The organism is Rufibacter sp. LB8 (assembly GCF_014876185.1).
Classification (GTDB): Bacteria; Bacteroidota; Bacteroidia; order Cytophagales; family Hymenobacteraceae; genus Nibribacter.
In genome coordinates this window covers 691,850-748,149 of sequence record NZ_JADALJ010000001.1, presented here as the reverse complement: position 1 = coordinate 748,149, position 56,300 = coordinate 691,850, and the positions used below count along the sequence as shown (strand labels likewise).

At 50.0% G+C, this 56,300-nt stretch carries 55 protein-coding genes (2 of these 55 running past the window's edge); 33 read left to right on the top strand and 22 right to left on the bottom strand.

The window, feature by feature from the left end:
• Positions 1 to 1,065 carry the 5' end (the start) of a dipeptidyl peptidase 3 gene (locus IMY23_RS03175; protein ID WP_225986398.1) on the bottom strand. 1,092 nt of this gene lie to the left of the window's left edge, so the window shows 1,065 of its 2,157 coding nt (coding positions 1-1,065); its start codon is at positions 1,063 to 1,065; its stop codon lies beyond the left edge, outside the window.
• 266 nt (positions 1,066 to 1,331) lie between these two features.
• Here IMY23_RS03175 and IMY23_RS03170 point away from each other — a divergent pair, with 266 nt between their 5' ends.
• A complete protein-coding gene (locus IMY23_RS03170) occupies positions 1,332 to 2,837 on the top strand; it encodes a glycosyltransferase family 39 protein (protein WP_192820701.1) in 1,506 nt (501 codons plus the stop codon).
• 234 nt (positions 2,838 to 3,071) lie between these two features.
• Positions 3,072 to 3,248 carry a hypothetical protein gene (locus IMY23_RS03165; protein ID WP_192820700.1) on the top strand — a complete coding sequence of 59 codons (177 nt, stop codon included), beginning with the start codon at positions 3,072 to 3,074 and terminating at the stop codon, positions 3,246 to 3,248.
• Between the two features lie 57 nt (positions 3,249 to 3,305).
• Here the strand turns inward: IMY23_RS03165 and IMY23_RS03160 are convergent, their stop codons facing one another.
• Both IMY23_RS03160 and IMY23_RS03155 read right to left on the bottom strand, forming a co-directional pair.
• Entirely contained in the window at positions 3,306 to 5,843 is a 2,538-nt protein-coding gene (locus IMY23_RS03160; RefSeq protein WP_225986397.1) for an ABC transporter permease, read from the bottom strand.
• 114 nt (positions 5,844 to 5,957) lie between these two features.
• The gene (locus tag IMY23_RS03155; protein ID WP_192820699.1) at positions 5,958 to 6,656 is read right to left on the bottom strand and encodes an ABC transporter ATP-binding protein; all 699 of its coding nucleotides are present in this window, start codon (positions 6,654 to 6,656) and stop codon (positions 5,958 to 5,960) included.
• A gap of 187 nt (positions 6,657 to 6,843) precedes the next feature.
• Here IMY23_RS03155 and IMY23_RS03150 point away from each other — a divergent pair, with 187 nt between their 5' ends.
• The 5 genes from IMY23_RS03150 (at position 6,844) to IMY23_RS03130 (ending at position 10,406) form a co-directional block, all read left to right on the top strand.
• Positions 6,844 to 7,524, top strand: a complete 681-nt coding sequence (locus IMY23_RS03150) for an arylesterase (protein WP_192820698.1) — start codon at positions 6,844 to 6,846, stop codon at positions 7,522 to 7,524.
• 220 nt (positions 7,525 to 7,744) lie between these two features.
• Positions 7,745 to 8,332: an SUKH-4 family immunity protein gene (locus tag IMY23_RS03145; RefSeq protein ID WP_192820697.1), complete on the top strand. Its 588-nt coding sequence runs from the start codon at positions 7,745 to 7,747 to the stop codon at positions 8,330 to 8,332.
• Positions 8,333 to 8,407: 75 nt separating this feature from the next.
• On the top strand, positions 8,408 to 9,121 hold the full coding sequence (locus IMY23_RS03140; RefSeq protein WP_192820696.1) for a hypothetical protein: 714 nt from the start codon (positions 8,408 to 8,410) through the stop codon (positions 9,119 to 9,121).
• A 96-nt stretch (positions 9,122 to 9,217) separates the two neighbouring features.
• On the top strand, positions 9,218 to 9,595 hold the full coding sequence (locus IMY23_RS03135; protein WP_192820695.1) for a VOC family protein: 378 nt from the start codon (positions 9,218 to 9,220) through the stop codon (positions 9,593 to 9,595).
• A gap of 103 nt (positions 9,596 to 9,698) precedes the next feature.
• Complete coding sequence (locus IMY23_RS03130; protein ID WP_192820694.1) at positions 9,699 to 10,406, top strand: T9SS type A sorting domain-containing protein; 708 nt, start codon at positions 9,699 to 9,701, stop codon at positions 10,404 to 10,406.
• Positions 10,407 to 10,516: 110 nt separating this feature from the next.
• Here IMY23_RS03130 and IMY23_RS03125 read toward each other — a convergent pair whose 3' ends face one another.
• The 9 genes from IMY23_RS03125 to IMY23_RS03085 all read right to left on the bottom strand — a co-directional run bounded on the left by IMY23_RS03125 (position 10,517) and on the right by IMY23_RS03085 (position 20,192).
• On the bottom strand, positions 10,517 to 11,275 hold the full coding sequence (locus IMY23_RS03125) for a hypothetical protein (protein WP_192820693.1): 759 nt from the start codon (positions 11,273 to 11,275) through the stop codon (positions 10,517 to 10,519).
• Between the two features lie 757 nt (positions 11,276 to 12,032).
• Positions 12,033 to 13,046, bottom strand: a complete 1,014-nt coding sequence (gene aroF / locus IMY23_RS03120) for a 3-deoxy-7-phosphoheptulonate synthase (RefSeq protein WP_192820692.1) — start codon at positions 13,044 to 13,046, stop codon at positions 12,033 to 12,035.
• Positions 13,047 to 13,490: 444 nt separating this feature from the next.
• Complete coding sequence (trpA, locus tag IMY23_RS03115) at positions 13,491 to 14,270, bottom strand: tryptophan synthase subunit alpha (RefSeq protein WP_192820691.1); 780 nt, start codon at positions 14,268 to 14,270, stop codon at positions 13,491 to 13,493.
• Positions 14,260 to 15,459, bottom strand: a complete 1,200-nt coding sequence (trpB, locus tag IMY23_RS03110) for a tryptophan synthase subunit beta (RefSeq protein WP_192820690.1) — start codon at positions 15,457 to 15,459, stop codon at positions 14,260 to 14,262. Before trpB ends, trpA begins: the two co-directional genes overlap by 11 nt.
• Before the next feature lie 141 nt (positions 15,460 to 15,600).
• Positions 15,601 to 16,236: a phosphoribosylanthranilate isomerase gene (locus IMY23_RS03105; protein WP_192820689.1), complete on the bottom strand. Its 636-nt coding sequence runs from the start codon at positions 16,234 to 16,236 to the stop codon at positions 15,601 to 15,603.
• Between the two features lie 21 nt (positions 16,237 to 16,257).
• Positions 16,258 to 17,082, bottom strand: a complete 825-nt coding sequence (gene trpC, locus IMY23_RS03100; RefSeq protein ID WP_192820688.1) for an indole-3-glycerol phosphate synthase TrpC — start codon at positions 17,080 to 17,082, stop codon at positions 16,258 to 16,260.
• A gap of 3 nt (positions 17,083 to 17,085) precedes the next feature.
• Positions 17,086 to 18,078, bottom strand: coding sequence for an anthranilate phosphoribosyltransferase (gene trpD / locus IMY23_RS03095; protein WP_192820687.1), 993 nt, complete (start codon positions 18,076 to 18,078; stop codon positions 17,086 to 17,088).
• Positions 18,075 to 18,698, bottom strand: a complete 624-nt coding sequence (locus tag IMY23_RS03090) for an aminodeoxychorismate/anthranilate synthase component II (protein WP_192823667.1) — start codon at positions 18,696 to 18,698, stop codon at positions 18,075 to 18,077. The genes trpD and IMY23_RS03090 overlap by 4 nt, the downstream gene beginning before the upstream one ends.
• Positions 18,699 to 18,776: 78 nt before the next feature.
• Positions 18,777 to 20,192 (bottom strand): anthranilate synthase component I family protein, encoded by a 1,416-nt coding sequence (locus IMY23_RS03085; protein ID WP_192820686.1) that lies wholly within the window; start codon positions 20,190 to 20,192, stop codon positions 18,777 to 18,779.
• Between the two features lie 469 nt (positions 20,193 to 20,661).
• On the opposite strand from IMY23_RS03085, the gene IMY23_RS03080 reads away from it, so the two are divergent.
• Positions 20,662 to 21,534 (top strand): DUF2279 domain-containing protein, encoded by an 873-nt coding sequence (locus IMY23_RS03080; RefSeq protein WP_192823666.1) that lies wholly within the window; start codon positions 20,662 to 20,664, stop codon positions 21,532 to 21,534.
• 311 nt (positions 21,535 to 21,845) lie between these two features.
• Positions 21,846 to 22,337, top strand: a complete 492-nt coding sequence (gene coaD / locus IMY23_RS03075; protein ID WP_192820685.1) for a pantetheine-phosphate adenylyltransferase — start codon at positions 21,846 to 21,848, stop codon at positions 22,335 to 22,337.
• Here coaD and IMY23_RS03070 read toward each other — a convergent pair.
• Complete coding sequence (locus IMY23_RS03070; RefSeq protein WP_192820684.1) at positions 22,279 to 22,962, bottom strand: NUDIX hydrolase; 684 nt, start codon at positions 22,960 to 22,962, stop codon at positions 22,279 to 22,281. The two genes, coaD and IMY23_RS03070, sit on opposite strands and share 59 nt — an antisense overlap.
• A gap of 113 nt (positions 22,963 to 23,075) precedes the next feature.
• On the opposite strand from IMY23_RS03070, the gene pyrE reads away from it, so the two are divergent.
• Entirely contained in the window at positions 23,076 to 23,714 is a 639-nt protein-coding gene (gene pyrE, locus IMY23_RS03065) for an orotate phosphoribosyltransferase (RefSeq protein ID WP_192820683.1), read from the top strand.
• A 427-nt stretch (positions 23,715 to 24,141) separates the two neighbouring features.
• A complete protein-coding gene (locus IMY23_RS03060; protein ID WP_192820682.1) occupies positions 24,142 to 24,639 on the top strand; it encodes a metallophosphoesterase in 498 nt (165 codons plus the stop codon).
• A gap of 105 nt (positions 24,640 to 24,744) precedes the next feature.
• Here IMY23_RS03060 and IMY23_RS03055 read toward each other — a convergent pair whose 3' ends face one another.
• Positions 24,745 to 24,921, bottom strand: coding sequence for a hypothetical protein (locus tag IMY23_RS03055; RefSeq protein ID WP_192820681.1), 177 nt, complete (start codon positions 24,919 to 24,921; stop codon positions 24,745 to 24,747).
• An 81-nt stretch (positions 24,922 to 25,002) separates the two neighbouring features.
• On the opposite strand from IMY23_RS03055, the gene IMY23_RS03050 reads away from it, so the two are divergent.
• On the top strand, positions 25,003 to 26,025 hold the full coding sequence (locus IMY23_RS03050; RefSeq protein WP_192820680.1) for a low specificity L-threonine aldolase: 1,023 nt from the start codon (positions 25,003 to 25,005) through the stop codon (positions 26,023 to 26,025).
• 111 nt (positions 26,026 to 26,136) lie between these two features.
• Here the strand turns inward: IMY23_RS03050 and IMY23_RS03045 are convergent, their stop codons facing one another.
• Positions 26,137 to 28,200: a family 10 glycosylhydrolase gene (locus tag IMY23_RS03045; protein WP_192820679.1), complete on the bottom strand. Its 2,064-nt coding sequence runs from the start codon at positions 28,198 to 28,200 to the stop codon at positions 26,137 to 26,139.
• A 253-nt stretch (positions 28,201 to 28,453) separates the two neighbouring features.
• Between IMY23_RS03045 and IMY23_RS03040 the strand changes: the two genes are divergently transcribed.
• The 4 genes from IMY23_RS03040 (at position 28,454) to IMY23_RS03025 (ending at position 32,579) form a co-directional block, all read left to right on the top strand.
• Positions 28,454 to 29,275, top strand: a complete 822-nt coding sequence (locus IMY23_RS03040) for an ion transporter (RefSeq protein ID WP_225986396.1) — start codon at positions 28,454 to 28,456, stop codon at positions 29,273 to 29,275.
• A gap of 80 nt (positions 29,276 to 29,355) precedes the next feature.
• Complete coding sequence (locus IMY23_RS03035; protein ID WP_192820677.1) at positions 29,356 to 29,703, top strand: MmcQ/YjbR family DNA-binding protein; 348 nt, start codon at positions 29,356 to 29,358, stop codon at positions 29,701 to 29,703.
• 616 nt (positions 29,704 to 30,319) lie between these two features.
• The gene (locus IMY23_RS03030; RefSeq protein ID WP_192820676.1) at positions 30,320 to 31,405 is read left to right on the top strand and encodes a 3-oxoacyl-ACP synthase III family protein; all 1,086 of its coding nucleotides are present in this window, start codon (positions 30,320 to 30,322) and stop codon (positions 31,403 to 31,405) included.
• 37 nt (positions 31,406 to 31,442) lie between these two features.
• On the top strand, positions 31,443 to 32,579 hold the full coding sequence (locus IMY23_RS03025; protein ID WP_192820675.1) for an FAD-dependent monooxygenase: 1,137 nt from the start codon (positions 31,443 to 31,445) through the stop codon (positions 32,577 to 32,579).
• 99 nt (positions 32,580 to 32,678) lie between these two features.
• On the opposite strand, the gene IMY23_RS03020 is transcribed toward IMY23_RS03025, so the two are convergent.
• A complete protein-coding gene (locus IMY23_RS03020; protein WP_192820674.1) occupies positions 32,679 to 33,635 on the bottom strand; it encodes an aldo/keto reductase in 957 nt (318 codons plus the stop codon).
• Positions 33,636 to 33,758: 123 nt separating this feature from the next.
• Between IMY23_RS03020 and IMY23_RS03015 the strand changes: the two genes are divergently transcribed.
• Positions 33,759 to 34,409, top strand: coding sequence for a trans-aconitate 2-methyltransferase (locus tag IMY23_RS03015; protein WP_192820673.1), 651 nt, complete (start codon positions 33,759 to 33,761; stop codon positions 34,407 to 34,409).
• Positions 34,410 to 34,445: 36 nt separating this feature from the next.
• On the opposite strand, the gene IMY23_RS03010 is transcribed toward IMY23_RS03015, so the two are convergent.
• Positions 34,446 to 35,084, bottom strand: a complete 639-nt coding sequence (locus tag IMY23_RS03010) for an NAD(P)H-dependent oxidoreductase (protein WP_192820672.1) — start codon at positions 35,082 to 35,084, stop codon at positions 34,446 to 34,448.
• Positions 35,085 to 35,201: 117 nt separating this feature from the next.
• Between IMY23_RS03010 and IMY23_RS03005 the strand changes: the two genes are divergently transcribed.
• Positions 35,202 to 35,567, top strand: coding sequence for a helix-turn-helix domain-containing protein (locus IMY23_RS03005; RefSeq protein WP_192820671.1), 366 nt, complete (start codon positions 35,202 to 35,204; stop codon positions 35,565 to 35,567).
• Between the two features lie 96 nt (positions 35,568 to 35,663).
• Here the strand turns inward: IMY23_RS03005 and IMY23_RS03000 are convergent, their stop codons facing one another.
• Entirely contained in the window at positions 35,664 to 36,920 is a 1,257-nt protein-coding gene (locus tag IMY23_RS03000; RefSeq protein ID WP_192820670.1) for a dicarboxylate/amino acid:cation symporter, read from the bottom strand.
• 257 nt (positions 36,921 to 37,177) lie between these two features.
• Between IMY23_RS03000 and IMY23_RS02995 the strand changes: the two genes are divergently transcribed.
• The 6 genes from IMY23_RS02995 to IMY23_RS02970 all read left to right on the top strand — a co-directional run bounded on the left by IMY23_RS02995 (position 37,178) and on the right by IMY23_RS02970 (position 41,170).
• A complete protein-coding gene (locus tag IMY23_RS02995) occupies positions 37,178 to 37,606 on the top strand; it encodes an antitoxin Xre/MbcA/ParS toxin-binding domain-containing protein (RefSeq protein WP_192820669.1) in 429 nt (142 codons plus the stop codon).
• Positions 37,603 to 38,064 (top strand): RES family NAD+ phosphorylase, encoded by a 462-nt coding sequence (locus IMY23_RS02990; protein ID WP_192820668.1) that lies wholly within the window; start codon positions 37,603 to 37,605, stop codon positions 38,062 to 38,064. Before IMY23_RS02995 ends, IMY23_RS02990 begins: the two co-directional genes overlap by 4 nt.
• Before the next feature lie 140 nt (positions 38,065 to 38,204).
• Positions 38,205 to 38,699: a lipopolysaccharide assembly protein LapB gene (locus IMY23_RS02985; RefSeq protein ID WP_192820667.1), complete on the top strand. Its 495-nt coding sequence runs from the start codon at positions 38,205 to 38,207 to the stop codon at positions 38,697 to 38,699.
• A 61-nt stretch (positions 38,700 to 38,760) separates the two neighbouring features.
• Positions 38,761 to 39,117: a hypothetical protein gene (locus IMY23_RS02980; RefSeq protein WP_192820666.1), complete on the top strand. Its 357-nt coding sequence runs from the start codon at positions 38,761 to 38,763 to the stop codon at positions 39,115 to 39,117.
• Between the two features lie 303 nt (positions 39,118 to 39,420).
• Positions 39,421 to 39,879, top strand: coding sequence for a YciI family protein (locus IMY23_RS02975; protein WP_192820665.1), 459 nt, complete (start codon positions 39,421 to 39,423; stop codon positions 39,877 to 39,879).
• Positions 39,880 to 40,015: 136 nt separating this feature from the next.
• Complete coding sequence (locus tag IMY23_RS02970; protein ID WP_192820664.1) at positions 40,016 to 41,170, top strand: sigma-54 dependent transcriptional regulator; 1,155 nt, start codon at positions 40,016 to 40,018, stop codon at positions 41,168 to 41,170.
• Between the two features lie 92 nt (positions 41,171 to 41,262).
• Here the strand turns inward: IMY23_RS02970 and IMY23_RS02965 are convergent, their stop codons facing one another.
• Entirely contained in the window at positions 41,263 to 42,258 is a 996-nt protein-coding gene (locus IMY23_RS02965; RefSeq protein ID WP_192820663.1) for an acyl transferase, read from the bottom strand.
• A gap of 45 nt (positions 42,259 to 42,303) precedes the next feature.
• On the opposite strand from IMY23_RS02965, the gene IMY23_RS02960 reads away from it, so the two are divergent.
• Positions 42,304 to 42,894, top strand: a complete 591-nt coding sequence (locus tag IMY23_RS02960; protein WP_192820662.1) for a hypothetical protein — start codon at positions 42,304 to 42,306, stop codon at positions 42,892 to 42,894.
• Between the two features lie 84 nt (positions 42,895 to 42,978).
• Here IMY23_RS02960 and IMY23_RS02955 read toward each other — a convergent pair whose 3' ends face one another.
• A complete protein-coding gene (locus tag IMY23_RS02955) occupies positions 42,979 to 45,390 on the bottom strand; it encodes a thiamine pyrophosphate-dependent enzyme (RefSeq protein ID WP_192820661.1) in 2,412 nt (803 codons plus the stop codon).
• Between the two features lie 187 nt (positions 45,391 to 45,577).
• Here IMY23_RS02955 and IMY23_RS02950 point away from each other — a divergent pair, with 187 nt between their 5' ends.
• The 3 genes from IMY23_RS02950 to IMY23_RS02940 all read left to right on the top strand — a co-directional run bounded on the left by IMY23_RS02950 (position 45,578) and on the right by IMY23_RS02940 (position 49,850).
• A complete protein-coding gene (locus IMY23_RS02950) occupies positions 45,578 to 46,363 on the top strand; it encodes a DUF1573 domain-containing protein (protein ID WP_192820660.1) in 786 nt (261 codons plus the stop codon).
• Between the two features lie 216 nt (positions 46,364 to 46,579).
• Positions 46,580 to 47,695, top strand: coding sequence for an alanine dehydrogenase (ald, locus tag IMY23_RS02945; RefSeq protein ID WP_192820659.1), 1,116 nt, complete (start codon positions 46,580 to 46,582; stop codon positions 47,693 to 47,695).
• Positions 47,696 to 47,954: 259 nt separating this feature from the next.
• Positions 47,955 to 49,850, top strand: coding sequence for an LTA synthase family protein (locus tag IMY23_RS02940; protein ID WP_192820658.1), 1,896 nt, complete (start codon positions 47,955 to 47,957; stop codon positions 49,848 to 49,850).
• A 10-nt stretch (positions 49,851 to 49,860) separates the two neighbouring features.
• On the opposite strand, the gene IMY23_RS02935 is transcribed toward IMY23_RS02940, so the two are convergent.
• Positions 49,861 to 50,307: a type I restriction enzyme HsdR N-terminal domain-containing protein gene (locus IMY23_RS02935; RefSeq protein ID WP_192820657.1), complete on the bottom strand. Its 447-nt coding sequence runs from the start codon at positions 50,305 to 50,307 to the stop codon at positions 49,861 to 49,863.
• Positions 50,308 to 50,381: 74 nt separating this feature from the next.
• On the opposite strand from IMY23_RS02935, the gene IMY23_RS02930 reads away from it, so the two are divergent.
• Positions 50,382 to 51,152, top strand: a complete 771-nt coding sequence (locus tag IMY23_RS02930; RefSeq protein WP_192820656.1) for an AMP nucleosidase — start codon at positions 50,382 to 50,384, stop codon at positions 51,150 to 51,152.
• On the top strand, positions 51,145 to 52,800 hold the full coding sequence (locus IMY23_RS02925; protein ID WP_192820655.1) for an amidohydrolase: 1,656 nt from the start codon (positions 51,145 to 51,147) through the stop codon (positions 52,798 to 52,800). The genes IMY23_RS02930 and IMY23_RS02925 overlap by 8 nt, the downstream gene beginning before the upstream one ends.
• A gap of 272 nt (positions 52,801 to 53,072) precedes the next feature.
• Here the strand turns inward: IMY23_RS02925 and IMY23_RS02920 are convergent, their stop codons facing one another.
• A complete protein-coding gene (locus tag IMY23_RS02920; protein ID WP_192820654.1) occupies positions 53,073 to 54,386 on the bottom strand; it encodes an MFS transporter in 1,314 nt (437 codons plus the stop codon).
• Between the two features lie 149 nt (positions 54,387 to 54,535).
• On the opposite strand from IMY23_RS02920, the gene IMY23_RS02915 reads away from it, so the two are divergent.
• The 3 genes in view from IMY23_RS02915 to IMY23_RS02905 are tightly spaced (at most 56 nt apart) and all read left to right on the top strand, a layout consistent with a single transcriptional unit that may run on beyond the window.
• Positions 54,536 to 55,147 carry an RNA polymerase sigma-70 factor gene (locus tag IMY23_RS02915; protein WP_192820653.1) on the top strand — a complete coding sequence of 204 codons (612 nt, stop codon included), beginning with the start codon at positions 54,536 to 54,538 and terminating at the stop codon, positions 55,145 to 55,147.
• A 56-nt stretch (positions 55,148 to 55,203) separates the two neighbouring features.
• The gene (locus tag IMY23_RS02910; RefSeq protein WP_192820652.1) at positions 55,204 to 56,256 is read left to right on the top strand and encodes a FecR family protein; all 1,053 of its coding nucleotides are present in this window, start codon (positions 55,204 to 55,206) and stop codon (positions 56,254 to 56,256) included.
• A 25-nt stretch (positions 56,257 to 56,281) separates the two neighbouring features.
• Positions 56,282 to 56,300 carry the 5' portion of a head GIN domain-containing protein gene (locus IMY23_RS02905; RefSeq protein WP_192820651.1) on the top strand. It continues 716 nt past the right edge of the window, so 19 of the gene's 735 nt are visible here — the first part of the coding sequence; its start codon is at positions 56,282 to 56,284; the stop codon falls past the right edge of the window.

The window sequence follows — 56,300 nt, the reverse complement described above, 5'->3', positions numbered from 1 at the left end:
CAACGGGTCACCGTACACCTCAATAAAACCGTTCACCACATCGGTGCGCGAGTCCACGTCATTGACCCAGGCGATGTTGTAGTCGTCAAACACTTTCAGGTCGCCGGTGCGATAGTATTGGGCCAGTTTCTGCAGGGCCATGCGTTGTTGGTCGTTTTCGGCTACCGGAATGGCTTTTTCCAGCCAGAAGACAATGCGCTTGATGGCAGCGCCGTACATGCCGTCCATTTTATAGACCTTTTCCACCAACTGGCCGTTTTCCTTCATCAGTTTGGAGTTGAGGCCATGCGACACCGGGCGCTGGTCTTTCTTGTCTGCTTTCTTAGCGTAAAAGGCTTCCACTTCTTTCTGGGTCACGCCTTCATAATAATTGTTAGCCGAGGTGCTGACCAAATCAGCGCCTTCGGTTTGGTTGACACGTTTGGCGGCTACGGCGGGGTCAAACAACAGAGGCGTGAGCCATTGGGTAAAGGCTTCCAGGGTTTCACCGGGCTGCAGCGGCAACTGGTTGGCCGATAGCTTGCGGATGCTCTGCGCCAGGAATTCCTTGCTGAACTCAGGCAAAATCTTGTTGGTGGAATAATGGTGATGGATGCCGTTGGAGAACCACACGCGCTTGGTGTAGACCATAAAATTCTCCCAGTCAGGTGACGTGGAGCGGTCGCGCTTGTTCTGCACAATGGCGTCTAGCGTGCGTCTGATGCGCAGGTTGTGCTTGAAATTCTGGTCATAGATGATGTCACGGCCACTGAGCGCGGCTTCATAGAGGTAATACAACAGTTCTTTCTGCTGCAGGCTCAAGGTCTCAAATCCCGGCACGCGGTAGCGCAGAATGCGCAAATCAGCGAACTGCTCCATCACGTACTTAAAATCCTGATTATCTGTGATTACCTGCGGCGAAGATGTATTGGTGGCCCTAAGCGGATCTGTCTCCTGCACCGCATTAATGCCATACGCCGGCGAAGTTGCGGTGGCCGAAGCGGAAGGAGTTGTATTTTTAGCGCAGCCAGCGGCCATAAAGGCGGCAAAGGCCAGGGCGGCGGCTGAAGTGAGTTTGTGGTTCATGCGGGTACGTTTGGTGATATGCTAAATTAGTGAATTCTAACCGGGCGCAAAAACCAAGCCCTTATTAACCAAATCATCAAACGTCTTTTAAATGGATTTCCGTTTTCGGGCTCGTTTTCAGAAATGAGCCCGAAAACGGAAAAATTCCCTCTCTCCCATCCGCTGCAAGTTTTGGTTTTTCTAGAGTTATTGCCTTGAAAACAGGGAGAATCCAATACCTTTAGGTTCCTGTTTTTCGGTTTGGCAGCCAGCTGCCGTCTTGTGACATGCAATCAACCCAGAGCAATTTATTTCCTTGGCCGAAGCTTCTCCCCTTTGTGGTGATGGCAGGTTTTCTGATGCTGTACACGACTTTGCCCAACCAAAACCCCACGGCAGATGCCTACGCCTACGCCGCCAGTGTGCGCTGGGAAACCGACCTCTGGAAGCCCCATCATTTGCTCTACAACGCCACCGGCTGGGCTTTCACGAAGTTGCTTTCTACGATTGGCTTCCATACTTCGGCGTTGCCCTCCATGCAGCTTTTGAACAGCATTTTTGCAGTGGCAAGCCTGTGGGTTTTGTTCCGGATTTTAAAAAGGATTCAATCAAACCCTTGGGTCATTACAGGATTTTTGCTGGTGGCAGGCGCCAGCTTTGGGCCTATGCGGTATGCTACGGAGAACGAGACGTACCTGATTCCTATTTTCTTTTCGTTGCTGGGCAGTTTGTTTTGGGTGAAATACAGCCAACACCAAAGCACCTCTCACCTACTACTTAGCGGCTTTTGGGCGGCGTTTGCGTGCCTTTTTCACCAGATACATTTTTTCTGGTGGCTGGGCTTGGGGCTGTCGTTGGTTTGGGTTCCGAGGGCAAAACCGTGGACCTGGTTTTGGTATTTTGTTCCGGCGTTAGTGGTGCCGCTGGGCTATGGCTTGGTGATGGGGCACCTGGGAATTCCTTTTGGTCAAACACTCCAATTCGTCTTTCAGGATTTTTATAAGGCCAGTGTACAAACTACCATCTCCGGCCAAAATTTTCTGATGACCGGCATTAGTCTGGTCCGTACGTTTATGGAGGTCCATGGCCGACTCTATTTCCTTTTCCTGCAGCATTGGTTGTGGTTGGTTCCGGGTTTGATGGCCTTTGCGCTTATAGTTTGGGGAGTTTTAACCATGGTTGCAAGAATCAGAAAAAGCATAGTAGTTCAGCCCCTGGTTCTCAAAAGCCATGTGTTGGTGCTGTTGCTCCAGTTGTTGTTTGCCTGGTACGCCGTGGGGAATGCTGAGTTTATGGTCATGTTTCCGTTTCTGGTGGTGCTGGTTTTGGCTTCATTTCAGGAATGGAGGCCGAAAACGGGAATTGCCCTGGGCTTGGGTCTGCTGCTCTGGAATACAACTTATGGCCTGGTGCCCAATCATTTCCACAGATACACCAACCACGCTTGCCTGTACCAAACAATGCAGAAAAAACCGGCTCAGGTGCTATTGCTGCAAGACAAAACGCACTTCAACGCCTATTACCATTATAAAACCGGGCAACCCTTCCCGATGGCTTATGAAACCTGGGACCGGCCCGCCAGGTTAGATTCCGTGATCAGCCAGGCAATTGCTCAAAACCAAATTATTTACACAGATTACTCCACCGATGCACCTGTCTTTTCGCGCGCGCGGCTGTTACTGAATTCTCCGTCAGATGCGCTTTTTAAGAAATATATGTTACTTGAAGTAGCCTCCTGCCCCACGCTTTTTGGTGATAAAAAACTTTTCCGGGTAACCGTCACCTCCAGATAAAGGCAATTCCACCAAAGCCAGACATTGAGAAAAGGAAATTTGAGCATTTAACCTCCCGCAAATTCAGGCGTTACCTTCGCTGCGCGGAAATGCGTCATTGGCGAATTTGGAGGTGCTTCTCCTGATGTTTCCAGGCATAAGCTTCATTCTTTTCTTTCCAAATTTGGGCGGCAAAGTGCTCACTTTTTAGGCGATATTTTTTATTCGTTGTACCTCACCCACTTCTTCACGGCCATGGCGTTCCATAACTTTTTCATGCCGCAGGTATCAGGCCCGTTACTGAAGACGCTGGTATTTTTCGGCGGCATAGTGCTGGGATTTGGGTTTGCCTATGTCTTTTATCTCTTGGTGGAGAAACCCGCCAAGCAAAAAACCGCCGCTTTCCGTTTTCGGGCTCCATTCTGGAAATGAACCCGAAAACGAAATTCGCATAAAAACCTTTTCTGGTTTAGAAAGTGCTAGTTTTAACTAAACATCTGACCGCAAAATTTCCAACGGCGATTTATTGACCACGCCCCGGCTGTTGAACAAGCCAATGGCCACGGTTAAAAACGAAATCAGCGCAAACAAGCCCAGAACTGGCAACAGTTCCGGGGAGAACGATGTCTCGAAACTGTACTTCGCCAGGGCCCAACTACCGGCCAGGGACAACAAGATGCCCGTGCCCGAAGCCAGCGCCCCCAAAAAGAAATATTCCAGCGAGGTGATGGCATAAATCTGGTTTTTGTTCGCGCCCAGCGTGCGCAGCAAGACGCTTTCCTGCATTCGTTGGTACTTACTGATCAGCACCGACGAAATCAAAACCACCAACCCTGTAATAATGCTGAACGCGGCCATAAACTTGATCACAAACCCAATCTTGTCCAGTAGTTCATCTATCACGCTCAAGATCAATTCCAGGTCCACAATGGAGATGTTCGGGAAATTCTGCACCACCGCCTGCTGGAACTTAGCCGAGGCCTCAGGCGTGGCCACCCGCGTGATCAGGACGTGGAACTGCGGCGCTTCCTCCAATACACCCACTGGGAAAACAACCCTGAAATTGGTTTGAATGCGGTTCCAGTCTACTTTTCTGATAGAGCCCACCACGGTTGGCACCAAGGCGCCCTGCACGTTGAACACAATGCGGTCGCCTACTTCCACTTTAATGCGTTCGGCGTAATCATCGGCCACGGACACATACACCGTGTCTGCCGCGCTGGCCACGTTGCCTTGCCAGGTGCCTTTCACAATCTTCTCAGAGGCGGTGAGCGTATCTCTGAACGTGGTCCTGATCTCGCGCTGGAAGGCCCGCTGAGTTACGCCAGAGGAGCTGTCTTTGCGGGCCTGCTCTTCGGTGAGGCCGTTGATTTCCTCAATGCGCATGGTTACAATGGGCACTTGCTGAATAACGGGCAAGCCCTGGGTTTTGGTCAACTGCGCTACGGCCTCGCGCTGGGCGGGCTGAATGTCAAACAAAACCATGTTGGGTTGGTTTTCACTGGCCGCCAGCGTGACGCGGTTCAACAGAATGCCCTGCACAAAATACAGTGTACAAATAAAGGCCGTGCCCAGGCCAATGGAGACAATCAAAATCAACGTCTGGTTGTTAGGCCGAAACAGATTAGCCAAGCCTTGGCGCCAGAGGTAACTCCAGCTAGCCGGGAAGAATTTTCTAACAGTCCACATCAAACCCCACGCCGCGCCCATCAAGACCAGAAAGCCCACCAGCACGCCTAGCGTGAAATAGAAAGACTCCTTGGCCTCCTGCGTCTGCAGATACGTGAACCCGAAGATGAACAGCAACACCAGCGCGTACAGCAACCATTTCACGGGGTCTCTGAACAAGCTGGTTTCCTCAAAAGACAAACGCAAGGTGTTCAACGGCGAAATCTTCCTGATGCTCACCAAGGGCAACAACGCGAATAACAGGGAAATCATCACGCCCAGCCCAACGCCCTGCAATATGGCCAGCCAGGAAATACCCACCGTTAACTCAATAGGTAGTAAATCCTGTAAGACCTGCGGCAGCACCTGCTGCACCACCGTGCCCAAGGCCGCGCCCAGCACCGAGCCTAAAAACCCGATGCCCAGAATCTGCAGCACATAAATCATGAAGGCCTGGTTCGCGCTCACGCCCAGACAACGCAGAATGGCAATGGAATTTAGCTTTTCTTTGATGTACACATGTATGGCACTGGCCACGCCAATACAGCCCAAAAGCAAGGCAATAAAGGCTACCAAGGAAAGGAAACCGGTCAGATCTTCAAACGACTGGCCCATTTCGCGGCGCTGGGAAGCCAGGGTCTCCGCGTTCAGGTTTTCTTTCTCCAGCCGGGGCTCTAAGCTTTTGGCCAGTTTCTCCACGTCAGTGCCGCGGTTGTATTGGTAGTAAAACAGGTAATTAATGCGGCTGCCTTTCTGCTCCAACCCGGTTTGGGCCAAATAGCGCAAGGGAATATACACTGCCGGCGCCACCGTAGCGGAGATACCCGACTGCCCCGGTGCCTTGTTCAAAATACCCGCAATCTGGAACGTGACCTCCCCTACTTTAATGGAATCACCCACCTGAGCATTGAACTGCAGCATCAGAGTCTTGTCCACCAAAGCTTGCTGGCCCTGCTTAAAACTTTGGCCCGCTTCTGGCGGGGTGGTTTCCAAGGCACCGTAATACGGGTAGGCCCCTTCCAAGGCGCGCACCTGTACCAACCGCGTGCCCTGGTTCTTGGGGAACAGAATCATAGACGCGAAGCTGCGCTCCTGCGAACGTTCATCGCCTAAAGAATCGAGCAGTGGTTTTACCGAAGGTTCTACGGGACGGTTGCTGCTCAGCACCAGATCGGCGCCAATCATGCCCAGGGCCTGCTTGTCAATGTCTTCGCGGAGGTTATGGCCGAAGGAGAAGATGGCCACCAGCGCCGCTATGCCCAGAATAATGGAAGAGATGAACAGAAACAGGCGCGAGCGGTTGCGGCGGCTGTCGCGCCAGGCCATTTTCACCAGCCACGGGAAATTCAGATTCGTCATTAGGGTATGGTATGTAGAAGAGAAGCCGGTGAGGCGTTCCCTTTTCTTAGATCATTTTCCGCTCCGTTTTCGGCTCCGTTTCCAGAATAGAGCCCGAAAACGGGAATTTTAAAGTTAGCCTTGCAGCCCCTGATTGGTCCATTCATCAGAAACCAGTTTTCCGCCTTTCACGCGCAAGATGCGTTGGGTTTTGGCGGCCAGTTCGCTGTCATGGGTTACCAACACCAGGGTTGTGCCCATGTCATGGTTCAGGTCGAAGAGGAGTTTCACCACTTTCTCGCTGGTTTCGGCGTCCAGATTGCCGGTGGGTTCATCGGCGAAGAGAATTTTAGGCTTGTTGGAGAATGCCCGCGCCAAGGAAACCCGCTGTTGCTCACCCCCCGAAAGTTGCGTGGGGTAATGGTGTGCGCGGTCTTGCAGGCCTACTTTCTCCAGCAGTTCCAGGGCCTGGGGTTTAATGTTTTTTTCGCCCCGCAATTCCAGCGGCACCATTACGTTCTCCAGGGCGGTGAGCGTGGGCAGCAACTGAAAATTCTGGAAGATGAAACCCACGTGCTGGTTCCTGACTTTGGCGCGCTCGTCTTCAGAAAGGTTATCTAGTTGAATGCCGTTCAAGGCCACTGAGCCCGCGCTGGAGCGGTCCAGGCCGGCGCACAAGCCCAACAAGGTAGTTTTGCCGCTACCCGAAGGCCCGACAATGGCGGCGGTGGAGCCTGCGTTGATGGAGAAGTTGATAGAATCCAGTACGGTGAGCGTGTTGGCGCCGCTTTGGTAGGTTTTGCTTAAATCTGTAATCTGTAAAATAGTTTCCACGCGTAGGGTATATGGGTGAACACCAAGGCTGCAGGGGCAGCGACTTACATTGGCGTTTTGATGGTTGCAAGATGATTTGGTGGGCAATACTCTGATGCCCGCAATAAAATCACAATCTAATCTTTAACCAAGAACGCCACAAACTAGTTATAAGTACTTTCTTTGTGTTGAATCTAGTAAGACCGCTATGAACACCAAACTGAACATGGGCTGGGCCCTGCTGCTGGCCCTCTGCTTATGGGGCTGCGCCGAACAAAACGCCGGCAACGGCCAGAATACCGCCGCCGTAGAGAACCAGAAAGCGAAAGAACCACAGGTCATGAAAAATATCCTCTTCTTCGGGAACAGCCTCACGCACGGGTACGGCCTCTCGCCTTCTGAGGCGTTCCCGGCCCTGATCCAGAAAAAAATAGATTCCCTGGGCCTGCCCTACAAAGCCATTAACGCGGGCCTGAGCGGCGAGACCTCGGCGGGCGGCAAGAACCGCATTGACTGGCTGCTCAAGCAGAAAGTGGACGTATTTGTGCTGGAACTGGGCGCCAACGACGGCCTGCGCGGCATACCGCCCGCAGAGACCAAGAAAAACCTGCAGGCCATTATTGACAAGGTACGCGCGAAATACCCAGAGGCAAGACAGGTCATGCTGGGCATGGAAGTGCCTCCCAGCATGGGCGGGGCCTACGCCGGGCAGTTCCGGGTGATCTTCAGGGAACTGGCCACTGAAAACAACATGGCGCTGGTTCCCTTTCTGCTAGACAAAGTGGGCGGCGTTCGCTCCCTCAACCTCCCCGACGGCGTACACCCCAACGCCGCCGGCCACAAAATCTTGACTGAGAATGTGTGGACCGTGCTGAAAGGCGTGCTGTAGGTTCTATGGGCAATGTGTTAGAATTCCCGTTTTCGGGCTTGTTTCTTGAAACGAGCCCGAAAACGGGAATTTTTGTTTACCTCATTCTATTTTCAGTGTTTTCTACCACAGGTATTCTTTTTAGCTGAATAACTAAAATAAACAGTATGTTTAGGTATGCCTATAGTGCTGATAAGTATACCTGGTGTGTTTATACTGTAGTTAGCTGTTATATTAAAATATGAAATCAAAATCAGAAGAATTCTTAATGAAATGGAAGTCTCTTGGGAGGGAACACTTGGTTGCAAAACAAAACACCCACACAACTTTCGACTTAGGTTCCCCAGCTTTTGATTTTTTGTACATTACAGGAATGCCATCAGAGTTTCACGAGCTGAACTTCGACTACCTAAAAGAAAAACAGTTAGTCACGGTTAATCAAATGTGGGAACTTGAAGATTCTAGTTTCGACAAGTATTTAGCTATTGGTTTTAACGGAGCAGGTGACCCAATAGCAGTAAATCAAGAAACTCAAGAATTAGTGTATTTAAACCCCGATAATTTTTTTGAAGAGGTTTTTATTAACACCGACTTAAAGAAGTTTTCATTTAGTGCGCTACGATTCGACAGATTTTTTAAAAGCTTTACAAAACTACAACCCGACTCATTCTTTGATACTGAATTTTCAGATGAAGATTTTGACAAAGTTATTCAAGATTTGAAAGTAATAGATTCAAAAGTTTTTGATACTCCAGAAAGCCATTGGCTATCCACCTTGGATTCCTATAAGTTGGAAAGAGATGAAGAAAGAAAAAAATACAACAGCTAACATTGTGTAAACATCATGCCACGGCCGACGGCCTAGCACGTTGTTTACACGAGACCGTTAGGCTTAATTTATAAAATGGCAAATACAATTTTTCACTTATTATATATCCTAGTTTATGCCTTAATGGCTGGGTTTGCATCAATTGTAGTATCCTTAGTTCCTACCTTGATTGGCTATGGAACAGCAATATATTTTAAAAAGAAACTTAACCTGAAAATTTACTCCCAGAAGAATATGAACTTCTCATTTCTATTTGGGTTTGTTCTAGTTTTCTTAATGTTCATATTGAATATAGAATCTTTATTTTCAAATTATTTTTATATCATCTTGTTTGCCGGGCCAATTCTCATTGCTTTCTTGGCTTATTACACCTCGGGTAGCGAGGAAGAAAAAGTTAGAAGTGTTGAACATGAAAATTTAATTAATAGCAACCTATCCGTTGAAGAAGTAAAGCAACTAATCTTAGGTAAATGGTCTTTTCTTTCAAAAACAAAAGTTATTTTCAATAAGGGTGACAAGGTTCTTGTTGATACAAAAAGAGAACTGGATAATATTTTAAAAATTGAATTTACTGATACTGATTATGTAGTTTATACAAAATTAGGTTCTACTTTAAATTCCCCCTACACCTTTATTTCTAATGACACGCTAATTTTGCATAATCCAGAAGAAAAGGAGGTTCTACATAAAATTATGATATTGACGACAATTAAACTTGTCACACAAATAAGTGAAGAAATGTACAATGATACTAGAACCTTAGAAACTAATATCTTTTATAAAATTTAAAAAACATCTACGGCTAACATTGTGTAAACATCATGCTTCGGCCGACGGCCTTGTACGTTGTTTACACGAGACCGTTAAAAAATCCCACCTATTCCTATGAAAACTTCATCTATTCTCGGCTTGAGAACCACCATTTACAAAGTAGCAGACATTGACAAAGCGAAAGCGTGGTACTCTAATGTCTTCCAGACACAGCCATATTTTGACGAACCATTTTACGTGGGCTTTAACATTGGCGGCTATGAATTAGGGCTGCAGCCAGAAGAAGCGCCTACCCCAGAAAAACCCGAAAGCGTGGTTTCTTATTGGGGCGTGGAAGACATAGAAAACGTGTACCAGCACTTTCTGAAACTTGGTGCCACTACCCATGAAAAGCCCTACAACGTGGGCGGCGACATCATTACGGCCACCGTGAAAGATCCCTGGAACAATATCATTGGCTTGATCTACAATCCTGAGTTTAAGGCAGATTAATATATTATAAATTAAACTTAATACAAACTCAGAATTTACCTTTATTTTTTAATAGAAAATCGATTACATTAACCAGTTTTATAAATTTCAACTACTAACTGCTATGAAACATAAAAAGTTAAGTATACTATTGGTAGGTATACTATCAATTTGTTTAATCCAAAATACATTTGCATGTTCTTGTAGTGGTGCACCTATGTTTTTTTGGGATATAGTATCAAAAACCTCCAGGAACGCGATGGTAAAATTTGAAAACTTAGAGCCATCCTCAAATAGCAGTGTTTATGTGGGCAAGTTTACTATTTTAGAAAATTACAACATTCCAGCTAAAGCAGTTAACGATACGATCATATTAAAAAACTATAATATCGGTATGTGCAATGTTAGTATTGAAGAATTTCAGAAAAACGATTCCTTCTTAATTGCCTTAGAATACAATAACCAACTAACATCTTTCTGTCATAGGAATTTTACAAAAATTGGAAATGGAACAGCTGGGGGATTTTCTTTACCGGAGGCGCACGCTAAACTAAGGACTCTTACAAGTATAAAAATTAACCTGGAGCCTACGCTATCAATTTTCACATTCCCCAACCCAGCCACCACCACACTTTCAATAGACCTTCCATTTACGAAGGCCAAAGAAGTAACCATTCAGATTTTAGATTTGAACGGACGCGTTCTCCAGACGCAGACTTCCAAAAATCAAAAAGAAACGCTGCAAGTGCATGCGCTTCCCAAAGGCCTATATCTGATAAGGCTTCTATACCATGACAGAAAACCGCTAGTCCGGAGGTGGATAAAAGCGTAAAGAAGGCATGATTGACGTTAAGGAAGAGGCAAGAAGTTTTACCCTATTACTTTGAATCAGCAACTCCCGTTTTCGGGGTCGTTTTCATAAATGAGCCCGAAAACAGGATGCTAGCTGGCCACCAATTGCCAGGCAGGTGCCGCCACTTCTTCTTCCAGCAAAAAGCCTGTTTCTAACTGCGTGATGAGCGTTGCCAAAGTCGCCAGATTCTCCAATACAAAATACAGTTCCCCTAAAGTTGCGTTCGCTGGCGTTTCCAGCAGATCTTTGGCGTCTGCCACGCGCCAAGCCCTGGCAGATTGCAGGGCGGCTTCGGCCTCTGGCGCGTTAGACAGCAAGTGGGCACCCAGTAAGGTCACAGCTGCGGTTTGGTCCACCAGCAATCCCTTAAATAACACCTGGTGCGCCACGTGCCACAATTTTTCTGTGACGGTAACGGATGGATGCTCCTGGGCCAAAGTCCCCAAACGCTGCAAGAAGTCGGCCATAGCAGGCGTCAGCAGCCAAGGCAGGAAGCAGAACACATCCGTAAAAAGATCGGGCGCACCGCCCTGCAACCTAAGGTCCACAGTTGGGTTGGCTCGCAACTGCGTAACAGCCGGAAACCTGCGCTTCGCCCATTTGGCCAGCGTCTGAGCGGGCGTCAGCTGCGCTGGAACCGCCATCAGTTGCCAGCCCGTTTTCTGCTGCAGCAAGAAATTCAGTTCCTGGAAATCCGGAATGAAATACGCCTTCAGTTCCAGGACCTGCATGCCCGCCCAAAACGGCGCGGCCACGTGGGCACGGAGGGCCTGTTCCCGTTTGGTGAAAAGGATGTTCCAGGTTTGTTGCTGCCGAATAGTGTACTGGGAATAATCTTGCTGATACATGGGGTTTGGGCATAAAAAAAGCCTGACTCCGTTTCGGGAGCCAGGCGTTGGTATGGTTGCTAGAGAATTACGCTGTTCTGTTAATGCTCAAAATCTGGCCATATTGTACCCGCTCCCATGGTGCGCTTGCACATGGTAAACAGATTGACAATAATTAGATTTTGGGCGATGTTGTTCATAACTGAGGCAATTGTAAAAATACTTTGGCAAGAAAGCAAATTATGCAACAATATTTTTTTTAACAAGGCTTTAATTCCTTTATCAATTTCATATTGCTTAACGCTTGATTAAAGCATTACTGAGAAGTGTACGGACAGGGCTTGCCCTGTCCCCACGCATTCCAGATCTGCACAAGTAGACGTGGGTGCCCGGTTTTGGTATATGGTAAACAGCCTGCTATGGCCACAGTTCAAGACAGGTCAAGCCCTGTCCGTACAAAACTATGGCAAAATATGGCGCGGAAGTTACTTCCGTGACTCACGGTTACTATTTCAAGTCACGGAGGTAATTTCCGCGCCATAGAAAGGTTCTCGGGCATGTAACTATCTGCACGAGTAATCATCCCCCTACCCCCTTCAAAGGGGGACGAAATGGGTTAAACTCATAAGTGCTAGTTTAGCTTAACCAATCTCAACTTGTAATAGTTTAAATAAATGCACCTTCTGAGTAGGCAAAACTTAGAATAAAAAATCCTGTTTTTGCCCTCATTTCTGGAAATGAAGCCGAAAACGGAAATCTCAGCCCTACCCCAATATCCTTACGCTAACTCTTTCCGGAGCTCAAACGTGCGACGCATTTTCTGGATCATGCGTTCAGACTCCGTGAAGCTCAAGGTCTGGGCTCCGTCTGAAGCGGCCTCCTCAGGTTTTTCGTGGGTTTCATAGATGATGCCGTCGGCGCCAGCCATGATAGCGGCCAGGGCCATGGGCTCCACGTATTCGCGTATGCCAATGCCGTGCGAGGGATCTACCATCACGGGCAGGTGCGTTTTCTCTTTCAAGATAGGAATGGCATTCAGATCCAGGGTATTGCGGCTGGCGGTTTCATACGTTCTGATGCCGCGCTCGCAGAGAATTAGCTTTTCATTGCCCCCCGAGAAAATGTATTCCGCAGAATACAGCAGTTCATCAATGGTCCCTGAAATGCCGCGCTTGAGCAACACCGGCTTGTCAACTTTGCCCAGTTCGTCCAATAAATTGAAATTCTGCGTGTTGCGGGCACCAACCTGAAAAACATCGGTGTACGGCTCCATAGGTGCTATCTGTGACACTTGCATCACCTCCGTCACCACTTTGATACCGCTGGCCCGGCACAGGTCATAGAACATTTTCAGGCCTTCCAAGCCCATGCCTCTAAAAGAGTACGGCGATGACCGAGGTTTGAACACGCCGCCGCGCATGAACCGCACGCCCTGCGCCACCAAATGGGCAATGGTTTTTTCCACCTGCTCCTCGCTCTCAATGGAACACGGCCCGGCCATAATGGTGAACTCTCCTTCCTTCACCCGCAGCCCGTCCCCGAAGTCAATGACCGTGGGGTTCACTTTCCATTTGCGCGATACCAGTTTGTAGTCATCAGAGACCATGTGAATGTCTTTGATGCCCGGCAAATGACCTATGGCGCGCACGTCAAACTCGGCCTTGCCGCTGCCCACCAAATAATGGCCTGCCTGTGTGATGACCTCGGTGGTTTTGTATTTCAAGTCCCGGGCCTTGGCCTCAATGGTGGCTTTCTGGCCTGGGTGTATGTCTGGTTGTAGTTGAATTAACATTTTTGATGAGTTGAAAGTGTGAAACGCTCCCTTTCTTTTGTCATCCTGAAAGGATCTTGTGGGCGAACTAGAGAAGCAGTTGCTATCTGGCTTTTTTATTCAGTTTGTGTAAACATCCCCCTTCGCCCCCTTCCAAGGGGGAATCTGCGTTAATTAGAGGCTTTTACAAGGAATTATCTTTTTAGAAAAGCATTAACTAAACAATCATCTTCTATGGCGCGGAAGTTACTTCCGTGACTTACATAGCAGCGTAAGAAAGCCACGGAAGTAACTTCCGCGCCATAGTAATTACTTTAATAACCTTTCTAAAAGATTAGCTTCAAAGGGGAATTCTGCGCTTGGTTTGCCCATTGATTAGATTATTTTAACAATCAGCAATGAGCAACCTACAATTTCCCGTTTTCGGCCTCATTTCTGAAAACGGGGCCGAAAACGGAAAACCATTTACCCTTTGATTAACCTTAAAAACGACCGCACGTTTTCCCGCACTTCCGCGGGTTCCTGCAGGGCTTTGATGAACGCGCTGCCAATAATGGCCCCGTGCGCCGACTGGCAGGCCAACTCAAACGAAGGCTTGTCAGAAATCCCGAACCCAATCAACAGTGGGCTCCGCAGACCCAAATCGCGCACTTTCTGGAAGTAGGCTTTCTGGGAATCAGAACTTTGGACCTGGCTGCCCGTGGTGCTGGCGCTGGACACCATATAGATAAACGAACTGGAGAGCTGGTCAATCTGCCGAATTCGGGCTTCTGAGGTTTGCGGCGTAATCAAGAAAATTAGGCTGAGGCCGTATTGTTCCAGAATGGGTTTGTATTCTTCCTCGTACTCGGCGAAGGGTAAGTCAGGCAAAATAAATCCATCCACGCCCACGGCAGCGGCGTCGCGGCAGAAATTCTCGAAGCCGTATTGCAGCACCGGGTTCAGATAGCCCATCAAAATCAAGGGCAGAGACACGTTGTCGCGCACGCCTTGCAGTTGCTGAAATAGCATTTTCACGGTCATCCCGTTTTCTAGGGCCACCATGTTGCTGGCTTGTATGGTGGGGCCATCGGCGAGCGGATCTGAGAAGGGCATGCCAATCTCCACCAAATCGGCGCCGGCCAGCTGCAGTTCCTCCAGAATGGTGACGGTGTCTTCCAAGTTAGGGTAACCGGCGGTAAAATAAACATTGAGCAGGTTGCCTTGCTTCTCCTGAAACAGGCGGGTGAGTCTATTATTGGCCATCTAGTTGTTCAAAATAGGTAAGAATGGTGTTCAAGTCTTTGTCGCCGCGGCCAGATAAATTCAAGACCACCACGTCATTCGGTCCGGCATTCAATTCCTTTAAAGCCGCTAGCGCGTGCGAGGTTTCAATGGCCGGAATAATGCCTTCCAGGCGGCTCAATTCACGCAAGGCAACCATGGCATCTACATCAGTGATGGCAATGAAACGGGCCCTTCCGCTTTGCGCCAAGTGGGCGTGCAAAGGCCCCACGCCGGGGTAATCTAAGCCCGCAGAAATAGAATAAGGCTCCGTGATTTGGCCGTCTTCGGTTTGCATCAACAGGGTTTTACTGCCGTGGATGATGCCGGTTTTCCCCAACACTGAGGTCGCCGCCGAATGCCCCGAATCCACGCCCAGACCAGCCGCTTCCACGGCTACCAGTTGCACGCTTTCCTCGTCCAGGAAATGGTAGAACGCGCCGGCGGCGTTGCTACCTCCTCCCACGCAGGCCACCACGTAATCTGGTAACTCGCGGCCTTCCTTCTCCAGCAGTTGCTTTCTGATTTCTTCACTGATCACCGCCTGAAAACGGGTCACCATGTCGGGGTACGGGTGCGGCCCCACTACAGAACCGATGATGTAATGCGTGTCCTCTGGGTGATTGATCCAGTCCCGGATGGCTTCATTGGTAGCGTCTTTCAGGGTTTGGCTACCGGAAGTCACCGGCACGACGGTAGCCCCCATCAGGCGCATTTTCTCCACGTTGGGCCGCTGGCGTTCGGTGTCAATCTTGCCCATGTACACAATACACTCCAGACCGGCCAAGGCGCAGACCGTAGCCGTGGCCACGCCATGCTGACCGGCACCGGTCTCGGCAATGATGCGGGTTTTGCCCAGGCGCTTGGCCAGCAGAATCTGCCCGACGGTGTTGTTGATTTTATGCGCGCCGGTGTGGTTCAGGTCTTCGCGCTTGAGATAGATTTTGGTATTATATTTCTCTGAAAGTCGCTTGGCGTGGTACAAAGGCGTTGGCCGGCCCACATAATTGCGGAGCAGGTCTTGCAGTTCTTCCTGAAAAGCCGGTTCCTGCATAATGGTCAGGTATTTTTCGCGCAATTCCTCCACGTTAGGGTACAGCATCTCTGGGATGAACGCCCCTCCAAACTGCCCGTAATACCCCCGCTCACTTACTCCAAAATTCTTGCTCATGGTTTAAGAAACCTTTAGTTTATACTATCTTAATTCTTGGTACTTCTCTCTTGGTGATTAAAAGTAAGCACTGATATTTGTCATCCGTTTTGGGGCTCATTTCTGGAAACGAGGCCAAAAACGCGAAGAATTTTTCTTGTGTCAGACCCTTAAATCTTCCATGAATTCCTTCAGACGATGAATGTTTTTGAGGCCCGGCGAAATCTCAAATTTGCTGTTCAGATCCAGCCCGAACAATTTTGGGTGGTGCAAGGCTTTGATTTCCTGTAAGTGCTCTACGTCAATGCCACCGCTCAGGAAAAAAGGAACATCCAGGTCATAGCGCTCCAGCATCTGCCAATTGAATCGAACGCCGTTTCCGCCGGGACTAGGGCCGCTGGCATCAAACAGAAAGAAATCACAGACACCGGCGTAGGCTTTCAGTGGTTCAAAATCAAAGTCTTCACCTATCCTAAACGCTTTCATCACCGTGAGACCGGCGTCTTTCAACTCACCACAAAATTGAGACGATTCATGGCCGTGCAGTTGCACCATGCCCAAGCCAAAACTGTCAACTTTCTGCTGAATTACCTCTTTTTTTTCGTCTACAAACACACCCACTTTTGTCACGTCTGGCTTTGTAGCAGCGGCAATCTCCTCCTCTTGACCAGCCACGCAACGCGGCGATTTATCATAGAAAATAAAGCCCACGTAGTCAGGCTGAAGTTCCAGCAATTCCTCAAGGTTCTCTGAGTACTTCATGCCGCAGACTTTGATTTTCAAATCAGAAGTAGCCATTTAAGATGGATTTGGGTTAAATTATTGATTCTGAACCGAAGCCGCAGTTCTACGTTTTTTCAGCTCGTCTACCAAAGAAGCCAGGGCTTTCTCAGGACGGCTGGTTCGCATGAACGTTTCGCCCATTAAGAAGCCTTCAAAGCCATAGTCGCGCAATTCCAGAATGGTCTGTGCCGACGTAAGGCCGCTTTCAGAAACTTTCACAAACTCGTTCGGGATTAGGGCGGCCAGTTCTTTGGAAATTTCCACGCTCACGGTAAAGTCATGCAGGTTACGGTTGTTCACGCCAATGGCGTCTACGTGCGGCGTAACGGTGCGCTCCAGTTCTTCCTGGTTGTGCACTTCCAACAAGACTTCCAGCCCCAGTGAATGCGCGAATTGGGCCAGGTTGCTCACTTCTTCTTTGGTCAAAATGGCGGCAATCAACAAAATGGCATCGGCGCCAATAGATTTGGCCTCCAGAATCTGGTATTCCTCCAGCACAAAATCCTTCCGCAGAATAGGACAGAAATTAAATTTGCGGGCGGTGGTGAGGTCTTCATTCTTGCCGCCAAAAAACGGACCATCGGTTAAGATAGACAGCGCCGAAGCCCCTGCCTGCATGTAGCCGATAGACGTGCGTTCCACCGGGGCATACGCGTTGATGATGCCTTTGGACGGCGACCGACGCTTGAATTCGGCAATGATGCCGTTAAGGTCTGGGCGCTGCAGGTACTTTTTGAAGGAAACCGGCTGGGTCTGAAAATAAAGGCTGCGCTCCAGTTTGGCTACCGGCACGAGGCTTTTCTGGTCTGCCACCTCCAGGTGTTTCTGAGCCACAATCTGGTCTAATATGGTATGGGACATAGTTTAGTTTAAAGAAAGTAACTGTTGAAATGTTTTAAGGGCCAGGCCGTTTTCCAGCGAGTAGCGGGCTTTTTCCAGGGATTGGGCTAAGGTCAAAGATTCATCGGCACAGAAAATACCCAAGCCCGCGTTAGCGATCACAACATCTTGCTGCGCGGCGGTGCCCTGACCCTGCAACACGTTCCTGAAAATAGCCGCAGATTCTTCCACGGTTTCGCCGCCGACCAAGTCTTCTTCTCTATAAGTAGGCAAACCCAGATCTGCGGGCGTGAGCACCTGTTCGCCTTGTGGCGTGATCATCTTAAACGGGCCGGTGAGCGAAATTTCGTCATACCCATCTAGGGCGTGCAGCAGCACAAAGCGTTTGCCGGTTTTCTGGTAAAGGTAATTGTAGAGCCGCAACAACTCCAGACTGAACACGCCCACCAACTGAAAATGCGGCAGCGCCGGATTGATCATGGGCCCCAGCATGTTGAAAAACGTTTTCACGCCCAATTCTTTTCTGATGGGGGCAATCTCTTTCATGGCCGGGTGAAACAACGGCGCGTGCATGAAACATATATTGGCTTTCTCAAGTTGGTTCCTGAGCACGGCGCTGTCATTGGTGAAGGTATAACCCAAATGCGCCATCACGTTAGAAGATCCGCAGATAGAAGAAACGCCGTTGTTGCCGTGCTTGGCCACTTTATAGCCCGCGCCCGCCACTACAAAAGAAGACAGCGTGGAGATGTTGAAGGTGTCTTTGCCGTCGCCGCCGGTGCCGCAGAGGTCAATCACCTGGTCGGTGCCCAGGTCTGGCAGAAGGCAGAGTTCCAGCATGGCTTCCCTGAAACCTTCCAGTTCCTGCACCGTGATGGCGCGCATCAGGTACACGGTCATAAAAGCCGCCATCTGGCTGGTGTTGTACTGGCCCTTGCCAATGTTGATCAAGACCTGCTTCGCGAAATCTTTGGAAAGCGTCTTGTGCTCAATTAATTGCTGAAGTATCTGTTTCATAAGGTTAGGCTGGCAGCGAAGGTGGTCCATTTGGTTTGCGGTATTCTGGATTTCTCCAGCCAGTTGCGCATCATTTCCTTGCCGTGCTCCGTGAGAATTGATTCTGGGTGGAACTGCACGCCGCACACGTCATATTCTTTGTGCCGAAGCGCCAGAATCTCCCCGTTCTCGTCCACGGCCGTCACTCGCAACGCATCTGGCACCGAATCTGGCACCACCGTCCAGGAATGGTAGCGCGCCACTTTAAAGGTCTGCGGCAAATGCCGGAACATGGGTTCATGCGCATTCACCACTCTAATGGTAGACGCTATGCCATGCAAGACTTCCGGCATATTGGATAGTTCTCCCCCGAAGGCCTCCGCAATGGCCTGGTGCCCCAGACACACGCCTAGAATGCGTTTGGAAGGCGCGTATCTTTTCAGCAGTTCCGGCATGATGCCGGCCTCGCTGGGAACGCCCGGCCCCGGCGACAACAGAATCACATCATACGCATTCACTTCGTCTAACGTGATTTTGTCATTTCTAAAAACGTCAATGTCATTCCCGTAGCCCAGTTCCCGGAGCACTTGCACCAGGTTGTAGGTAAAAGAATCATAGTTATCTAAGACAAGTATTTTCATGGCAATGGGTTGATCTAAGGGCATAGGTTGATTTCCGTTTTTGGCTTCGTTTCTGGAAATGAGCCCGAAAACGGAAGCTTAAATGGTGCTGGCTTTTTCCAGAGCTTTGCGCAGCGCGGCCAGTTTGTGGTGCACTTCGTTGAGTTCGCTCTCAGTGTTGGACTTGGCCACCACGCCCGCGCCCGCCTGATAAAAAAGTTGATTCTGCACACTTAAAAAAGACCGAATCATGATGGCGTGGTTGAAGTCGCCGTTGAAGCCCAGGTACCCGATGCAGCCGCCGTAATAACCGCGGCCGGTGGGTTCCAGTTCATCAATCAAGGTCAAGGCGCGGTGCTTGGGCGCGCCCGACAAGGTGCCCGCCGGAAACGTGTCTGCTACCATCTGCACCGACTGGTTGGCTTTCTGCAACTTGGCCGTCACTTTAGAGACGAGGTGAATCACGTGAGAGTAATATTGCACTTCTTTGAACACTTCCACGTTCACCTGGTCGCCGTGGCGGCTGAGGTCGTTGCGGGCCAGGTCTACCAGCATCACGTGCTCGGCATTTTCTTTGGGATCATCGTAGAGTTTCTGGGCCAGCTCCGCGTCGGCGGCATCATTTCCGGTGCGCTTGAACGTGCCGGCAATCGGGAAAATACTGGCCGTGTCGCCTTTAATTAACAACTGTGCCTCCGGCGATGACCCAAAAATCTTGAAGGTGCCATAGTCAAAGTAAAACAGGTACGGCGATGGGTTGATGGAGCGCAAGGCGCGGTACACATTGAATTCATCGCCCTGAAACGCCTGCGAAAACTGCCTGGAAAGCACAATCTGGAACACGTTGCCCAGGTGGCAATGCTTCACGCCTTCGGCAATTATCTTCAGGAATTCGGCATCGGTTTGGTTTGTTTTTTCATCGCCCACCGTGCTGAAATGGAACTGCGGGAAGTTCTTGTTCTGGATTTGCGCCTGCAGTTCGTCCAGTCCTCCGTTTTCGGGCTCTGTTCCCCAAACGTGCTCAAAAACAAACAGCTCGTTCTTGAAATGGTTGATGGCAATCACGTACCGGAACGTCTGGTACAGAATCTCAGGCATGTCTGCGTGCGCGGCCGGTTTCTCCCGCAGGTTGACCTGTTCATAGTACTGCACCGCCTCAAACGACATGTACCCGAACAAGCCATTTTGAATGAAGTTGAACTGCTCCCCAGCACCGGAGACAAACCGCTGACTGAACTGCTGCAACAGCGCCACTGCGTCTTTCTTGTCTTGCACCGTCTGCTCCTGCACAGAACCATCTGGAAACGATTGCCGCAAAACGCTGTCTTTCAATTTGAACTCCGCAATGGGCTCACAGCAAATGTAGCTGAAACTGTTTTCCTGGCCATGGTAGTCAGAGCTTTCCAGCAGCAGGCAGTTGCGGTAACGGTCACGGAGCTGCAGGTAAATGCCCACCGGCGTCACCGTGTCTGCGAGCAGTTGGCGGTGGTGCGTATGTAGTTGGTATGTGGTCATAATTGGTGTAAAGAAAAAGGCTTGCCGTTTTAGGAGAACAGCAAGCCTTTGGTATACGGGCAGGTTTTATACGGCGCAGGCCGGCTGTTCAATCTGGTTTTGATTGATGCCACCAACAATGCTGTACAAAGAATCCCATTCGGTTCATTACTTTTTATTTAATTGACTAAACCCTTTAAAACACCAAAGGCCCGGGTGAAACCGAGCCTTTGAATTATTGCAGAAACTGCATAGCAAGCGGGTCACCCATCAGAGTTGAGGAGTGTGCCACCAAGCGCCATGCTGTTTTGTCTTCATATTCATGTTGCAAATGTACAGACGCAAATTTTTAATGCAAGCAAAACCGCTAAAAAATTTGCAAGCCCATGGGCGCGCACCTATCGTGGGGTTTCTGTACATTTATCCTGTGGGTACAACACATCGTCTTTTTTTTTCGGTAATCTGTCTTTGGCTGGGCTTTTTGGGCAATATGCCGTTGCAGGCGCAGTCTACCTATACCCAAGACACCACCCTTGCCACCGAGGCATTGCCCAAAATCTCCACCAAAGTGACATATCTGGCGGCTGGGGCCGGACTGGCGTACGTGGGCGGCTTGTTTGTTTTAAACGAAGCCTGGTACAAAGAAGGCGAGCGCTCGGCATTTCATTGGTTTAATGACAGCCATGAATGGAAGCAGATAGACAAAGTGGGCCATTTCTGGAGTTCCTTCCACCTCAGCCGCCTGGGCGTTGATGCTTTGCGCGGAGCCGGCTTCTCTGAGAAAAAAGCGATTTGGTGGGGCAGCGCCATGGGGTTAGCCTTGCTTACGCCCATTGAATATTTTGACGGTCGGTCTCCCGCCTACGGCGCCTCTGCCTCTGACATTGCCGCCAACGCCGCTGGTTCTTTGGCGGTGTTGGGTCAGCAATTGGCTTGGCAGGAAATCAGGATTACGCCCAAGTTTTCATTTCACACCACTAAGTATGCCGCGCAAAGACCTAATGTACTGGGCAACGGTTTTCCTGAAGAAGTGCTCAAAGACTACAACGGGCACACCTATTGGCTTAGCGTGGATGTAGTGAAATTTCTGCCTGCAAATTCTATGTACCCCAAATGGCTCAATGTGGCGGCTGGTTACGGAGCGGAAGAAATGGTGTACAATGACCTGGCCACCAACCGGCGGCTGGGTTTCAACGCGCATCGGCAATATTACCTGAGTTTAGATTTGAACTGGCAGGCCATTCCCACCCAAAGCAAGTTCTTGAAGGGCGCATTTTATGTTTTAAACATTTTCAAGTTCCCGGCTCCGGCGTTGGAGTATTCCAGGCCTAATGGATTGAAAGGACATTGGCTGTATTTTTAAAGACACCGTTTCATGGTTGGCGTTAGAGACAAGGCAGTGCCTGGTCTCTACAGTTGAGGTTGTGATGACCTGAACTCAAAAGACCTCGGAGTGTCTGAAAGACCTGCGAGTGTCTCTGCCAATAGCTTTATTCCCGTTTTTGGCTCCGTTTCTGGAAATGAAGCCAAAAACGGAAATTGGGAAAAGATCATCGGGCCAAAATAATTCCTGAATCAGAATATTATTCTTATTCCCCAATCCACCAGTAGGCCGTATCAATATTTTTGGCAACTTCGCCAGAAGCTAGCTGTTTACCTTTCATTTCCCATTCTATGAAGCGCATCGCAATTTTTCCAGGTTCGTTTGACCCGTTCACCAATGGCCATTATGATGTGGTGCAGCGCGGTGCCGAGGTTTTTGACGAAATCATTATTGCGCTGGGGAACAACAGTAGCAAGAGCCGGGCGTTTGGCGTGGAGAAAATGATGGAGATAATTCAGCAGGTCTTCGCCGGGAATGACAAGATCAAAGTACAATCCTACAAAGGCTTGACCGCTGATTTTGCGAAGGAAGTAGGCGCGAAGTTTCTGCTGCGCGGGCTACGCAACACCACAGATTTTGAATACGAGAACACCATTGCGCAGGCCAACCGGCACGTGAACCCAGAGTTGGAGACGGTCTTTTTGATTACCTCACCCAAGTTGGCGGCCATCAGTTCCAGCATTATCAGGGAGATTCACCGGTTTGGCGGCAATGTGCAGGATTTTATTCCTTTCCCGCTTTCCGAGTTGCGTTCAAGTAGTCCCGAATCACAAACTGAATAGAGGCGTACGACTCCGGCAACACCTCCAGCACTTCATTGGGGGTCATGAAACGCACTTCTTCAATAGATTCCTCGGCCTGCGGACGCATGAGACTGTCGTCCAGGCACTGCATGGTGTACCAGCTGGTCTTCTTCAGGATTTTCTTGCCTTTGTAGGCGTAGGAATGCCAGGTGTTGGGAAGTTCGCCGGTGATGGCCACTTTGATGTTACACTCCTCCTCTACTTCGCGCAGGGCGCCCAATTGGGTTTCTTCGTCTTTGTTGAGTTTTCCTTTGGGCAGATCCCACACGCCCAGGCGATGAATCAAGAGAATTTTGCCGTCTTTCGCCACCAGCCCACCCGCGGCTTTAATGATCTTAAACTGGTCTTTGAGGTGCTCAATCAGCTTTTTCTTCTTTTCGGTGACCAGGGTGAGCGAGTCCAGGCGCTTGAGTTTCTTCACTTCCATGAGGCGCACCAGGCGGTCCACCAGAGCGGCATCGGCGTCTTTAAAGAGCACGTTGCCGGTGAGGTCTTTGGATGTGAAGTGGTCATCTTTACCCAGCACCAGGTCATACTTGTGCTTAAAGATCTTTTCACTGCTTTTCTTGAGAATCAGTGGGATATCGTTGATAAAGACATTCATGCGGAAGATCGCTAATGTAAGGAGCGTACGTGCTACAAAGAAAGAAAGAAAATTCAGATGCTACAAGCAAGGCTTGTGCGGAAAAGAGAACGTAGTTTTCTGTATTTTCGCCCATGGCACATACAGAAACCGCCGCCCAGATTGCGGCTTACCTTTTGGAGACCCAAGCGGTGCGTCTCCGTCCGGAGCAACCGTTCAAGTGGAGCTCCGGCTGGAATTCCCCTATTTACTGTGACAACCGCGTCACGCTGTCTTTCCCGCATATCAGAACTTTTATTAAAAACGCCCTGGCCCAGGCCGTCAAAACCCATTTCCCAGACGTGGAAGCCATTGCGGGCGTTGCCACGGCCGGTATTGCCCAGGGGGCGTTGGTGGCAGATTTGCTGGACCTTCCGTACTTATACGTACGTCCCGAGCCAAAAAGCCATGGCATGGGCAACCAGATTGAAGGAAAGTTGGAGGCGGGCCAAAAGATTGTCCTGATTGAAGACCTGATCTCAACCGGTGGAAGCTCGCTCAAAGCCGCCAAAGCCGTGCAGGCCGCCGGTGGGCAGGTCATTGGCATGGCCGCCATTTTCACCTACGGTTTTCCGCAGGCCGAAGAAAATTTCAGGCAAGCCCACATCCCCACCGTCTGCCTGAGCCACTATGACGCCCTGGTGCAGACAGCCGCCCAGCAAAACTACATCTCCCCAGATGCCATTGAAACCCTCAGCCAGTGGCGCCAAAGCCCTGAAACGTGGGGAGTTTAATTGGGAATTAAGAATTAGGAATTAGGAATTTCTGGAGACACCAATTTTGTCATCCTGAAAGGATTTTTTGGGCGAATTAGTATTGCGCTGACTTATTCTTTTGACCTGTTTAGTAAAAGGTTTCTAGAAGTTTGTAGGCTGATTTTGTGGTTACTCTCACTCACAAAATCTTTTGACTAAGTCTTTAGGTTTGTTGGTGACAACAAGGGCACAGATTTGTTTTCTTTCACTGAAAAGAGTCTGCTATTTAAAATAAAAATAGGTCTGAGGGAAGTTTTGGGAACGAGGGAGAAAAGGCTTGCCTGGTCTCTACGGCAGAAATGACTTCCGTTTTCGGGCTCATTTTCAGAAATGAGCCCGAAAACGGAAACTCCTTCTCTCGCCTTCCACGTACTTCCCAATACCTAATTCTTAATTCTTAATTATAATGAAGGTTGGTTTGCTCTCAGACACGCACGGGTACTTAGACGATAGAATTCTGGCGCATCTGGAAGGCTGTGACGAGATTTGGCACGCGGGCGATTTTGGCGTGGCAGCGGTTTCTGAGCGATTGGCCCAGGTGGCGCCGCTGCGGGGCGTGTACGGCAACATTGACGGGCCTGATGTGCGGGATTTGCACCCCAAGAACCTGCGGTTTACCTGTGAAGGCCTGGATGTACTGATGACCCATATTGGCGGCTACCCTGGCAAATACGCACCCGAAGTCAGGGCCATGATCAAAGAAAACCCACCGGGCTTGTTTATCTGTGGCCACTCACATATTCTGAAGGTGATGACAGATCCCAAACATGGTAATTTGCTTCACCTGAACCCGGGCGCGGCGGGCAAGCATGGCTTCCACCAGGTGCGCACCATGATGCGGTTCAAAGTGGAGCAGGGCAAGGTGTCACAGCTGCAGGCCATTGAGCTGGGCAAGCGGGCATAAAAAAAGTGTAACCACGGGGGTTACACTTCCTAACTCTTTGGATTGAAGTAATCGCGTTGCTATATAGTTTTACCTAAGGCAGCAGGCGAACGTAAAAACGCGAGATTACTCAGCAGCAACCGCAGTGGTGGCGGCTGGGGCGTTGGTAAAGCGGGACTTCAATTCCTCAATATCAACGTTCTTAATTACAGGAACCATCAACAGCTGCTTGATGATGCGCTGCTTGTTGTTTTGTCTCGCCTTATTCTTACGGTCTTTTCTTTTTAATCTTGTAACTGCCATCGGTCAATATTTAAAATTGAATCGCAAAAGTAAGTCATTAATTTTACATTCTCAATAGTTTCCTCAAGAAATATAGACATCATGACCATTGACCTTCGTTCAGATACCGTTACCAAACCCACCCCGGCCATGTTACAGGCTATGTTTCAGGCACCTGTGGGCGATGACGTGTACAGTGAAGACCCCACCGTGCTTGAACTGCAGCAGTATGGGACCAGCTTGTTTGGCATGGAAGCCGGCTTGTTTTGCCCTTCGGGCACTATGACCAACCAGATTGCCATCAAGCTGCACACCCAGCCGCTCTCTGAGGTTATCTGCGAGCGCACCAGCCATATTTACGTGTATGAAGGCGGTGGCATTGCGTTTAACTCGGCGGCTTCTGTGCAGCTGGTGGAAGGCGTGCGCGGCAAGATAACGGCCCAACAGGTGGAAAGCGCCATCAACCCAGACAACATTCATTTCCCGGTCACGCGGTTGGTGTCATTAGAGAATACCTGCAACAAAGGTGGTGGCTCTTATTATACCTTGCCCCAGATTGCGGAAATATCTGCCGTCTGCAAACGCCATGGCATTGCCCTGCACTTAGACGGCGCCCGCGTATTCAATGCCCTGGTGGCCTCCGGCGAGGACGCCCGCGAATACGGCACTTACTTTGACACCATTTCTGTCTGCCTGTCCAAAGGCTTGGGTGCGCCCATCGGGTCTCTCCTACTGGGGCCAAAACCACTGATTGAACAAGCCAAGCGGGTACGAAAGGTATTGGGTGGCGGCTGGCGGCAGGCGGGTTATCTGGCTGCGGCTGGCCTCTATGCGCTGCAGCACAACATCACGCGCCTGCAGGAAGACCATGACAACGCGGCAAGGCTGGGAAAAGCCTTAGCGCAAGCGCCGTACGTGACAAACGTCATGCCCGTGGAAACCAACATCGTGATCTTTACCTTGAGCCCTGAGGTGCCCATTGACGCCTACCTGGCTTACCTGAGCAGCAAAGGCATTCTGGGCACTTCCTTCGGGCCACAACAAGTGAGGCTGGTCACGCACCTGGATCTCACCCCTGCCATGATCACAGTCATTGAAGAGGCCATTGCCACTTATTCTGCTTAGTTAAAAGCAAATCCAATTACACCCAAAACAAGCTTCCCGTTTTGAGGCTCATTTTCAGAAATGAGCCCCAAAACGGGATGCTTTTATTAAAGGCGAAAACTAATCTGCTGCTTACAGGAGAATTACCCGTTGCACGGTACGTTCCCCATCCACCAAAATAATTAACAGATACACGCCCGGGGCCAGCTTGTTGCGGTTCAGCTTCACTGTGTGGTCACCGGCGTTGTATTTCTTGCTGATGGTTTTCATTTTGGTCTGGCCGTCTGTGGAAACCAAGTCAATCTGTACCTCGGCTCTTTTCTTCAGGCTGATGTCCACAAACACGGGGCCTTCAGACGGGTTGGGGTATACTTTCAACTGGTTCACATCCAGCATGTCAGCAATGCCCAGCGGGTCCACCACGTAGCGGTACACCGTAGACCACTCAGACCAGGCGTTGGCTATCTTCACCCGAACTCTAAAGAAATAAGGATTGGGAGCCTGCAAGCCGGTAAATTCTTTCACGTTAACGGTGGCGGCCAAAGCATCAGAAGTCTCTACCATGTCGGTGAACTGCGCGTCTCTGGCAAACTGGTACTGGAAACCTTCAGCGTTGGCCGGAATTTGCCACTCAAACCGTACACTTGGGTTAGAGGATACAGACTCAACCAGGGCTGGTGAGGTCACCACTGGGGCCGGGGCCAGTTTCTCCAGGGTAAACACGTTGCTCAGCGGGCTTTGGTGGTTGCTGGTGCTCAGTTCGGTCACGGCCCAATAAGTTATACCCATGGGAATGTTAGCGGCCGGAATGGTGATGCTCTCGGTGCCTAGCAGGGCCCTGATAGTACCATCTGGCAGGTTGTCTGGGTCGCCGGTAAGCGGAGCGTTGAGGCTGTGCAATACGTAGCGTTTGAAGGCGTGTTGGTTGTTCGCAGCGCGGCTCCAGGTGAAGGTGTATGAACCGTTGCCGTTTTTAACGGCAGTCACGGTCTGCGGTGCTTCAGGGGCATCTTCAGGCAACCATTCCATGGTGGGCGGAATGGCCGGCAAACGGTATACACTATTCTTGAAATTGGTGAAGGTGCTGAGGGTGTTGTTCACTAATAGAGAAGACCTAAAATGTACACTACCCAAGGAATTCTTAGCGCGTTGTTCTCTGGTAATAGCAATCTGATCAGGAACCTGGGTAGAAGTGTAGTTAGTTGTATTTAAAATGTGCCCTGTGTATAAATGTTTTCCGCGGGAAAATGCCTGGTCTGCCCACCATTCTAATAGTTTCCTGAAGTCTTGCGCTCCGCCAATACGCCAATACAATTGCGGTGTGATATAATCTACAGTGCCGGCTTGCATCCACTGCAAAGGATCTGCATAAATTACGTTATAGGCGTCCATGCCTGTAATACCTGCTGGCGTGCCATTTTTCCAGATACCAAAAGGGCTGATACCGAACCGTACGGTAGGCTTGCTCGCTTTTATGCCTTCACTAATGATCCGCATTGACTCATTGATGTTGTGTCTACGCCAGTCGCCAATGCTTCTGCCGCCGCCGTACAAAGCATAAGTAGCTTGGTCTTGGTTAGAAATTTGGTCTGGTGGGTACTGATAGAAATAATCATCAAAGTGAATACCGTCAATGTCATAATTGTCCACCACCTCTTGTACCACATCGGCCACATAGGCGCGAACTTCAGGCAAGCCCGGGTTCAGGATTTTTTTGCCGTTGATGTCAATAATCCACTCTGGTCTTGTTTTGGAGATATGGTTTTCTGCGTAGACAATGGAGGCAGACGTAGAGTAATTTACACGGTATGGGTTTAACCAGGCGTGCAGTTCCAGACCTCTTTTGTGAGCTTCCTCAATGGCATAGGCCAAAGGGTCATACCCCGGGTCTTTGCCTTGAACCCCTGTTAAAAACCTGGACCAAGGCTCATAGCTGGATTTATAGAAAGCATCAGTCTCTGTGCGAACCTGAAAAAACACCACGTTCAGATTAGCTTCTTTGATTCTGTCCAGAATATTACGCAAGGCGGTTTTCTGGCTTTCAGCAGATGCCCCGCGCGAAGGCCAGTCCAGGTTGTCCACGGTGGCCACCCAAATGCCCCTGAACTCACGGTTGTACTGGGTTTGCGCATGGGTTTTTGGTCCTGCTAGGGAAAACAAAACCAGAAGAAGGAAAAGCAGTAATTTGTGTTTCATGTTAGCGTAGGTAAGAAAAGAATGGAAGGCAACCGAAAAAGAAGCCCACAAAAATTGTGAACAGCTGCCAGGTTTTGTTTGCAAAATACCAATAGGGTTTGGGGAAATCAACTATATTTTAAATTTTTTTAAATAGTATGGACCCAAAACGCTCCTCATAAAGACGGGCTCCCAGAATAAATTCAAGGCGACCTGGCCAGAATTAGTTTCCTTTGGTACTTATATTTACAGATCCCCAATAGGAAAAATGCACATGCGCAGCAGACTCCGGAAGCATATTTACATCATCATTCATGGCACCAACACCAAGGCCGGCCGGGCCTTTGACGTGGTGTTGCTGTGGACCATCATGGCCTCTGTGCTCACGGTCACCCTGGAGAGCGTGGCAGAGCTGAACAACAAATACCATGACCTGTTTCTGGTGGCCGAATGGTTTTTCACCATCTGTTTCACCATAGAATACATCCTCCGGATTTACAGCCATCCGCGGCCGCTGGTGTACCTTTTCAGTTTTTACGGTCTCATAGATTTGCTGTCGGTGCTGCCTACGTACCTGATCTGGCTGGTGCCCGGCTACCATTACCTGGTTACTATCAGAATTCTGCGGTTGCTGCGGGTTTTCAGAATTCTCAAACTCACGGCCTACATCCACAACGCCCAAATGCTGAAAAAAGCGTTGGCGGCCAGCATGCACAAAATTCTGGTCTTCATCTTAACCGTCTGCATTCTGGTGCTCATCTTCGGGACTATTATTTACGTGGTGGAAGGCGGCCAGAACGGGTTCACCAGCATCCCGAAGAGCATTTACTGGGCCATTGTCACCATCACCACTGTGGGCTACGGAGACATTACACCCAGCACGGCGCTGGGGCAGGTCATTTCCTCGGTGATCATGCTCATGGGCTACGCCATCATTGCCGTCCCTACGGGCATTGTCACCGTGGAGCTTTCCAAGACCAGCCTGGCCCATGACGCCAGCCTGCAAACCAAAGACAATACCTGCGTGAACTGTGGCCAGGCCCATGTACAGGCCGCCAACTTCTGCAGCAACTGCGGCACCAGCCTAAGAACCTAAACAATACAACCGGTGGTTTTTTCAATTGGAAAGGTTGATAGGTTTGTTTCTTACTTTTGCCTTAGACTTTACCGCGCCTTATGACCTTAGACCAGCTTAGAAGTTTCTGTTTAGCCATGCCCTGCGTGACCGAGGAAATAAAATGGGGCCACGACCTCTGTTTTATGGTAGGCAGTAAGATGTTCTGCGTAGCCAGCCTGGAGGCGCCCCTCACCTTCTCAGTGAAAGTGACCGATGAAAATTTTACCGTGCTCACCGAACAGGCGGGCATGGTGCCGGCTCCTTACCTGGCCAGGTACAAATGGGTGCTGGTGCAGGAACCTGACCGCTTTCTGGTGCCGCAGTTAGAGCAACTCATGGCAGACTCCTACTATCTCATCAGTGCCAAGCTTACCAAAAAAGCGAAACTGGCTGCTGGTCTGGTGTAGAATAGCGCCATCTCACCTTTTATAAATAAAGCCTACTTGACGATTTTGAAATTTCAGCGGTTCCGTTTTCGGGCTTGTTTCTGAAAATGAGCCCGAAAACGGAATTTGAATAAAAGATTGGCGGTCACTGCGTATCTTTGTCACCCATGGAAAACTGGCGAAAATACTTAAAACGAATTGGCGTAGCTGGCTTTTTGTTCTTCCTGATCAAAGGCCTGATCTGGATTTTCATCTTCGCCGGGGGCGCCAAGCTGCTGTTTGATTGACCTAGTTGTCTTTTAAAAGCCGGCTTATATTTTGATTTGCTTCATTTTATTGGAGGAAGCGATGATGCACAAATACTGGTTAATCAGCAGGCGCTTTCAGCATTTGTCAAGGTTTAGGCGCTGATCTTTCTTTAAAATAAGTTTTTTACCAGCCCTCAGGTAGAAGGCCCAGTTTTTGCTCTGTTTCCGGTTTAGAGGCCAAAAACGAATTTTGCTCAAATTTTAATACAATGACGGCGGCTCAATTGCTGACAACCGTATCCGTACTTTTCGCAAAAAGCGGGTATTTCTAACAACAGATGCTATATTGCCTGCGCTGTTCCATCTTAACCCTTTCGGCCCACTTTTTTATGTCAGCTTTATTCCGTTCATCAGTCATTACCGGGTCGGGCCGTTGTATACCAACCAATATTGTCACCAACCAGGAGTTCCTGGGCCATGATTTCTATGATGCCTCTGGCAAGAAACTGGAGAATTTCAACGAAGTCATCATCCGGAAGTTCCAACAAATCACCGGCATACAGGAAAGGCGCTACGCAGACTCCAACCAGGTGGCCTCAGACCTGGGGTTTCTGGCCGCGCAGGAAGCCATCAAAAACGCCGACATTGACCCAGAAACCCTGGACTATATTATTGTGGCCCACAATTTTGGCGATGTGAAAGATGATAACCGCCGCGTGGACATGATGCCCCCGCTGGCCTCCAGAATCAAGCACAAACTGCAGATTGCCAACCCCTACACCGTGGCCTATGACTTGCCGTTTGGCTGCCCCGGTTGGCTCCAAGGCCTTATTCAGGCGCATTATTACCTGCAGTCCGGCGATGCCAAACGTATTCTGGTTATCGGTACTGAGACCCTGTCACGGGTCACGGACCCGCACGACCGCGACAGCATGATTTACTCAGACGGCGCCGGCGCGGTCATTCTGGAAGCCCAGGAAACCGATGCAAAAGTGGGCGTTATCAGCCATTTAACCGTCTCTGACACCCTACAACAAGCCTTCTGGCTGAATTCCTCGCCGTCGTACAACCAGGAACTTTCGCGCCAAGACCTTTATATTAAAATGGACGGCCGCAAAATTTATGAGTACGCACTCACCACGGTCCCTGCCTTAATCAAAGACTGCATCACCAAAGCCGGCCTCACGCTCTCTGACATTGATAAAGTGTTGATTCACCAGGCCAACGAGAAAATGGACGAGGCCATGCTGGAGCGGGTGTTCAAGCTCTACGGTCAGGACCAAATCCCCGAAGGCATCATGCCTATGACCATCAATTCCCTCGGGAACAACTCGGTGGCTACCTTACCGGTGCTGTTTGATTTGGTCACCCGCGGCGAAATGGAAGGCCAGCAGTTGCAGGCTGGCACCAACGTGATTTTTGCGTCGGTGGGGGCGGGTATGAACGCCAACGCTCTGGTGTACAAAATGCCCTAACCGGTTAAGCAGAAAGAAAAGGCGCGTGTCCAGAAAAATGAACATAGGAATTGTAGGCGGCGGCATTGCCGGGCTCACCACTGCCATTGCCCTGCAGAAATTGGGCCTTGCCCCTACCATTTTTGACGCCGCGCCCAAGTTTGAGCCCGTGGGTGCCGGGTTGGCCCTGGCGGCCAATGCCATCAAAGGCTTTCAAAAACTGGGCATTGCCGAAGATGTGATGGCCAAAGGACACGCCCTGGACGGTTTCCATATTTTTGACCAGCACGGCGTCTTGATCAACCGCACCGACAGCCGAGCCATGAGCGCCAAACACGGGCTGGACAATTTTGTGATTCACCGCGCCAACCTGCACCAGGTCTTACTTTCGCATATTCCTTCTGAAAATTTAAAGCCGAACAAAAAAGCCGTAAACGCTACCACCACCAACCAAGGCGTCACGCTCCAGTTTCAGGATGGAACGCAGGAAACCTTTGACCATGTGTTGGTGGCAGACGGCTTGAATTCCGCGCTCAGGCAGCATCTTTTACCGGCTTCGGTGCCGCGGTATGCCGGCTACACCTGTTGGCGCGGTATTATTGACAACCCCGGTTTTGCCGCGAAGTATGCCTCTGAAACCTGGGGAAAACTGGGCCGCGTGGGCTGGACTCCTTTAGCTGACAACAAGATTTATTGGTTTGCCTGCCTCAACGCCCCGGAGAAAAGCAAAGAACTGGCCGCCTGGCAGCCGAAGGACCTGGAAAACCATTTCAAGGCCTATCATCACCCTATTCCAGCGTTGTTTGCGCATACTCAACCAGCGCAACTGCTGTGGCATGACATTCATGATCTGGCGCCTATAAATAGCTACGCGTTTGGTAATATAGTCCTGCTAGGCGATGCCGCCCACGCCACCACGCCCAACATGGGCCAGGGCGCCTGCCAGGCCGTGGAAGATGCCGTGGTGTTCGCTGATGAACTAGGAAAAGACTTTGATTTCAACGCCGCCGGTAAACGGTTTGAAAAGCGCCGATTGGCCCGCACGCACTGGATTACCAATCAATCCAGAACGCTGGGCAAGGTGGCGCAGTCCAGTAATTCGTTGCTTATTCCTGTCCGGAATTTTGCGCTGCGGCACTTGCCCACCTTTGTGAATGAGCGGCAATTGGAGAAAGTCTATTCCGTGGATTTCTAAATTCCATTTTCTCTTTTAAAAGAAAAACCGGTTTCCGTTTTCGGGCTCATTTTCAGAAATGAGCCCGAAAACGGAAGCCGGCATTTGCCATCGCCAACCTTAATTTGAATAAGCGCTGGCTTGGTTAAGCAGTTCTATGTTTTCTGAAGTTAACGTCAGGTGCGCAGCTTGGATCAGGTCGTTAAGTTGCTCCAGGCTGGTGGCGCTAGCAATGGGAGCCGTAATGCTGGGCCTGGCCATGAGCCAGGCCAGGGACACTTGCGCGGGGGTGGCCTGGTGCTGCCCGGCCACCTGGTCCAAAGCTTTTAGAATGGCGAACCCGCGTTCATTCAGAAACTTTTTCACGCCGCCGCCTCTGGGGCTTTTGCCTAAATCGGCCTCTGACCGGTACTTGCCCGTTAAGAACCCGCTGGCCAGCGAATAATAACTGATCACGCCCAACCCTTGTTCCTGGCAAAGCGGTTCCAGTTCCTGCTCAAAACCCTGGCGCTGGTACAAATTGTATTCGGGCTGAAGGCTTTGGTACAGGGGCAGGTTTTGTTTCTGGGCAGTTTCCAGGGCAGATTTCAACCGCTCCGCAGAAAAGTTGGAGGCTCCTATGGCGCGTACTTTGCCTTGTTTGATAAGTTGGTCATAGGCTTCCAGGGTTTCCTCCAAAGGCGTGTTGGGGTCATCTTTGTGCGATTGGTAGAGGTCAATATAGTCGGTCTGCAGTCGCTTCAAAGAGCCTTCCACTGATTTTAAGATGTAGTCTTTGGCCAAACCTTTCTGCCCATCGGCCATTTCCCAGCCTACTTTGGTGGCCAGCACAACTTTATCTCGGTTGCCGCGGGCCTTGAGCCAATGGCCGATGATGGTTTCAGACTCGCCGCCCTGGTGGCCGGGCACCCAAACAGAATACGCGTCGGCGGTGTCTATTAAATTGAAACCTTCAGCGGTAAATGCATCCAACAAGCCAAACGACGTAGCCTGGTCAATGGTCCAGCCAAAAACATTTCCGCCGAAGGCCAGCGGGGCCACGTTTATCCCAGATTTTCCTAAAGTGCGTAGTTTCATAAATTGATTTCGTTTTGAGCTTGTTTACGGATGATATTTCTGAACAGTGTTTCATTCAGGGCAAAATTCTGCCGCTAGAAAGAGAAGATTTGGTAGATTTAACAAAGACCCAACTGTTTGCCTATGGAAAACCAAGAACCAGATGCGTACCAGGAAACCTTTGCCACCTGGAATAAAATGGCCGATCTGTACCAGGAGAAATTCATGGACCTTGCCCTGTACAATGCGTCTTATGATTTTTTCTGTGAGGATTTGCCCCAGAATGCCAGGGTTCTGGACGTAGGCTGCGGCCCCGGCAACATCACCAAATACCTCTTAACCAAACGCCCAGACTTGCAGATTCACGGCATTGACGTGGCGCCCAACATGGTGCAGCTGGCCCAAGTCAACAACCCTTCGGCCACGTTCCAGGTCGTGGACTGCCGGCGTCTTTCTTCCCTGGCCGGTTCATTTGATGGCATTGTCTGTGGCTTTTTCTTGCCTTATCTCTCACAAGCAGAAACAACCGCGTTTCTGGCAGATGCCAGCGCCCGCCTCTCTCCCAACGGAATCCTGTACCTGAGTTTTGTGGAAGGCAACGCGGCTGATTCTGGCTATAAAACCGGCAGCAATGGCAACCGCGTGTACTTTTACTACCACGGTCTGGAACAATTACGAAGCGAGTTACAAGCCAACGCGTTAGAGGAACTTACCCTTTTCAAAGTAGACTACCCGGGCCCTAACCAAACTTCCCAAACGCATACTATTCTGGTGGCAAAGAAAAAGTCCGTCTAGTTTTCACCAAACGGACTCTTGCGTGATGTATAGCCTTTAAGAAAGAACGATTTCCTGGAAGAAGTTTTCTTTGGGCCTGCGTACTTTTTTGGCGTTGGCCAGCGGGTCATTCGCGGTGTCACGGAAACCCAGGGTCATGAGCGACACGCTGCGCAGGCCTTTCTCCTTCAGACCTAAGAGTTCATCTAAGGCGGCGGGCATAAATCCTTCCATGGGCGTGGCGTCTACTTTCTCTGAGGCGGCCGCAGCCAAACCAATACCCAAGCCAATGTACGTCTGTTTGGCTGCCCAATGGAAATTCTCTTCTGGGGTGCCGTTGCTGATCATATTATTGATACTTCCGGCGAAGCCCGCTAACGTGTCCATAGACACACCGCGTTCATCGGCTATCTGTTGCATGTAGGCTTGCACTTGCTGGGTGCTCAAAGGATCCCAGGCGGCAAAAATGAGCAAATGCGAGGCTTCCACAATCTGGGGTTGCTGGAACGCCACGGCTTGGATCTTTTTGCGGGTTTCCAGGTCTTCCACCACCAATACCGTGTAGGGCTGAAAACCCATGGAAGACGGCGACAGCCTGATGGCCTCTAAGATAGTGTCTAGTTTATCTTGGGGAACCTTAGCGCCCGTCATTCTTTTGGTGGCGTAGCGCCATTGTAAATCTTGCAGTAAACCCATTTTGAGAAATTTTATATGTCTATACGTTAATTGTATAAACAAATTTACGTAACTTTGGTTTCTTATTGATACCAATATACATTTGTATAGCAGTGTATTCCAGTAAACCAGAAGATCATGGAAACCATCACCAGTAAAGGCACCGGCCTCTGTATCACGCACATATTACCCATTAGAGACGCCCTTGACATCTTGAGCGGCAAGTGGAAGATTCCTATTATTGTGGCCTTGTGCGTGCATAAACGCCGGTTTAAGGAACTGCACCGCGACGTGACGGGCATTACGGCCAAAATGCTTTCCAAGGAATTGAAAGAGCTGGAAGTAAACAAACTGGTGAAGCGCACCGTGCATGACACCTCCCCGGTGACCGTGGAATATTCCATCACGGAGTACGGCCACAGCCTGGGCCCGGTCATCAATGAGCTCCGCGACTGGGGCCTGAAGCACCGCGACAAAATCATCTATCACCCGGAAGAGGCGTAATACCCTTGCCGTTGCGGTAGATTTATTCAGAACGCATTTTGCCAGAATTCCTGTATTCGGGCTCATTTTTAGAAATGAGCCCGAATACAGGAATTTCTATTTCAGCCAGTGGTTGGCGCGCTCCATGTCAATCTCCTTTTCCCATTTAGAGACTACCACCGTTGCCACGGCATTGCCTACCAGGTTGGTGAGGGCGCGGGCTTCGCTCATGAAACGGTCAATGCCCAGAATCAGCGCCAGGCCGGCCACCGGAATATTGCCCACGGCGGGCAAGGTGGCAGCCAACGTGATGAAACCGCTGCCGGTCACGCCCGCCGCGCCTTTAGACGTCAGCATTAAAATCAGCAACAGCGTAACCTGCTGCCCGAAATCCATGGGCGTGTCTGTGGCCTGCGCCACAAAAACGGCCGCCATGGTGAGGTAAATGGAAGTTCCGTCCAGGTTGAAGGAGTAGCCCGTGGGCACCACCAGGCCCACCACCGGTTTTGAGCAGCCCACGTTCTCCATTTTCTCCATCAAACTAGGCAAGGCCGCCTCTGAGGACGACGTTCCCAAGACAATGAGCAGCTCTTCTTTGATGTATTTGAGCAGCTTGAGAATACTGAAGCCCATGAGTTTCATAATCAGGCCCAGCACCAGAAACACAAACACCACGCAGGTCAGGTAAAAAGCACCCATCAGCTGGCCCAGCGCGCCCAACGACCCTACGCCGTACTTGCCAATGGTGTAGCCCATGGCCCCCAACGCACCCAATGGCGCCACTTTCATAATAATGTGTATCACCGCGAACAATGCCGTGGCCAAAGACTGAATGCCGTTGAACACCGGCCTTCCCTTCGGGCCAATCTTAGACAAGCCAAACCCGAACAGCACCGAGAAAAACAGAATCTGCAGCAAATCGCCTTTGGCCAGGGCATCAATGATATTTTCGGGGATGATGTGTAGAAAGAAATCCAGGGCGCTGGTGTGTTCGGGCTTTTTGCCGCTGGTGAGCGCAGAGAGCGAGTTGGTATCTAAGCTGGCGGCGTCTACGTGCATGCCCACGCCCGGCTCCAGCAAGTTCACCACCAGTAAGCCCAACAACAAAGCCACCGTGGTCAGTACCTCAAAATACAGCAAGGCCTTCACTCCTACCCGGCCAATCTGCTTCATGTCCTGCATGCCGGCAATGCCCGTGACAATGGTGCAGAAAATCACCGGGCCAATCATCATTTTCACCAGTTTAATGAAGGCATCGCCCAGGGGTTTGAGCTGCACCGCCACGTCTGGCAGGAAATGGCCCAGCGTCACGCCCAGCACAATGGCCATAATGACCTGGAAATAAAGACTACCAACCAACGAAGATTTTTTCATGCAGCAGCGAAAGGAGTTTTTGAGAACTTAAGATTACTTAAATTAGCCCAAGCCGCCAAGGTCGCCAGTTTATAAATCCCTTCTGTCTGGTGTGCTCAGATTTGCCGCATTGAATTCTAAGGCCAAAGTCATCATATCCGTTTTCGGGCTCATTTCATGAAATGAGCCCGAAAATGCCCATGCAAAAAACTCTTTCATGACATTTGTCGTTTATTTAAAGACAGTTTTCTATCTTTGATTTACCAACCCTTACCGCCATGGCCAGAACCGCAGATCTTAGCAGCACTCTTTCTACCTACATGGTAGATGACCAGGACATTCTGTTGCTGGTGCAGACTGTGCGCCAGGGAATCAAGTACCCGCTGTTCGTGAAGATTGCCAGCCAGAGCCCGTTTAATCTGAGCGAGTGGTCTGTGTTCCTGCATTTGTCTGAGCGCACCATTCAGCGGTACAAAAAGGAGAAGAAAACCTTTGACCCCATCCACTCAGAGAAAATTCTGGAGGTGACTTTGCTCTACAAGCGCGGCATTGAGGTGTTTGGCTCGCCCGAGAACTTCAACGCCTGGCTGGAGGCGAAGAACGTGGCCCTGGGCGGCATTACGCCCAAAAGCCTGCTAGATACAACCTTCGGCATGAGCCTGCTCAAAGACGAACTCACGCGCATAGAACACGGCGTGTTGGCATGATGGTGTTCCGACTCAGCAAGGGCCTCTATAAAAATGACCTCTCGGGCCGCGGCGCTGAGTTGGCGGGCGGCCGCTGGAATAGCAAAGGCACTGCCCTTCTCTATACCTGTGAGTCGCGCGCGCTCTGCACCACAGAGATTGCCGTGCATACGCCCCTGGGCATAGTGCCCGATGATTATTGGCTGATCACGCTGGAAATTCCAGATACGCTCCCCCTTCAAGTGCTGCCTCCCGCCCAACTCCCACCAGACTGGAACAAATTCCCGCACCCTAACTCCACGCAATTACTGGGCGATGCCTTTGTGCGGGCCGGGGAATTTGTGGTCTTGCAGGTGCCTAGCGCAGTAGTGCACGGTGACCATAACTACCTGCTCAATCCGCGCCACCCAGCCTTCAGCCAAGTGAAATTCCTAAACGCCGAACCATTTCCTTTTGATGAGCGGCTGTTTATTAAGTAGAGTAAGGTTGATGGAATTTATTACCTTGGTGGAGAGGAAATGTTACTGCCATCGCTTAGAAGAAAACCGGCAGAAATAGTGCGGATAAGTGTAGGTGGGTGCGTTTATCCTCTAGTTAGCCACAATAAAAAAAAAATAAAATGGGAATTTTAGACTTCTTCAAAAGTAAAATCACAACTAATCAAGGCGATTTCAAACCTTTCTTTGAGTATTTCAAGAAAAGAAGGTTTGGTACTGAAATGCCAGTTCTAACAGTATTAAGTTACCTTCCTCCTAGTGACAGGGTGATAATTTTGGAACATTTACTTAATCAGGATTCAACTAATTTAGAAATATACAATAAATTATCTTTGGCTTATTTAAAAAGCGGAAACTATCAAAAAGCAATAAGCCTGTTGGATAATGGTAAGAATAAACAAGTCTTGGATTCATTCAATTACTCTGCATTGAAGGACAAAATAGTAACTCTTAATAGAACAAATTCAAACAATCCTAATATTTCCAAAGATTACAATCAGACTCTTGGACTATTAGATGCTAATAAAGCAGCTTTAAGCAATCCTTTTGTGTCTACGCCATCACTTAATGAATTCATGGGAATAATGAGAGAATTTTGTTTAAAGAACTTAAAATAGATTAGACTTCACTGGTTTAATTTTTAACCACATATTAAAAATTTACTTTATAAAAAGAAGCATGGACATTGAAACTATCTTGAAAGAAGGAAAAGATTTTGCGAATTCTCCTTTTGCACCAACGTTTGGTGAGGGAAAAAGAATGCGTAAAGGATTCTCTATTGACTTATTTGTAAATATTGAAAAAAAAGGTATTGGAACAAACCCTAGCAAAATTATAAATGAGGGTGTTGACTATACAATAGACATGTGGAACGAATATAATAATGAGTCAGAAGATGGAGGGATAAGTAATGTTATGAAAGCATTTATTGCTTATGAAGTTTCATGTGGTATTTGCTCAATATATACCAATATAGTGTTAGATATTATTTATCCTCAAATATATTTAGGCGCAGATAAAAAATTTAATGGCTAATTGTTTTTAGATATTCATCTGGCTTAGAAAAAAAATAACAGTGGCTAACATTATATAAACATCATGCTACGGCCGACGGCCTAGCACGTTGTTTATACTAACCGTTGAGCATAAGCAAAAAGGAAGGCTGACAAAATACATTTCAACCCTTACCAGTCTAAAACTGGAACAAAAAAATCACCTTATCGAAAATGATAAAGCTAAAGTTGTTGGTGCGGCATAAATCAATCTTATCATCCTAACAGACAGGTTTTAAACTTCTTTCCTAAGCTTAACAGCAGCACGTTACCCTTCAATACACCTATGAAACAATCTTTTCTCCTAATTCTGTTGCTTTTACTTGTCACCCCAGGTTTCGCGCAAACCGCCAAACAACCCTATAACAAAACGTTGGCAGATTCTTTGGGAGCAGATGAAAACGGCATGAAGAAATATGTGCTGGTCATCTTGAAAACCGGGTCCAACACCACAGAAACCAAAGAGAAAACCGCCAGCCTGTTCAAAGGCCACATGGACAACATCGGCCTGTTGGTGCGCCAGAACAAACTGGTGGTGGCCGGACCCATGGGCAAAAATGACAAGTCGTACCGCGGCATCTTCATTTTGAACGTATCTACCCTGGACGAAGCCCGAAACCTGGTGGATACTGACCCCGCCGTAAAAGGGAAATTGCTGGACGCCGAGTATTATGAATGGTACGGCTCCGCGGCCCTGCCCCTTTACCTGAAATCAACCGACGCCATCACCAGGAAGAACCCATAACCGGGCAGATAACAGAGAGCGCTTTTCCGTTTTCGGGCTCATTTTCAGAAATGGGGCCTAAAACGGAAATCCAGTTCCCGCGTATGTCCCCAAAATAAACCACGTCCCAGACCGTTCGTCTGCAAACAACTTGCCTATGCCTAAAATACTGATTATAGATGATGAGCGCAGCATCAGATACACGCTCAAAGAAATTCTGGAATACGAAAGCTACACCGTAGACGAGGCCGAGGACGGCGAACGCGGCCTGGACATGCTACAGAAATCAAAGTATGACGTAGTGCTCTGCGACATTAAAATGCCCAAGATTGACGGCATGGAAGTGCTGGAGCGCGCCGCCGAACTGGCCCCCGACACGCCCTTCATCATGATTTCGGCGCACGGCACCATTGACACCGCCGTGGAGGCCACCAAAAAAGGCGCCTATGATTTTCTGGTGAAACCACCTGATCTGAACAGGTTATTGGTGTCGGTGCGCAACGCCCTGGACAAAGCTACCTTGGTCACCGAAACCAAATCGCTCAAAAAGAAAATCTCCAAGACGTTTGAGATGGTGGGCGCCTCGCCGGCCTTGGGCAAAGTGAAAAGCGCCATTGACAAAGTGGCTCCTACTGATGCCCGCGTCTTGATCACCGGCCCCAACGGCGCCGGAAAGGAACTGGTAGCCAGGGCCTTGCATGAAAAAAGCAGCCGGGCACAGGCCCCGTTGGTGGAAGTAAACTGCGCGGCCATTCCCAGTGAATTGATTGAGAGTGAGTTGTTTGGCCATGAAAAAGGATCGTTCACCTCGGCGGTGAAGCAGCGCATCGGTAAATTTGAGCAGGCCAACGGCGGCACGCTGTTCTTAGATGAAATCGGGGACATGAGCCTTTCGGCGCAAGCCAAAGTGTTGCGCGCCCTGCAGGAGCATAAAATCACCCGCGTGGGCGGCGACAAAGACATTACCGTGGATGTGCGCGTGGTGGCGGCCACCAACAAAAACCTGCTGGAAGAGATTGAGGCCAAGAATTTCAGGGAAGATTTGTACCATCGCCTGAGCGTGATCTTGATTCATGTGCCGCCTTTGAATGAGCGCCGCGAAGACATTCCTGATCTGGTGACCAAGTTCCTGCAAGACGTGGCCCGCGACTACGGCAACAAACCCAAAGCCATCGCGCCAGACGCCCTTACCTACCTCCAAAACCTGGACTGGCGCGGCAACGTGCGGGAACTGCGCAACGTGGTGGAACGCCTGGTCATCATGAGTGACGAAACCATCACCGAAGAAGACGCCCAACAATTCGCGAAGTAAGTTGCGGGCTTGAGTAAACAGAAGGAGCCGCCACAGGATTGTGGAGGCTCCTTCTGTTTTTGGCCTCGTTTCCAGAAATGAGCCCGAAAACGCTAGCCCATCAACAGGTTGCAGCCCCTGATATCTGAATTATCAAATCGGCCTAAAATTTCAAAGGAACCGTCTGGGTGCAGTTTGCCCAGATCTTTGGTTTCAAGAAACGCGCAGGAATCTACGTTGGCCAGGTCAATCACGTTAACGCCGCCAGAGGCCGGGCCCAACGCAGAAACGGTAAAGGGGTCATTCACATCGCGCACCAGCACCCTGAGCGTCTGGGACGGCTGAAAAATTCCCTGCCCCGTGGAATAGGCCTGCGAAAGCAGCTCGGTCATGCCGTATTCAGAATGGATGTGGGGCACGCCAAAATCCTGGGTCAGGAGTTGGTGAAGCTCCTCCCGAATCATTTCGCGGCGCCGGCCTTTCATGCCACCGGTTTCAAAAATGGTGAGGCCATAAAACTCGCCGGGTTCCACTTCCTCGGCCAAATCCAGCAAGGCGTAGGTTACCCCAAACAAGTAGATCTTCCGGCCCTGGTTTTTGGCTTTCTTAACGGCATCTCTGAGTTCCTGGTGATTTTGCAGGAAAAAACCCGGTTCCTGCTGGCCGGTGGCGTTTATAAAGTAATCCACCATCATTACCAAGGAAGAATCGCCTTGCTCCAGGTAAGACGGCAGCAGCGCCAGCACCGTGCAGCCGGCCAACGGGCCGTACACCTGCTCAAACAAGTGCTGGGCGTGGCGGCAATAAAAATTGGTGTCAGAAACCAAATGCTGGCTGCGCTGTTGCAAAGTGGTGCCGCTGCTTTTAAAGATGGCCTGCGGCACGAAGTCATGACTCACTACCCGGTGCGTCTTAAAAAATTCAATGGGCAGGAAGGGAATATTGGTGAGGTTCTGCACCGCGTCAGGCACACAATTCAAATGCTGCAGGTACGCGCGGTACACGGGGTTATGCTCGGCCTGAAACCGGAACAAGGCCAGCGCCGCCGCCTCAAATTGAGCTGGTTGCAAAGAAGGGAGGTTGCTTTTGAACTCAGAAACGAACGACATCAGGCCAAGGAGAAAATGAGACAACAAAGAAAGCACATGTGCGTTATGATTCGTAACTTAGGTGCTATTTCTTACACCATGAAACGTCAACTCCTCCTTCTTTTCTCGCTGGCCACCTTTTTAGGCATTGGTTCTTGTACCCAGGATCCGGAATTTCCAGATGTGCCTTCCCTTACTTTCCGGGAAGTGGAGCAGTCCGTCATCACTATTCCCAACCAGGGCATCGCAGAATCTTTAATATTAGTGCTGCGCTTCCAGGACGGCAACGGTGACCTGGGCCTATCAAGTGACCGGAGTAGATTTCCGCAGGATTTTGCCGGTGACTTCGCAGACAACATGGCGTACCATTTTAACATAGTGGTGAAGACCTACAAGAAAAATACCGCGGGTGATTTTTTGCCGTTGGTGTTTCAGACCGTTCCTGTCTCCTATTCCGGCCGTTTCCCCCGGGTTTCTACCGAAGACCGCGAAGAACCTCTGGAAGGCGACATCAGGTACACGCTTAATTTTGTAAAGGCCACCACCGGCAATTTCATAAAACGCGGAGATGTGCTTCGGTTTGAAGTCTTTATTTATGACCGTTCTAAAAACAAGAGCAACACGGTTATGTCGCCGGACGTGACTTTCACTTATTAATTTAGAACTTCAGCTAATACTAAAACGGAAAGAGCGCGGCCCCTGGCATTGGGACCGCGCTCTTTCCGTTTTAGGCCTCATTTCCTAAAACAAGCCCGGAAACGCCTCTGGGTCAGCTTCCTGCATGGTAGCATACACCAATTCAAAAATATCTTCCGCGTTAGGTTTAGAGAAATAATCGCCGTCTGTGGAATAGGAAGGCCGGTGGTCATGCGCCGACAAAGCCATGGGTTTGGAGTCTAAATAACGCCAGGCTTCCTGGTCATCCAGCACACGCTGCATCATGAAACCGGTGGTGGCACCCGTAACGTCCTCATCGGTGAAGAGCACGCGGTTGGTTTTTCTAAGGGAATCAGCAATGGTGTGGTCTATGTCAAAAGGCAACAACGTCTGCACGTCAATCACTTCGGCAGATATGCCCACGGTTTGCAGTTGCTCGGCGGCATCCATTACAATGCGGCACATGGAACCGTAGGTCACAATGGTGATATCGGTTCCTTTGCGCAATACTTCGGGCTGACCCAGCGGTACGGTGAACTCGCCAATGTTAGCCGGCATTTTCTCTTTCAGGCGGTAACCATTCAGACATTCCACTACCAACGCGGGCTCATCTGATTTCAACAGCAAGTTGTAGAAACCGGCGGCCTGGGTCATGTTACGAGGCACCAGCACATGCATGCCACGCAAACTGTGCAGAATCATGCCCATGGGCGAACCCGAATGCCACACGCCTTCCAACCTGTGTCCGCGCGTTCTAATGATCACCGGGGCCTTCTGCCCGCCTTTGGTGCGGTACTGCAAACTGGCCAGGTCATCACTCAGAATCTGGATAGCATAGAGCAGGTAATCTAAGTATTGAATCTCAGCAATTGGCCGCAAGCCACGCAATGCCGCGCCAATGCCCTGCCCCACAATAGTACATTCCCTGATGCCGGTGTCAGTGACGCGCAGTTCGCCGTATTTGTCCTGGAGTCCGGCAAACGCCTGGTTCACATCGCCAATCTTGCCCACATCTTCGCCAATGGCGAACAGGCGCGGCTCACGGGCCAGGGCGGCGTCAAAGCAGGCTTGCAACACCTCGCGGCCGTCTACCATGGCGCTTTCCTCGGTGAATTCTGGTTTGATTTCCTCAACTAGCAGAGCTGATTCATCTGACTGGCTGTAGAGGTAGGAATTGTAGCGCTCCGCGTTTTCGCCTTGCACGGTTTCCAGCCATTTGACCAGATCACGTTTGGCCATACTGCGTTCATTGCGCACGTAGCGCAGCGCCCGACGAGCCGTTCTAATGGCGTCTGAGCGCAGTGGGTTAATGGTTTTGTGCAGGTTTTCGCGCAGCTGGGCAATCTCGCTGGCATGGGTCTCCACACTGCCAGACAGTTTATCTAACAGCTCCAGGCACTGATTATGGTCCACCATAATGGCCTCAGTAAACGATTTCCAGGCGGCGGCACGGGCTTCGCGCACGGCCTCTTTGGCTTCGTTCTCAATCTGGTTCAGTTCTTCATGTGACGCGTAGTTGTTCTCCAACAACCACTTGCGCATCTGCTTGAGGCAGTCATATTCTTCTTCCCAGTCCAGGCGTTCCCTAGATTTGTAGCGCTCGTGGCTGCCTGACGTGGAGTGGCCTTGTGGTTGGGTGACTTCGTCTACGTGAATTAAAACCGGCACGTGCTGCTCGCGGCAAACCTGGGTGGCCTGGTGGTAGACTTCACAGAGTCCGGCGTAATCCCAACCTTTCACTTTAAAGATTTCGTAGCCCTGCTCTCCGGGAGCGTTGCGCTGGAAACCGGCCAGAATCTCAGAAATACTGCTTTTGGTGGTTTGGTAATGCGCCGGCACAGAAATACCGTAACCATCATCCCACACTGACATAAGCATAGGAATCTGCAACACCCCGGCCGCGTTGATGGCTTCAAAGAACACGCCTTCTGAGGTAGAGGCGTTCCCGATGGTGCCAAAGGCTATCTCGTTTCCGTTGATGGAGAAATCTGTGAATTGGTGCAGGTCTGGGTTCTGGCGGTATAATTTGGAGGCGTAGGCCAACCCCACCAAACGGGGCATCTGGGCGCCGGTGGGCGAAATATCTGCGGTGGAGTTTTTAGCGCTGGTCTGGGGTTTCCATTTGCCTTCATCGTCTAACAGGCGGGTGCCGAAGTGACCGGTCATGCTGCGGCCGGCGGTAGAAGGCTCCTGCTCCACGTCTGTGTGGGCGTAAAGCTGCGCGAAAAACTGCTGCACGGTAAGCTCCCCAATGGCCATCATGAAGGTCTGGTCACGGTAATACCCCGAGCGGTAATCACCGGCCTTGAAGAATTTAGCCATAGCCAGCTGGGCTACTTCCTTGCCATCCCCAAAAATCCCGAACTTCGCCTTCCCCATGAACACTTCCTTGCGGCCGGTCAGGCTGGCCTGGCGGCTTTCACAGGCAATGCGGTAATCCTGCAACATCTCATCTTTGGAAAGGGTAAGCGGGTTGGTCCGTTGAACGGTTTGCATGCGGTTGTATGTAAGGTCAGAATAGGATTTTTAAAGCCAAAACTACGCAGGATTTCCCCCATTTTCAAATGTTGGGAAGCGGCAAAAAAGAATAGTGCACTTTCTTTGTGGCACCACGAACTATTTTTTAGTATTTTTGTTCTGCCCATGAAAGGGACTGTTACTTAGAACGAAAACCTTTACTCCTATGAAAAAAATCTATCTATTATTGGCCTTTGTACTGGTGGTGCTGGCACAAGGTTCTGCCATGGCGCAGGGTGTGCTTAAATTTGAGAAAGACGTGCATGATTTTGGTACGTTGACCCAAGGCGTTCCGGCCACCTATAACTTTAAATTCACCAATACGGGTTCTGCCCCGGTAACCATCACGCACGTGCAACCGGCGTGCGGCTGTACTACGCCAGAGTGGCCCAAAGAAGCCATTCAGCCAGGTCAGTCTGGTGTGATCAAGGCTGGTTACAACAGTGCCAGCGCTGGTGCTTTCAACAAAGCCATGACCGTGAGAATCAGCAACAACGGTCAGGACGAAGAGCAGATGCTGTTCATCAAAGGCACCGTGGTTGACAAAGCCGCCGCCCCTGCTCCTTCTGCCGGTGAGGTAGCTTCTTCGGCTAAAATTACCTTGACTTCTTCTTCCTTTGACTTCGGGAAAGTGGAGAAAGGCCAGAAAGTGACGGCTAAATTTAATTTGAAGAATACCGGGAAGTCTGATTTGAACGTTTCTGGTGTACAGGCTGCCTGTAACTGTGTGGCCTACAAAATGTCACCGGCTGTCGTAAAGCCCGGGCAATCCGCTAAGTTGGAACTAACGTATACACCTCAGGTGTTGCAAAATAAAGTAGAGACCGTGACATTGCTTTCAAACGATGTATCTGGCTCATCTGCCACCCTTACCCTTAAGGCCAACGTGGTGGAATCTCTCGCTAAACAAAGCGATGTAAAGGTTAGCAAGGCCTCCGTGCCTTTCAAATAGTTTTTTCATAGTTTTATTTTGTACTAATGGCAGTAACTTAGTTGCTGCCTTTTTTTATGTTAAGGGTTTTCCGTTTTCGGGCTCATTTTCAGAAATGAGCCCGAAAACGGAAACTTGCCCTCAGATTTTCATTTTAAACTGTGCAACACTTGCATAATAGCGGTTAGGTAAGTGTATATTTGCGCAAATTTTCACCGTCTCTTAAACAAACAGAAAATGATAATTGGTCTTCCGAAGGAGATAAAAAACAACGAGAACCGCGTAGCCATCACCCCGGGCGGCGTGGCTGAGTTTGTAAAAAACGGACACACCGTCTATGTGCAGGCCACGGCCGGCGTGGGCAGTGGTTTCTCAGATGAAGAGTATGTAAGTGCCGGCGCTACCATTCTGCCTTCCATTGAGGAAGTATACAGCATCGCAGAGATGATTGTTAAGGTGAAGGAGCCCATTGAGCAGGAATACAGCCTTATCAAAGAAGGCCAATTATTGTTCACCTATTTCCACTTTGCCTCTTATGAGCCGTTGACCCACGCCATGATTGAGCGCAAAGCCACGTGCCTGGCCTATGAGACCGTGGAGTTGAAAGACCGTTCTTTGCCGTTGCTTATTCCTATGAGCGAAGTAGCAGGCCGCATGGCTCCGCAGGAAGGCGCCAAGTACCTGGAGAAACCTATGAAAGGCCGCGGCATTCTGTTAGGCGGTGTACCAGGCGTTCCACCTGCCAATGTGCTGGTGTTGGGCGGTGGTATTGTAGGAACCCAGGCCGCTAAAATTGCCGCCGGATTTGGTGCCCGCGTCACCATCATGGATATTTCTCTGAAGCGCCTGCGCGAACTGGACGACATCATGCCAGCCAACGTGACCACGGTTATGTCTAACCACTACAACATTAAAGAAGCCATTAAATCGGCTGATTTGATCATTGGCGCGGTATTGATCCCGGGTGCCAAAGCGCCTCACCTGATCACCCGTGACATGTTGAAAGACATGAAACCAGGAACGGTCTTGGTGGACGTGGCCGTGGACCAGGGCGGTTGCATTGAAACCTGCAAGCCTACCACCCATGAGAACCCAACCTTTATCATTGACGATGTGGTGCATTACTGCGTAGCCAACATGCCAGGCGCAGTGCCTTACACCTCTACCTTGGCCTTGACCAACGCCACGTTGCCTTACGCCATCTTGCTGGCCAACAAAGGCTGGAAACAAGCCTGCCTAGAGCGCGACGAGCTGAAACTTGGCTTGAATGTGGTTGACGGAAAAGTGGTGTACCCGGGTGTGGCGCAAGCCTTCAACCTGCCATTGGTAAACGTAGACGAGCTGTTAGCTTAGTATTTTCTAGCATAAATCTTAAAAGGCCTTCTTAACCGAAGGCCTTTTTTTTATGTCCTTTTCCTACGTTGCCTATTCTAGTTTACGTTTTCGGGCTCATTTCTGGAAATGAGCCCGAAAACAGAAACTATTTTTCCTGGATTATCCTTAAAACAATTCAAATACCTGCTCATGCAGTAAATTAGTATCTTTGTCTTCTTTTGCTGCAACCCCTCTCCCAGCACGCTTCTTTTATAACATTTTTTCTACAAAGAGCCGTATGCGGAATAGTAAAGCGGGCAGTACGTTAGCAAAACGAATCCTTCTTTTATTTGGCGTTTATCTTTTTCTGCGGATTCTCTTCCTGCTGAACAACAGCCATTATTTCTCGTCTGCCAACACCTGGCAACTGCTCCGTGCTTTTCTCTGGGGATTCAGGTTTGACGCCGCAGCTTTGGCCACGCTCAACGCGCCTTTCATCTTATTCTCTTTGCTGCCCTTTCAATTTGTGGCCCACCCCAAGTACCAGAAAGCCCTCAAAATCTGGTTTTTTGTGGTGAACGTTCAGTTTCTGTGGCTCAATGTGGCAGATATTGAATACTTCAGCTTTGTTGGCAAACGCACCACCAATGAACTGTTCACCATCACTCATGATATAGCAGACCAGGCCGGCCAATTGCTGCTGAACTACTGGTACCTGTTGTTTTTCTTTGCTTTTCTGGTGGCTCTGCTCTGGAAATTATACCCGAGGTTATCTCCCCAGGCCCCAGTAAGCGTGAAGGGGCAATTGATTCTGCTCCTCATCATGGCTCCTTTGACGTTAATTGGCATCAGGGGCGGCATTCAGTACAAACCGTTACGCCCGTCAGAGGCCTTTAACCAGGATCCTGCCATTCTGGGAAACCTCACGCTGAACAGTTCCTACACCTTCATCAGGAGTCTCAGTTCCAAGAAACTAACACCTTCCGCTTATTTTAAATCTGAGGTAGCACTTCGGCAGGCGCTGGGGTTTGACGCCCTGCACTACAGCCAACCGCCGGGAGCGCCTATTTATGACAACGTGGTGCTGTTGGTGCTGGAGAGTTTTTCCTCTGAATACACGGGCATTGAGAACCCCAACCACCAAGGCTACACGCCTTTCTTTGACTCTTTGGCCACAGAAGGCCAGTTGTTCCGGGACCATTACGCCAACGGCCGACGGTCTATTGAGGCGCTCCCTTCCATTTTGTCGGGGTTGCCGTCTTTGCTGGAGGAACCGTTCATTAATTCGGCGTACCAGTTTGACAAACTGATTGGGATTGGGTCTCTGGTGCGGGACTATGGCTACACCACTTCTTTTTTTCATGGGGGCAACAACGGCACCATGAACTTTGATACTTTTAGCAAGATAGCCGGCTTTGGCTTTTATAATGGCCTGAACGAATATCCGGAAGATTTGAAACCGTTTGACTATGACGGCGAGTGGGGGATTTTTGACGAGCCTTACCTACAGTATTTTGCAAGGGTGCTGGGCAAGCAGAAAGAGCCGTTCCTGTCAACCGTGTTTACCTTGAGCGCGCATCACCCGTACACCATCCCCCAGGAGCACAAGGGAAATTTCCCGAAAGGCCCGTTGGAAATCCATGAAACCATTGGGTACACAGACTATGCGCTTCGGCAGTTTTTTCAGTACGCCAAAACGCAGCCCTGGTATAAGCGCACCTTGTTCATTATCACGGCAGATCACACGCAGCTCACGCATGACAAGGATTTCAATAACCTGCTGGGCAATTTCAAGGTGCCGTTGCTGTTCTTTCGACCCGGCAGACCTTTGCCGCCTTACAATCCGCACCGCATCACCCAGCACGCTGACATTCCTGCCTCGGTGGCCGATGTTCTGAACTTACCTTCTACCCAGATCCTTCCGTTCAGTAGGTCTGTCTGGGATAAAACCACACCGGGCCGGGCTGTGCTGTACAACAACCAAAGCCATTACCTGGTAAAACAGGTGGGAGTGGCCCAGATGCGGCAGGATCAGGTAAAAGTGTTTCCGTATGAGATTCATTATTTACGGAAACAACCCTTGCACAATCCGGCGCTTGCCCAAAAGTTAGGCGGTGAATTGAAGGCCTTGCTGCAGTATTACCAGACTGGTTTGCAGACTAACCAACTCTATTATTGGCAAGAGAAAAAGTAGCGGGTTTGGTTTAGCTTCCAAATGCAGGAAGCTGCTCCAAAGGCGTGAGCGCGGATGAATTGGAGTTTACCTGCCAACAGAAGTGCTGCTTGCCGTTGCTCACCATCAGGTAAGGCGCCTTGACGGTTTTGTTGTAAATGACCGCCTGTTGCACCGTGGCCGCCGTGATGGGCACTTCGGGCGCTTTGCATTCCACCAAGATAAAAGGAGTCCCCTCAGAGGTAAACAGACAGATATCGGTGCGTTTTTGTAGGGTGTTGTAGCGGGTGCCTCGTTCTACCCCCATTAAGGTGTAAGGATACCCCAAATGCCGGTGCAGGTAGTGCAACACGTGTTGCCGTACCCACTCCTCAGGCGTGAGCCGAACATATTTTCGCCGCACCAGGTCAAGAATGAATGTTTTCCCCTCAGTTTCCCTAATTTTGTAAGGAAAGGCTGGCAAAGAAAGCTGTTCCATCTGCTAAAGGTACGCTGGTTTGGCTTAAATTCCGTTTTTGGCCTCCCTTTCTGAAATGAGTCTTAAAGTAAACTATGAAAACAAAAAAAGAGATTGTTGAAAACTGGCTTCCGCGCTACACGGGTAGGCCCTTGAACGAATTTGGGGAATACATTCTGCTCACCAACTTCATCAACTACGTGGTCATGTTCGCTGACCAGTTTGGGGTGGAGATCAAAGGCACCGATAAACCCATGCAGACGGCCACGGCCCAGAACATCACCATCATCAACTTCGGGATGGGGAGTGCCATGGCGGCCACGGTAATGGACTTGCTTTCGGCGGTGAAGCCTAAAGCGGCCTTGTTCCTGGGCAAATGCGGTGGTTTGAAAAAGTCAAAACTGGGGGATTTGATTCTTCCAATTGCGGCCATCAGAGGCGAAGGAACTTCAGATGATTACCTTCCGCCTGAAATTCCGGCGCTTCCCTCCTTCCGTCTGCAGCGCGCGGTGTCTTCCATGATCAAGAAACATGAGATGGATTACTGGACCGGCACGGTGTACACCACCAACCGCCGCGTGTGGGAGCATGACGAAGATTTCAAGGAATACCTGCTTTCCATCAGGGCCCTGGGCGTGGACATGGAAACCGCCACTATTTTTGTAGTGGGTTTCATGAATGACATTCCGCATGGCGCCTTACTGTTGGTGTCTGACAACCCCATGACCCCAGACGGCGTGAAAACCGCTGAAAGTGACTTGCGCATTACCGCAGATTACGTGACCAAACACCTTCAGATTGGCATAGACTCTTTGCTGGAACTGCGTGACTCTGGTGAATCTGTGAAGCACTTGCGCTATGACTAAGTTCATGATAAAATGGGGGGCTGCTGCTTTTTTAGGAGCGGCCCTTCTTTCTTCCTGTAGCCAAGGCGAAAAAGCGGATTTATTGGTGTACAATGCCAATGTGTACACCGTAAATGGCACCTTTGAGAAAGCCCAGGCCTTTGCGGTGAGAGACGGCAAGATTCTGGAAGTGGGTACCTCAGAGAGCCTGCAGCAGAAATATGATGCCAGCCAAAAAGTAGACGCCCAGGGCAAACCGGTGTATCCCGGCCTGATAGATGCGCACGGACACTTCTTCGGGTATGCCTCTAACCTGCGCGAAGCTGATTTAGTGGGCACCACTTCTTTTTCAGACGTAGTGCAGCGCCTGCAAGCTCAGCGGAAAGAATTCCCCCAGGCAGCCTGGCTGATGGGTCGGGGCTGGGATCAGAATGACTGGAATGTCAAGCAGTTCCCTACCAAAGACACCCTGGATAAATTATTCCCAGACGTGCCGGTCATTATTGAGCGCGTAGACGGTCATGCCTCCCTGGCGAACCAGAAAGCCCTGGACCTGGCCGGAGTCACTGCCCAGACGCCTAGCCCAACCGGTGGCAAGATTGAAGTGAAAAACGGGAAACTGACAGGCATTTTGGTAGACAGGGCATCTGATTTAGTGTACCAGAAAGTGCCGGGTGCCACCAATGCAGAACTAACCCAAGTACTGAAAGAAGCCGAACAAAATCTGTTTTCCGTTGGCCTTACCACGGTGGTTGATGCCGGACTCAGCTTTGAGGCGGTCCAATTACTGGATTCCCTGCAGAAGAAAGGCGAACTGAAAATGCGCGTGTACGCCATGCTTACGCCATCAGTGAAAAACAAAGACCATTACTTCAAAAACGGACCTTACACCACAGACCGACTGACGGTGCGGTCGTTTAAGGTGTATGGAGACGGTGCCTTGGGTTCCCGCGGGGCCTGCCTGATCCATCCGTATGCTGACCGCCCCAATGAAACGGGTTTTCTGCTAGACGAAGTGCAGAATTACAAAGACCTGGCCGCGGAGTTGTACCAGCACAAGTTCCAGATGAACACCCACGCTATCGGGGATTCTGCCAACCGCTTGATTTTACAGATTTACGGCAACTTGTTGAAAGGCAAGAATGACCTACGCTGGCGCATTGAGCACGCGCAAGTGGTAAACCCTAAAGATCTGCCGTTGTTTGGCCAATACAGCGTGTTGCCCTCTGTGCAGCCAACGCACGCCACCTCAGACATGTACTGGGCCGGTGACCGCCTGGGCATGGACAGAATCAAACACGCCTACGCGTTCAAAGCGCTCATGCAGCAAAACAACATGATTCCGTTGGGCTCAGATTTCCCGGTTGAGCATATTAATCCGTTGTATGGTTTCCATTCAGCGGTGGCGCGGCAAGATGCCAAGAACTATCCGGCGGGTGGTTTCCAGATGGACAACGCCTTGACCCGCGAGGAAGCCTTGAAAGGCACCACCATCTGGGCCGCCTACGCCAATTTTGAGGAAAAGCAGAAAGGCAGCATTGAAGCCGGCAAGGTGGCTGACTTCGTGATTCTGGACCAGGACATCATGACCATCAAGCCAGATGCCATCCGGAATGTGAAAGTGCTCAGCACCTACCTGAACGGCGAAAAAGTGTACGGCACCAAATAGCGTTTTCGGGCTCATTTCTGAAAACGAAGCCAAAAACGAGCGGCTCCCAAAGTTTGGGAGCCGCTCGTTTTTTTATGCCTACCTGTTGGTTGTAAATTTGATAATCCCCAAGCTTAGTTAAGTATCTGGAAATTTAGGGTTTCCGTTTTCGGGCTCATTTCCAGAAATGAGCCCGAAAACGGAAATAGGCAGAAAATCCTTCAGCTTACATTTATCATCAAAGCGACTCTTTTACTAAAACAATATAACTACTTATTTTATAACCACTTAAATTAAACTACCACTGCATCCGTGGCTTCTAGTTTTTTAGTTTTAATAGTCAGCAACACAATCAAGCCAATCACAAAGAATACCAGCAAGGTCAGAATGCTGTTGCGCATAGACCCGAAGATTTGCTCAGTGATCCCGAAGGCAAGGGTACCCAAGGCCAGGCCCACTTTGTCACTGATGTCATAAAAACTGAAGAACGAGGCGTGGTCTTTGGTCTCTGGCAAAAGCTTGCTGTACGTGGACCGTGACAAGGCCTGAATTCCGCCCATCACCGCGCCCACCACAAAGGCCAGCATGTAGTATTCGTTGCCGGTGGTCACAAAATAAGCGCCAATGGTCACGCCAATCCAGACCAGCACCGCCCAGGCAATGGCTTTGGTGTTCCCTATTTTACCAGACAGCCAGGCAAAGAAATATGCTCCCGCAATGGCCACGGCTTGTATAATCAACAGCACAGTAATCAAGGCATTGTCTGGTAAATTCAATTCCTTAGACCCGAACAAGGAGGCCACATACATCACAGTCTGCACGCCCATGTTGTAGAAGAAAAAAGCAATCAAAAAGCGCTTGAGCATGGGCAACGTCTTCAGTTGTTTCACCACCAGCCCTAGTTCTTTGAACCCGTTGAGCAGGTAACTTCCGGTGCGCTTCTGGTGGTTGGGGTTGCTGGGCAGGTAGGCAAACGAATACTGCGAGAAACCAAACCACCAGAGCCCGGTCATCAAAAATGAGATGCGGGCGGGTAAACTGCTGTCTTCAATGCCCACCAATTCGGGGTACAACACCAGCGCCAGGGAGATGATGAGCAGAATCATGCTGCCAATGTAACCCAGCGAAAAGCCGCGGGCGCTGAGTTTGTCAAATCTGTCTTCAGTGGCAATCTCTGGCAAATAGGAGTTGTAGAACACTATACTGCCGCTGTAGCCAATGGCCGCCACCATGAACAAAAGAATGGAGACTGACAAGGTCTGCTTGGTGAAGAAAAACAGACCCATACAGGCAAAAGAACCCATGTAGCAGAAAAAACGCATGAATGACTTTTTGTTTCCGCCGTAGTCGGCAATGGCGGTGAGGATGGGGCTCAGGAACGCAATGGTCAGGAACGCGCCGGTGAGGGCGTAGCTATAAAGCACAGAGGCCGAGATGTTGTACCCGAAGAAATCCACCATGTCGCCCTGCGGACTTTTGGTGAGCGCCACAAAATAGATGGGGAAAATGGCGGTGGTGATGACCAGCGAGTACACAGAATTGGCCCAATCATAGAAACACCAGGCCCTCAGCACTTTGGGGTCGTTTTTCAAAGAGTCGTTCGTCATAAAAATTTATTGGCTTCTAAAAGGGAAAATTTGTGTTCTATTTAAGCAAATTCTGCAGATAACAGGCTATTAGGCACTGGTTTTTAGCAAAAAAAGTAGGAACAGCCGCACGTTCTTTTATCTTTGCATAACACTTAACCCTTGTGCACATGAGTGCATCTTTACCACTATCAGACCAGGACCTGCACGCGCTGCTCAAAACCAATGAGGCACGGTTCATGGAAGCGCTCTTCAAACAGTATTACACCCTGCTGTGCCGAACGGCCGTGCGCTTCACCAAAGACACGGAGGCCGCCGAAGATTTAGTGCAGGAAGTTTTCTGCAAAATCTGGCAAAACCGTGAGGTGCTGGACATCAGTTCTTCCTACAAAGGCTACTTGGTGCGGTCCGTCACCAACCAAGCCCTCAATTACCTGGAGAAGCAGAAACGCCTGGTGCTCACCGAAGATTCTTCTCCGTTTGAGAACACGTATTCGGCCAACACCACCATGGAGTTGCTGGAAGGTTCAGAGATGGAATCTAAGATCCAGCATGCCCTGGAGGCCCTCCCGCCCCAATGCCGCCTTATTTTTGAGATGAGCCGGTTTGAGGAAATGAGCTACAAAGAAATTGCCGACTCCCTGACCCTGTCCCCCAAAACCGTGGAGAACCAAATGGGCAAAGCCCTCAAAATCCTTCGGCACAAGCTTTTACCCGTAGCCATAATCGCCTTGCTATCAGGGCATTTAGAGGCGGTTGGCAAAATTTTAACATTACTTTAACAAATAATTTAAGTAGGCGTGGGGGTAAGTACCGCTACGCCTGTCATATAGGCAACATGACACAGACAACAACCGTGACTCACCACGAAAGCCCAGAATGGGTGCTGATGGCCAAAGCTCTTCGCGGAGAACTGTCAGCCCTGGAAGAGCAGGACTTTTCTGCCTGGCTGGCGGCCGACGAACAGAACGCCCAGTTCTGGGCCGACGCGCTTGAAACCTGGGACGAGTTGGGTTCTGAGCCTAGCTTCTCCTTCTCCCCTGATGTTGACATGGCCTGGGAGAAAGTTAGCCGCCAATTGAAGTTTGATGCCCCTGTTATTCCCCTTAACGCCTTTGTAGACATTCCGGAGGCAGTTGTTGAAAGAACAAATACTTATACCTGGAAATCTACCTTTAAATATGCCGCCGCCGCCGTGGTAGCCGCTGGTCTTTCCTGGGTAGGTTATACCAACCTGAATACCGCAGATGACTGGACCCAGGTAGCCACCGTAGCCGGCCAACGCAAAGTGGTGTACCTCCCAGACAGCAGCCAGGTAACCCTTAACAGCAGTACTACCTTAAAATACCAAACCGCCTTCAATGGCCCGGAGCGCAAAGTGGAACTTACCGGTGAAGCTTTCTTTGACGTCCGTAAAAACCCAGAACAGCCTTTTGTGGTGGAAAGCGGTGATGCCAAAACCCAAGTATTGGGTACCTCTTTCAATGTTTCAGCGCTTGCTAACCAGGAAGTGAAAGTAGCAGTGCGCACGGGCAAGGTTTCGTTGGCTTCCCGCACCAGCCAGGCGCAGGTGCTCCTGACCCCTGGCCTGACAGGCACTCTGGCCCAAGGCAAAGTAACTAAGGAAACCTCCGCCCAGGAAGGTGTCTCGGCGTGGCGCACCCTTTCTTTTGAAGGGGAAACCATGCAGGAAGTCTCTGAGCAGCTCAGCGCCTACTTCAACATTAACCTGGAGCTGGCAGATCTGAACCTGAAGAAATGCACCTTCACCGGTACGTTTGACAACCCTAACTTACGCGACGTTTTAAATGTGTTGGCCGCTTCTGCAGATGTTAAAATCACGCAGACAGACGCGCAGCATTACAAAATGAGTGGCGCCGGCTGCCGCTAGGCCCCGGCTGCCACTTTTTAATTTTATGAGTATCCCGCGTTTTT

Excerpts from the sequence above, each read along its gene's own strand:
- IMY23_RS03170 (WP_192820701.1), top strand. The coding sequence starts at position 1,332 with ATGCAATCAACCCAGAGCAATTTATTTCCTTGGCCGAAGCTTCTCCCC.
- IMY23_RS03165 (WP_192820700.1), top strand. The coding sequence starts at position 3,072 with ATGGCGTTCCATAACTTTTTCATGCCGCAGGTATCAGGCCCGTTACTG.
- IMY23_RS03160 (WP_225986397.1), bottom strand. The coding sequence starts at position 5,843 with ATGACGAATCTGAATTTCCCGTGGCTGGTGAAAATGGCCTGGCGCGAC.
- IMY23_RS03150 (WP_192820698.1), top strand. The coding sequence starts at position 6,844 with ATGAACACCAAACTGAACATGGGCTGGGCCCTGCTGCTGGCCCTCTGC.
- IMY23_RS03145 (WP_192820697.1), top strand. The coding sequence starts at position 7,745 with ATGAAATCAAAATCAGAAGAATTCTTAATGAAATGGAAGTCTCTTGGG.
- IMY23_RS03140 (WP_192820696.1), top strand. The coding sequence starts at position 8,408 with ATGGCAAATACAATTTTTCACTTATTATATATCCTAGTTTATGCCTTA.
- IMY23_RS03135 (WP_192820695.1), top strand. The coding sequence starts at position 9,218 with ATGAAAACTTCATCTATTCTCGGCTTGAGAACCACCATTTACAAAGTA.
- IMY23_RS03130 (WP_192820694.1), top strand. The coding sequence starts at position 9,699 with ATGAAACATAAAAAGTTAAGTATACTATTGGTAGGTATACTATCAATT.
- IMY23_RS03125 (WP_192820693.1), bottom strand. The coding sequence starts at position 11,275 with ATGTATCAGCAAGATTATTCCCAGTACACTATTCGGCAGCAACAAACC.
- aroF (WP_192820692.1), bottom strand. The coding sequence starts at position 13,046 with ATGTTAATTCAACTACAACCAGACATACACCCAGGCCAGAAAGCCACC.
- trpA (WP_192820691.1), bottom strand. The coding sequence starts at position 14,270 with ATGGCCAATAATAGACTCACCCGCCTGTTTCAGGAGAAGCAAGGCAAC.
- trpB (WP_192820690.1), bottom strand. The coding sequence starts at position 15,459 with ATGAGCAAGAATTTTGGAGTAAGTGAGCGGGGGTATTACGGGCAGTTT.
- IMY23_RS03105 (WP_192820689.1), bottom strand. The coding sequence starts at position 16,236 with ATGGCTACTTCTGATTTGAAAATCAAAGTCTGCGGCATGAAGTACTCA.
- trpC (WP_192820688.1), bottom strand. The coding sequence starts at position 17,082 with ATGTCCCATACCATATTAGACCAGATTGTGGCTCAGAAACACCTGGAG.
- trpD (WP_192820687.1), bottom strand. The coding sequence starts at position 18,078 with ATGAAACAGATACTTCAGCAATTAATTGAGCACAAGACGCTTTCCAAA.
- IMY23_RS03090 (WP_192823667.1), bottom strand. The coding sequence starts at position 18,698 with ATGAAAATACTTGTCTTAGATAACTATGATTCTTTTACCTACAACCTG.
- IMY23_RS03085 (WP_192820686.1), bottom strand. The coding sequence starts at position 20,192 with ATGACCACATACCAACTACATACGCACCACCGCCAACTGCTCGCAGAC.
- IMY23_RS03080 (WP_192823666.1), top strand. The coding sequence starts at position 20,662 with ATGCCGTTGCAGGCGCAGTCTACCTATACCCAAGACACCACCCTTGCC.
- coaD (WP_192820685.1), top strand. The coding sequence starts at position 21,846 with ATGAAGCGCATCGCAATTTTTCCAGGTTCGTTTGACCCGTTCACCAAT.
- IMY23_RS03070 (WP_192820684.1), bottom strand. The coding sequence starts at position 22,962 with ATGAATGTCTTTATCAACGATATCCCACTGATTCTCAAGAAAAGCAGT.
- pyrE (WP_192820683.1), top strand. The coding sequence starts at position 23,076 with ATGGCACATACAGAAACCGCCGCCCAGATTGCGGCTTACCTTTTGGAG.
- IMY23_RS03060 (WP_192820682.1), top strand. The coding sequence starts at position 24,142 with ATGAAGGTTGGTTTGCTCTCAGACACGCACGGGTACTTAGACGATAGA.
- IMY23_RS03055 (WP_192820681.1), bottom strand. The coding sequence starts at position 24,921 with ATGGCAGTTACAAGATTAAAAAGAAAAGACCGTAAGAATAAGGCGAGA.
- IMY23_RS03050 (WP_192820680.1), top strand. The coding sequence starts at position 25,003 with ATGACCATTGACCTTCGTTCAGATACCGTTACCAAACCCACCCCGGCC.
- IMY23_RS03045 (WP_192820679.1), bottom strand. The coding sequence starts at position 28,200 with ATGAAACACAAATTACTGCTTTTCCTTCTTCTGGTTTTGTTTTCCCTA.
- IMY23_RS03040 (WP_225986396.1), top strand. The coding sequence starts at position 28,454 with ATGCGCAGCAGACTCCGGAAGCATATTTACATCATCATTCATGGCACC.
- IMY23_RS03035 (WP_192820677.1), top strand. The coding sequence starts at position 29,356 with ATGACCTTAGACCAGCTTAGAAGTTTCTGTTTAGCCATGCCCTGCGTG.
- IMY23_RS03030 (WP_192820676.1), top strand. The coding sequence starts at position 30,320 with ATGTCAGCTTTATTCCGTTCATCAGTCATTACCGGGTCGGGCCGTTGT.
- IMY23_RS03025 (WP_192820675.1), top strand. The coding sequence starts at position 31,443 with ATGAACATAGGAATTGTAGGCGGCGGCATTGCCGGGCTCACCACTGCC.
- IMY23_RS03020 (WP_192820674.1), bottom strand. The coding sequence starts at position 33,635 with ATGAAACTACGCACTTTAGGAAAATCTGGGATAAACGTGGCCCCGCTG.
- IMY23_RS03015 (WP_192820673.1), top strand. The coding sequence starts at position 33,759 with ATGGAAAACCAAGAACCAGATGCGTACCAGGAAACCTTTGCCACCTGG.
- IMY23_RS03010 (WP_192820672.1), bottom strand. The coding sequence starts at position 35,084 with ATGGGTTTACTGCAAGATTTACAATGGCGCTACGCCACCAAAAGAATG.
- IMY23_RS03005 (WP_192820671.1), top strand. The coding sequence starts at position 35,202 with ATGGAAACCATCACCAGTAAAGGCACCGGCCTCTGTATCACGCACATA.
- IMY23_RS03000 (WP_192820670.1), bottom strand. The coding sequence starts at position 36,920 with ATGAAAAAATCTTCGTTGGTTGGTAGTCTTTATTTCCAGGTCATTATG.
- IMY23_RS02995 (WP_192820669.1), top strand. The coding sequence starts at position 37,178 with ATGGCCAGAACCGCAGATCTTAGCAGCACTCTTTCTACCTACATGGTA.
- IMY23_RS02990 (WP_192820668.1), top strand. The coding sequence starts at position 37,603 with ATGATGGTGTTCCGACTCAGCAAGGGCCTCTATAAAAATGACCTCTCG.
- IMY23_RS02985 (WP_192820667.1), top strand. The coding sequence starts at position 38,205 with ATGGGAATTTTAGACTTCTTCAAAAGTAAAATCACAACTAATCAAGGC.
- IMY23_RS02980 (WP_192820666.1), top strand. The coding sequence starts at position 38,761 with ATGGACATTGAAACTATCTTGAAAGAAGGAAAAGATTTTGCGAATTCT.
- IMY23_RS02975 (WP_192820665.1), top strand. The coding sequence starts at position 39,421 with ATGAAACAATCTTTTCTCCTAATTCTGTTGCTTTTACTTGTCACCCCA.
- IMY23_RS02970 (WP_192820664.1), top strand. The coding sequence starts at position 40,016 with ATGCCTAAAATACTGATTATAGATGATGAGCGCAGCATCAGATACACG.
- IMY23_RS02965 (WP_192820663.1), bottom strand. The coding sequence starts at position 42,258 with ATGTCGTTCGTTTCTGAGTTCAAAAGCAACCTCCCTTCTTTGCAACCA.
- IMY23_RS02960 (WP_192820662.1), top strand. The coding sequence starts at position 42,304 with ATGATTCGTAACTTAGGTGCTATTTCTTACACCATGAAACGTCAACTC.
- IMY23_RS02955 (WP_192820661.1), bottom strand. The coding sequence starts at position 45,390 with ATGCAAACCGTTCAACGGACCAACCCGCTTACCCTTTCCAAAGATGAG.
- IMY23_RS02950 (WP_192820660.1), top strand. The coding sequence starts at position 45,578 with ATGAAAAAAATCTATCTATTATTGGCCTTTGTACTGGTGGTGCTGGCA.
- ald (WP_192820659.1), top strand. The coding sequence starts at position 46,580 with ATGATAATTGGTCTTCCGAAGGAGATAAAAAACAACGAGAACCGCGTA.
- IMY23_RS02940 (WP_192820658.1), top strand. The coding sequence starts at position 47,955 with ATGCGGAATAGTAAAGCGGGCAGTACGTTAGCAAAACGAATCCTTCTT.
- IMY23_RS02935 (WP_192820657.1), bottom strand. The coding sequence starts at position 50,307 with ATGGAACAGCTTTCTTTGCCAGCCTTTCCTTACAAAATTAGGGAAACT.
- IMY23_RS02930 (WP_192820656.1), top strand. The coding sequence starts at position 50,382 with ATGAAAACAAAAAAAGAGATTGTTGAAAACTGGCTTCCGCGCTACACG.
- IMY23_RS02925 (WP_192820655.1), top strand. The coding sequence starts at position 51,145 with ATGACTAAGTTCATGATAAAATGGGGGGCTGCTGCTTTTTTAGGAGCG.
- IMY23_RS02920 (WP_192820654.1), bottom strand. The coding sequence starts at position 54,386 with ATGACGAACGACTCTTTGAAAAACGACCCCAAAGTGCTGAGGGCCTGG.
- IMY23_RS02915 (WP_192820653.1), top strand. The coding sequence starts at position 54,536 with ATGAGTGCATCTTTACCACTATCAGACCAGGACCTGCACGCGCTGCTC.
- IMY23_RS02910 (WP_192820652.1), top strand. The coding sequence starts at position 55,204 with ATGACACAGACAACAACCGTGACTCACCACGAAAGCCCAGAATGGGTG.